Origin of the sequence: Lelliottia sp. AC1, assembly GCF_023278595.1 — a bacterium.
GTDB classification, from domain to species: Bacteria; Pseudomonadota; Gammaproteobacteria; order Enterobacterales; family Enterobacteriaceae; genus Enterobacter; species Enterobacter nimipressuralis.
Genome location: NZ_CP025699.1, coordinates 1478113 through 1535500, shown reverse-complemented (window position 1 = coordinate 1535500; position 57388 = coordinate 1478113). Strand labels below are relative to the sequence as shown.

The 57388-nt window shown below is 56.5% G+C and carries 55 protein-coding genes (1 of these 55 cut by a window edge); 24 read left to right on the top strand and 31 right to left on the bottom strand.

Annotation, left to right across the window (positions count from 1 at the left end):
• Positions 1-340 carry the start of an N-acetylmuramoyl-L-alanine amidase gene (locus tag C0560_RS07165; RefSeq protein ID WP_248859898.1) on the bottom strand. 488 nt of this gene lie to the left of the window's left edge, so 340 of the gene's 828 nt are visible here — the first part of the coding sequence; it begins with the start codon at positions 338-340; the stop codon falls past the left edge of the window.
• Entirely contained in the window at positions 337-660 is a 324-nt protein-coding gene (locus C0560_RS07160) for a heavy metal-binding domain-containing protein (RefSeq protein WP_100777035.1), read from the bottom strand. The genes C0560_RS07165 and C0560_RS07160 overlap by 4 nt, the downstream gene beginning before the upstream one ends.
• Positions 661-889: 229 nt before the next feature.
• Here C0560_RS07160 and C0560_RS07155 point away from each other — a divergent pair, with 229 nt between their 5' ends.
• The 6 genes from C0560_RS07155 to artJ all read left to right on the top strand — a co-directional run bounded on the left by C0560_RS07155 (position 890) and on the right by artJ (position 5399).
• Positions 890-1408, top strand: a complete 519-nt coding sequence (locus C0560_RS07155) for a lipoprotein (protein WP_100777036.1) — start codon at positions 890-892, stop codon at positions 1406-1408.
• Positions 1409-1625: 217 nt separating this feature from the next.
• Positions 1626-2354 (top strand): arginine ABC transporter ATP-binding protein ArtP, encoded by a 729-nt coding sequence (artP, locus tag C0560_RS07150; RefSeq protein WP_100777037.1) that lies wholly within the window; start codon positions 1626-1628, stop codon positions 2352-2354.
• Between the two features lie 19 nt (positions 2355-2373).
• Positions 2374-3105 (top strand): arginine ABC transporter substrate-binding protein ArtI, encoded by a 732-nt coding sequence (gene artI / locus C0560_RS07145; RefSeq protein WP_102105164.1) that lies wholly within the window; start codon positions 2374-2376, stop codon positions 3103-3105.
• A gap of 6 nt (positions 3106-3111) precedes the next feature.
• On the top strand, positions 3112-3828 hold the full coding sequence (gene artQ, locus C0560_RS07140) for an arginine ABC transporter permease ArtQ (protein ID WP_248859897.1): 717 nt from the start codon (positions 3112-3114) through the stop codon (positions 3826-3828).
• A complete protein-coding gene (gene artM / locus C0560_RS07135; RefSeq protein ID WP_100777040.1) occupies positions 3828-4496 on the top strand; it encodes an arginine ABC transporter permease ArtM in 669 nt (222 codons plus the stop codon). Before artQ ends, artM begins: the two co-directional genes overlap by 1 nt.
• A gap of 171 nt (positions 4497-4667) precedes the next feature.
• Positions 4668-5399, top strand: coding sequence for an arginine ABC transporter substrate-binding protein ArtJ (artJ, locus tag C0560_RS07130; RefSeq protein ID WP_100777041.1), 732 nt, complete (start codon positions 4668-4670; stop codon positions 5397-5399).
• Positions 5400-5445: 46 nt separating this feature from the next.
• Here the strand turns inward: artJ and C0560_RS07125 are convergent, their stop codons facing one another.
• The 11 genes from C0560_RS07125 to nfsA all read right to left on the bottom strand — a co-directional run bounded on the left by C0560_RS07125 (position 5446) and on the right by nfsA (position 16179).
• Complete coding sequence (locus tag C0560_RS07125) at positions 5446-6918, bottom strand: sensor histidine kinase KdpD (RefSeq protein WP_248859896.1); 1473 nt, start codon at positions 6916-6918, stop codon at positions 5446-5448.
• The gene (locus C0560_RS07120) at positions 6902-7609 is read right to left on the bottom strand and encodes a response regulator transcription factor (RefSeq protein ID WP_100777043.1); all 708 of its coding nucleotides are present in this window, start codon (positions 7607-7609) and stop codon (positions 6902-6904) included. Before C0560_RS07120 ends, C0560_RS07125 begins: the two co-directional genes overlap by 17 nt.
• A gap of 128 nt (positions 7610-7737) precedes the next feature.
• Entirely contained in the window at positions 7738-8865 is a 1128-nt protein-coding gene (gene rlmC, locus C0560_RS07115; protein WP_248859895.1) for a 23S rRNA (uracil(747)-C(5))-methyltransferase RlmC, read from the bottom strand.
• A gap of 40 nt (positions 8866-8905) precedes the next feature.
• Positions 8906-9403, bottom strand: a complete 498-nt coding sequence (locus tag C0560_RS07110; protein WP_248860259.1) for a YbjO family protein — start codon at positions 9401-9403, stop codon at positions 8906-8908.
• 42 nt (positions 9404-9445) lie between these two features.
• Positions 9446-10291 carry a putrescine ABC transporter permease PotI gene (potI, locus tag C0560_RS07105; protein ID WP_100777046.1) on the bottom strand — a complete coding sequence of 282 codons (846 nt, stop codon included), beginning with the start codon at positions 10289-10291 and terminating at the stop codon, positions 9446-9448.
• Positions 10288-11241 carry a putrescine ABC transporter permease PotH gene (gene potH / locus C0560_RS07100; protein ID WP_181827542.1) on the bottom strand — a complete coding sequence of 318 codons (954 nt, stop codon included), beginning with the start codon at positions 11239-11241 and terminating at the stop codon, positions 10288-10290. The genes potI and potH overlap by 4 nt, the downstream gene beginning before the upstream one ends.
• Before the next feature lie 9 nt (positions 11242-11250).
• Complete coding sequence (gene potG, locus C0560_RS07095; RefSeq protein ID WP_100777048.1) at positions 11251-12384, bottom strand: putrescine ABC transporter ATP-binding subunit PotG; 1134 nt, start codon at positions 12382-12384, stop codon at positions 11251-11253.
• Between the two features lie 97 nt (positions 12385-12481).
• Entirely contained in the window at positions 12482-13594 is a 1113-nt protein-coding gene (gene potF / locus C0560_RS07090; RefSeq protein WP_100777049.1) for a spermidine/putrescine ABC transporter substrate-binding protein PotF, read from the bottom strand.
• 357 nt (positions 13595-13951) lie between these two features.
• The gene (locus tag C0560_RS07085) at positions 13952-14428 is read right to left on the bottom strand and encodes a YbjN domain-containing protein (protein WP_248859894.1); all 477 of its coding nucleotides are present in this window, start codon (positions 14426-14428) and stop codon (positions 13952-13954) included.
• A 55-nt stretch (positions 14429-14483) separates the two neighbouring features.
• Positions 14484-15386 (bottom strand): 30S ribosomal protein S6--L-glutamate ligase, encoded by a 903-nt coding sequence (gene rimK / locus C0560_RS07080; RefSeq protein ID WP_181827541.1) that lies wholly within the window; start codon positions 15384-15386, stop codon positions 14484-14486.
• 70 nt (positions 15387-15456) lie between these two features.
• Positions 15457-16179, bottom strand: coding sequence for a nitroreductase NfsA (gene nfsA / locus C0560_RS07075; protein WP_100777052.1), 723 nt, complete (start codon positions 16177-16179; stop codon positions 15457-15459).
• Between the two features lie 187 nt (positions 16180-16366).
• Here nfsA and C0560_RS07070 point away from each other — a divergent pair, with 187 nt between their 5' ends.
• Complete coding sequence (locus tag C0560_RS07070; RefSeq protein WP_095281388.1) at positions 16367-16636, top strand: GrxA family glutaredoxin; 270 nt, start codon at positions 16367-16369, stop codon at positions 16634-16636.
• A 29-nt stretch (positions 16637-16665) separates the two neighbouring features.
• On the opposite strand, the gene C0560_RS07065 is transcribed toward C0560_RS07070, so the two are convergent.
• A complete protein-coding gene (locus C0560_RS07065; RefSeq protein ID WP_107703957.1) occupies positions 16666-17037 on the bottom strand; it encodes an inner membrane protein YbjM in 372 nt (123 codons plus the stop codon).
• Positions 17038-17314: 277 nt separating this feature from the next.
• Between C0560_RS07065 and C0560_RS07060 the strand changes: the two genes are divergently transcribed.
• Complete coding sequence (locus C0560_RS07060; RefSeq protein ID WP_100777054.1) at positions 17315-19000, top strand: aspartate:alanine antiporter; 1686 nt, start codon at positions 17315-17317, stop codon at positions 18998-19000.
• A gap of 346 nt (positions 19001-19346) precedes the next feature.
• A complete protein-coding gene (locus C0560_RS07055; protein WP_248859893.1) occupies positions 19347-20144 on the top strand; it encodes an SDR family NAD(P)-dependent oxidoreductase in 798 nt (265 codons plus the stop codon).
• 2 nt (positions 20145-20146) lie between these two features.
• On the opposite strand, the gene C0560_RS07050 is transcribed toward C0560_RS07055, so the two are convergent.
• Positions 20147-20689 carry a TetR/AcrR family transcriptional regulator gene (locus tag C0560_RS07050; protein WP_100777056.1) on the bottom strand — a complete coding sequence of 181 codons (543 nt, stop codon included), beginning with the start codon at positions 20687-20689 and terminating at the stop codon, positions 20147-20149.
• 80 nt (positions 20690-20769) lie between these two features.
• Here C0560_RS07050 and C0560_RS07045 point away from each other — a divergent pair, with 80 nt between their 5' ends.
• Both C0560_RS07045 and C0560_RS07040 read left to right on the top strand, forming a co-directional pair.
• A complete protein-coding gene (locus tag C0560_RS07045) occupies positions 20770-21984 on the top strand; it encodes an MFS transporter (protein WP_248859891.1) in 1215 nt (404 codons plus the stop codon).
• On the top strand, positions 21974-22786 hold the full coding sequence (locus C0560_RS07040) for a Cof-type HAD-IIB family hydrolase (protein ID WP_248859889.1): 813 nt from the start codon (positions 21974-21976) through the stop codon (positions 22784-22786). Before C0560_RS07045 ends, C0560_RS07040 begins: the two co-directional genes overlap by 11 nt.
• Positions 22787-22828: 42 nt before the next feature.
• On the opposite strand, the gene C0560_RS07035 is transcribed toward C0560_RS07040, so the two are convergent.
• Complete coding sequence (locus C0560_RS07035) at positions 22829-24058, bottom strand: MFS transporter (protein ID WP_102105170.1); 1230 nt, start codon at positions 24056-24058, stop codon at positions 22829-22831.
• A gap of 167 nt (positions 24059-24225) precedes the next feature.
• Between C0560_RS07035 and C0560_RS07030 the strand changes: the two genes are divergently transcribed.
• The 3 genes from C0560_RS07030 to deoR all read left to right on the top strand — a co-directional run bounded on the left by C0560_RS07030 (position 24226) and on the right by deoR (position 26395).
• On the top strand, positions 24226-24954 hold the full coding sequence (locus C0560_RS07030) for a phosphatase PAP2 family protein (protein ID WP_107703961.1): 729 nt from the start codon (positions 24226-24228) through the stop codon (positions 24952-24954).
• Positions 24955-24960: 6 nt separating this feature from the next.
• Positions 24961-25569 carry an undecaprenyl-diphosphate phosphatase gene (gene ybjG, locus C0560_RS07025; RefSeq protein WP_248859888.1) on the top strand — a complete coding sequence of 203 codons (609 nt, stop codon included), beginning with the start codon at positions 24961-24963 and terminating at the stop codon, positions 25567-25569.
• Between the two features lie 67 nt (positions 25570-25636).
• Positions 25637-26395, top strand: a complete 759-nt coding sequence (gene deoR / locus C0560_RS07020) for a DNA-binding transcriptional repressor DeoR (RefSeq protein ID WP_102105172.1) — start codon at positions 25637-25639, stop codon at positions 26393-26395.
• Positions 26396-26512: 117 nt separating this feature from the next.
• Here the strand turns inward: deoR and dacC are convergent, their stop codons facing one another.
• Complete coding sequence (gene dacC / locus C0560_RS07015; protein WP_100780743.1) at positions 26513-27718, bottom strand: serine-type D-Ala-D-Ala carboxypeptidase; 1206 nt, start codon at positions 27716-27718, stop codon at positions 26513-26515.
• A gap of 258 nt (positions 27719-27976) precedes the next feature.
• Here dacC and C0560_RS07010 point away from each other — a divergent pair, with 258 nt between their 5' ends.
• Complete coding sequence (locus C0560_RS07010) at positions 27977-28603, top strand: glutathione S-transferase family protein (RefSeq protein ID WP_181827534.1); 627 nt, start codon at positions 27977-27979, stop codon at positions 28601-28603.
• On the opposite strand, the gene C0560_RS07005 is transcribed toward C0560_RS07010, so the two are convergent.
• The 7 genes from C0560_RS07005 to iaaA all read right to left on the bottom strand — a co-directional run bounded on the left by C0560_RS07005 (position 28604) and on the right by iaaA (position 36615).
• A complete protein-coding gene (locus C0560_RS07005; RefSeq protein ID WP_248859886.1) occupies positions 28604-29722 on the bottom strand; it encodes a PQQ-dependent sugar dehydrogenase in 1119 nt (372 codons plus the stop codon). It lies immediately after the preceding gene.
• A 108-nt stretch (positions 29723-29830) separates the two neighbouring features.
• Entirely contained in the window at positions 29831-30214 is a 384-nt protein-coding gene (gene bssR / locus C0560_RS07000; RefSeq protein WP_100777065.1) for a biofilm formation regulator BssR, read from the bottom strand.
• 131 nt (positions 30215-30345) lie between these two features.
• Positions 30346-31257, bottom strand: coding sequence for a glutathione ABC transporter permease GsiD (gene gsiD, locus C0560_RS06995; protein WP_095281372.1), 912 nt, complete (start codon positions 31255-31257; stop codon positions 30346-30348).
• A gap of 1 nt (position 31258) precedes the next feature.
• Positions 31259-32179, bottom strand: coding sequence for a glutathione ABC transporter permease GsiC (gsiC, locus tag C0560_RS06990; protein WP_123429190.1), 921 nt, complete (start codon positions 32177-32179; stop codon positions 31259-31261).
• A 48-nt stretch (positions 32180-32227) separates the two neighbouring features.
• Positions 32228-33766 (bottom strand): glutathione ABC transporter substrate-binding protein GsiB, encoded by a 1539-nt coding sequence (gsiB, locus tag C0560_RS06985; protein WP_248859885.1) that lies wholly within the window; start codon positions 33764-33766, stop codon positions 32228-32230.
• Between the two features lie 33 nt (positions 33767-33799).
• Positions 33800-35665 carry a glutathione ABC transporter ATP-binding protein GsiA gene (gsiA, locus tag C0560_RS06980; RefSeq protein ID WP_102105177.1) on the bottom strand — a complete coding sequence of 622 codons (1866 nt, stop codon included), beginning with the start codon at positions 35663-35665 and terminating at the stop codon, positions 33800-33802.
• Positions 35666-35676: 11 nt separating this feature from the next.
• Positions 35677-36615, bottom strand: a complete 939-nt coding sequence (iaaA, locus tag C0560_RS06975) for a beta-aspartyl-peptidase (RefSeq protein ID WP_107704295.1) — start codon at positions 36613-36615, stop codon at positions 35677-35679.
• Between the two features lie 189 nt (positions 36616-36804).
• Between iaaA and moeA the strand changes: the two genes are divergently transcribed.
• Both moeA and moeB read left to right on the top strand, forming a co-directional pair.
• A complete protein-coding gene (gene moeA, locus C0560_RS06970) occupies positions 36805-38037 on the top strand; it encodes a molybdopterin molybdotransferase MoeA (RefSeq protein ID WP_248859883.1) in 1233 nt (410 codons plus the stop codon).
• 1 nt (position 38038) lies between these two features.
• On the top strand, positions 38039-38791 hold the full coding sequence (gene moeB, locus C0560_RS06965; RefSeq protein ID WP_248859881.1) for a molybdopterin-synthase adenylyltransferase MoeB: 753 nt from the start codon (positions 38039-38041) through the stop codon (positions 38789-38791).
• 41 nt (positions 38792-38832) lie between these two features.
• On the opposite strand, the gene fsa is transcribed toward moeB, so the two are convergent.
• A complete protein-coding gene (gene fsa, locus C0560_RS06960; RefSeq protein ID WP_102105258.1) occupies positions 38833-39495 on the bottom strand; it encodes a fructose-6-phosphate aldolase in 663 nt (220 codons plus the stop codon).
• A gap of 126 nt (positions 39496-39621) precedes the next feature.
• On the opposite strand from fsa, the gene C0560_RS06955 reads away from it, so the two are divergent.
• From C0560_RS06955 to C0560_RS06940, 4 genes are all read left to right on the top strand, one after another.
• Positions 39622-40521, top strand: coding sequence for a glycyl-radical enzyme activating protein (locus C0560_RS06955; RefSeq protein WP_248859879.1), 900 nt, complete (start codon positions 39622-39624; stop codon positions 40519-40521).
• Positions 40522-40525: 4 nt separating this feature from the next.
• Positions 40526-42958, top strand: coding sequence for a formate C-acetyltransferase/glycerol dehydratase family glycyl radical enzyme (locus tag C0560_RS06950; protein WP_248859878.1), 2433 nt, complete (start codon positions 40526-40528; stop codon positions 42956-42958).
• Positions 42959-43123: 165 nt separating this feature from the next.
• A complete protein-coding gene (locus C0560_RS06945; RefSeq protein ID WP_181827529.1) occupies positions 43124-43933 on the top strand; it encodes a Cof-type HAD-IIB family hydrolase in 810 nt (269 codons plus the stop codon).
• A 157-nt stretch (positions 43934-44090) separates the two neighbouring features.
• Positions 44091-45347, top strand: a complete 1257-nt coding sequence (locus C0560_RS06940; RefSeq protein ID WP_248859877.1) for a DUF1479 domain-containing protein — start codon at positions 44091-44093, stop codon at positions 45345-45347.
• Here C0560_RS06940 and C0560_RS06935 read toward each other — a convergent pair.
• On the bottom strand, positions 45344-46417 hold the full coding sequence (locus C0560_RS06935) for a LacI family DNA-binding transcriptional regulator (RefSeq protein ID WP_248859876.1): 1074 nt from the start codon (positions 46415-46417) through the stop codon (positions 45344-45346). The two genes, C0560_RS06940 and C0560_RS06935, sit on opposite strands and share 4 nt — an antisense overlap.
• A 288-nt stretch (positions 46418-46705) precedes the next feature.
• Here C0560_RS06935 and C0560_RS06930 point away from each other — a divergent pair, with 288 nt between their 5' ends.
• Together C0560_RS06930 and C0560_RS06925 are read left to right on the top strand one after the other, a co-directional pair.
• Positions 46706-48007 carry an MFS transporter gene (locus C0560_RS06930; protein ID WP_100777076.1) on the top strand — a complete coding sequence of 434 codons (1302 nt, stop codon included), beginning with the start codon at positions 46706-46708 and terminating at the stop codon, positions 48005-48007.
• 17 nt (positions 48008-48024) lie between these two features.
• A complete protein-coding gene (locus C0560_RS06925; RefSeq protein WP_248859875.1) occupies positions 48025-50388 on the top strand; it encodes a TIM-barrel domain-containing protein in 2364 nt (787 codons plus the stop codon).
• 118 nt (positions 50389-50506) lie between these two features.
• On the opposite strand, the gene C0560_RS06920 is transcribed toward C0560_RS06925, so the two are convergent.
• A complete protein-coding gene (locus C0560_RS06920; RefSeq protein WP_100777078.1) occupies positions 50507-52102 on the bottom strand; it encodes an ABC-F family ATPase in 1596 nt (531 codons plus the stop codon).
• Between the two features lie 223 nt (positions 52103-52325).
• Here C0560_RS06920 and ldtB point away from each other — a divergent pair, with 223 nt between their 5' ends.
• On the top strand, positions 52326-53246 hold the full coding sequence (gene ldtB, locus C0560_RS06915; protein WP_100777079.1) for a L,D-transpeptidase: 921 nt from the start codon (positions 52326-52328) through the stop codon (positions 53244-53246).
• Between the two features lie 48 nt (positions 53247-53294).
• On the opposite strand, the gene C0560_RS06910 is transcribed toward ldtB, so the two are convergent.
• The 4 genes from C0560_RS06910 to C0560_RS06895 form a co-directional block, all read right to left on the bottom strand.
• A complete protein-coding gene (locus C0560_RS06910) occupies positions 53295-54011 on the bottom strand; it encodes a GntR family transcriptional regulator (RefSeq protein WP_100777080.1) in 717 nt (238 codons plus the stop codon).
• 16 nt (positions 54012-54027) lie between these two features.
• On the bottom strand, positions 54028-55350 hold the full coding sequence (locus tag C0560_RS06905) for a PTS sugar transporter subunit IIC (protein WP_100777081.1): 1323 nt from the start codon (positions 55348-55350) through the stop codon (positions 54028-54030).
• Between the two features lie 51 nt (positions 55351-55401).
• On the bottom strand, positions 55402-56778 hold the full coding sequence (locus C0560_RS06900; RefSeq protein WP_248859874.1) for a glycoside hydrolase family 1 protein: 1377 nt from the start codon (positions 56776-56778) through the stop codon (positions 55402-55404).
• Between the two features lie 201 nt (positions 56779-56979).
• Positions 56980-57388, bottom strand: a 409-nt coding sequence (locus C0560_RS06895; RefSeq protein ID WP_371923371.1) for a fimbrial protein, incomplete at its 5' end; no start/stop codon positions are given.

Sequence of the window (57388 nt, the reverse complement as noted above, 5' to 3'; positions counted from 1 at the left end):
AGGTATCGTTGATGCGATTCGTTCCGCGCCAGAAACTGATCCCCGCGTGCCAGGCTAAATCCTTCTCCGGCACCAGCTGCCAGATACGCGGTTTGCCGGACGGCTCAGGCGGTCTGGCCGGAATCAGGTAGTGGGAGCTGACGTTTTTGTCCGTGAGCCTCGCAAGTGAGCTGTCAAAATCATCGGCGGTATAGTGAATGACCAGCACTTTGATCCGCGGATACGCCGCCTGCGCCTGATGCCGCGTGTCCAGCTCGTAGGCCCCTTTATCGATAATCCCTTTCTCTGCGCAGCCTGCCAGCAACACCGCCAGCAGGAGCGTGGACCACAAACGTTTCATCGGCGCGTTTTCACCGCCGTACCGCTGACGCTCACCATCAGCATGCTGGCGTCTTTGCCGACCGTTTCGTAGTCGATATCAATGCCCACAACGGCATCCGCGCCCAGAGATTTGGCCTGCTCGCCCAGCTCTTTAAACGCGATTTCCCGCGCTTTGCGCAGCTCTTTCTCATAGGCACCCGAACGCCCGCCGACGATATCGCGGATCCCGGCAAAAAAGTCGCGGAAGATGTTCGCGCCAAGGATGGCTTCACCGGTGACAACGCCGCAATACTCGACAATCGGCTGTCCTTCCAGAGTCGGGGTGGTGGAAAATTGCATGTTTATCTCCTTCAATACTCAAAATAGTCACGTAGTCACAAGGCGGCACGTGAGAGAATCCCCCGTAGCTGACCTGAGTCAGTGAACGGGTGAACGAACGCGTTAAATGCATCGGCATGCGGAAGTATGACGATTATTTAACGTTCAATGCGTTAGCGGATTAACTCAGCCGCATTATCGGTTCGTTACGCTATTATTGAAAGGATAGTTAATCATTAAGGAAATCAACATGCGCTATTCTGCTTTGACGCTTTTAGTGCCGTGCGCGCTGCTGCTCAGCGCCTGCACCACCACGGTGACACCGGCTTTTAAGGATATCGGGACACGCAGCGGTCCGTGCATTGACGGCGGCCCGGATGCCGTGGCTCAACAGTTCTATGATTACCGCATTTCGCATCGCAGCAGCGATCTCACCGCTCTGCGCCCGTACCTGAGTGACAACCTGGCGAAACTGCTTAACGATGCCTCGCGCGATCCACAGCACAACGCGCTGCTGAAATCCGATCCGTTCTCCAGCCGCACCACGCTGCCTGACCGCGCAGACGTCTCCAGCGCTTCTACCATTCCGAACACCGATGCGCGCAATATCCCGCTGCGAGTCAAACTGACGCAAGGCAGCCAGACCTGGCAGGATGAAGTGCTGATGATCCGTGAGGGCCAGTGCTGGGCCATCGACGACGTGCGCTACATCGGCGGCAGCGTCCACGCCCCAGCCGGTACGCTTCGCCAGTCGATAGAAAATCGTTAGTTCAAAAAAGTTTCCCCCGTAAAATGTGCGGCATTTCGAGAGGAATGCCGACATTTATTCTCGCCCCCTATGCCCTTCGCTATTTTGTGCTATGTTTAAACGTGAATACGGTTTATATTTAACTTTTAACGCATAAATATTGCATAACTATTCTGTCAACGGTACTATCTGCGGCCTCAATTGCTATAGATTGCCTGGATGAGTAAAGACTGCCCCGATGAGTATTCAACTAAACGGCATTAACTGCTTCTACGGCGCACACCAGGCGCTGTTCGACATCACGCTGAACTGCCCAGAGGGCGAAACGCTGGTTTTGCTCGGCCCAAGCGGTGCGGGCAAAAGCTCACTGCTGCGCGTCCTCAATCTGCTTGAAATGCCACGTTCCGGCACGCTCGCGATTGCCGGAAATCATTTCGATTTCGCCAAAGCCCCTTCTGATAAAGCGATCCGCGATCTGCGTCAGAACGTCGGCATGGTGTTTCAGCAATACAATCTCTGGCCGCACCTCACCGTGCAGCAAAACCTGATTGAAGCGCCCTGCCGCGTGCTGGGTTTAAGCAAAGATCAGGCCCTCGCCCGCGCTGAAAAGCTGCTTGAACGTCTGCGCTTAAAACCTTACAGCGATCGCTATCCGCTGCACCTGTCCGGTGGACAGCAACAGCGTGTCGCCATTGCCCGTGCGCTGATGATGGAGCCGCAGGTACTGCTGTTCGATGAGCCTACCGCCGCGCTGGACCCGGAAATTACCGCCCAGATCGTCAGCATCATCCGCGAGCTGGCCGAAACCAATATCACACAGGTGATCGTGACCCATGAAGTGGAAGTGGCGCGCAAAACCGCCAGCCGCGTGGTGTACATGGAAAACGGTCATATTGTTGAACAAGGTGATGCGAGCTGCTTTACCGCCCCGCAAACCGACGCCTTTAAAAACTATTTATCTCACTGATGTGTTAGGGAAAATGACAATGAAAAAAGTACTGATAGCCGCGCTGCTTGCCAGCGTCAGCCTTTCCGCTACCGCAGCACAGACGATTCGTTTTGCCATGGAAGCGTCTTACCCTCCGTTTGAATCCATGGATGCCAGCAATAAGATCGTGGGCTTCGATGTGGATCTGGCGAACGCGCTGTGTAAAGAGATCGACGCCACCTGCACCTTTACCAACCAGGCGTTCGACAGCCTGATCCCAAGCCTGAAGTTCCGTCGTTTCGACGCGGTGATTTCCGGAATGGACATCACGCCAGAACGTGAAAAACAGGTGCTGTTCACTCAGCCGTACTATGAAAACTCGGCCCTGTTCGTCGGTCAGAAAGGCAAAATTGCTGATATCGCCGCGCTGAAAGGCAAAAAAGTCGGTATGCAGAACGGCTCCACGCACCAGAAATTCATCACCGACAAGCACCCGGAAATCACCGTTGTGCCTTACGACAGCTACATGAACGCCAAGCTGGATATGCAGAATGGTCGTATTGATGCCGTGTTCGGTGACACTGCCGTGGTCACCGAGTGGCTGAAAGCCGATCCGAAACTGGCCGCTATCGGTGACAAAGTGACGGACAAAGATTACTTCGGTACCGGTCTGGGCATCGCTGTTCGTCAGGGCAACACTGACCTGCAGCAGAAGCTCAATACCGCGCTGGATAAAGTGAAAAAAGACGGCACGTACGAAACCATCTATTCCAAATGGTTCCAGAAGTAAGATCTGATGAACGAAATTTTTCCTTTAGCAAGTGCCGCCGGGATGACCGTCGGCCTTGCCGTTTGCGCACTCATTATCGGCCTTGTGCTGGCGATGTTCTTTGCGGTCTGGGAGTCAGCCAAATGGCGCCCGGTCGCATGGGCGGGATCAGCGCTGGTGACGGTTCTGCGCGGGCTGCCGGAAATCCTGGTGGTTCTGTTTATCTATTTCGGCTCCTCACAGCTGATGCTAACGCTGTCGGACGGCTTTACCCTTAATCTCGGCTTTGCGCAGATCCCGGTGCAGATGCAGATTGAAAACTTTGACGTCAGCCCGTTCCTGTGCGGCGTGATTGCCCTTTCTCTGCTCTACTCCGCCTATGCGTCTCAGACGCTGCGCGGCGCGCTGAAAGCGGTGCCCGTGGGTCAGTGGGAATCCGGCCAGGCGCTGGGCTTATCGAAAGCCGCCATTTTCTTCCGCCTGGTGATGCCGCAGATGTGGCGGCATGCCCTGCCGGGTTTAGGCAACCAGTGGCTGGTGCTGTTGAAAGACACCGCGCTGGTGAGCCTGATTAGTGTGAACGATTTAATGCTGCAAACTAAAAGCATCGCCACCCGCACCCAGGAGCCTTTCACCTGGTATATCGTTGCGGCGGCTATCTACCTGGTGATCACGTTGCTGAGCCAATACGTTCTCAAACGTATTGATCTGCGCGCAACGCGTTTTGAACGGAGACCAGGCTGATGCTTGAGTATTTACCTGAGCTGATGAAAGGGCTGCACACCAGCCTGACGCTGACCGTGGCGTCTATCGTGGTGGCACTGATTCTGGCCCTCTTTTTCACCATCGTGCTGACGCTGAAAACGCCGGTGCTGGTGTGGGTGGTTCGCGCCTATATCACACTGTTCACCGGTACGCCGCTGCTGGTGCAGATATTCCTGATTTACTACGGACCGGGCCAGTTCCCGTCGCTGCAGAACTACCCGGTTATCTGGCATCTGCTGTCTGAACCCTGGCTGTGCGCGCTGATTGCGCTCTCCCTGAACAGTGCGGCGTATACCACGCAACTGTTTTATGGTGCGATTCGCGCCATTCCGGAAGGCCAGTGGCAGTCCTGCGGGGCGCTGGGCATGAGCAAGAAAGACACGCTGGCGATCCTGCTGCCGTATGCGTTCAAACGCGCACTCTCTTCCTACTCCAACGAAGTGGTGCTGGTGTTTAAAAGTACCTCTCTGGCTTACACCATTACGCTGATGGAAGTGATGGGCCACGGCCAGCTGTTGTACGGACGCACCTATGATGTGATGGTCTTTGGCGCAGCCGGTCTGGTTTACCTGGTGGTGAACGGCCTGCTGACCCTGCTGATGCGTCTTATCGAGAACAAAGCGCTGGCCTTTGAGCGTCGAAACTAACTGCATAATCACTGCATCACGAAAACGGGTAAGTCTAACGACTGCCCGTTTTTTTTATTTCAATAAAAATACTTAATCATAAATATTGCATATAAATTCATTAACTGGCATTGTACATCCATGCCGCAGACACGGCGCATAATGACAAGATTGACAGACGGGAGCATTAAAATGAAAAAGTTAGTTCTGGCTGCATTACTGGCAACATTCGCCGCAGGCGCATCGGCTGCAGATAAAATCAATTTCGGCGTTTCAGCGACCTATCCGCCGTTCGAATCGCTGGATGCCAGCAACCAGATCGTGGGTTTTGATATCGACCTCGCCAAAGCGCTGTGCAAACAGATGCAGGCCGACTGCACATTCACTAACCACGCGTTCGACAGCCTGATCCCGTCTCTGAAATTCAAAAAATATGACGCGGTGATTTCCGGTATGGACATCACGCCAGAGCGTAGCAAGCAGGTCTCCTTTACCGACCCGTACTACGCCAACTCCGCGGTGGTGATTGCGAAGAAAGGGGCTTACACCTCTTTTGATCAGCTGAAAGGCAAACGCATCGGGATGGAAAACGGCACCACGCACCAGAAATACCTGCAGGATAAGCATCCGGAAGTGAAAACCGTGGCCTATGACAGCTACCAGAACGCGATCATTGACCTGAAAAATGGCCGTATTGACGGGGTCTTTGGCGATACGGCGGTGGTGAACGAGTGGCTGAAAACCAATCCACAGCTGGGTACCGCGACCGAGAAAGTGACCGATCCGCAGTATTTCGGCACCGGTCTGGGTATCGCTGTACGCCCGGATAACAAAGCCCTGCTGGAAAAACTGAACGGCGCGCTGAAAGCGATTAAAACTGACGGGACTTACCAGAAAATTAGCGACCAGTGGTTCCCGCAGTAATTTTAAAATGATAGTGCCGGGTGGCGGTTACGCCGCCCGGTTTTTCTTAAAGCGGCACAAAAAAGCGGAATGTCGCCCCCGGTTCAGAATCCAACAGACTGATTCCCCCCCCATGTAGCTCCAGCATCTTTTTCACGATTAACAGCCCTAACCCACCGCGATTCTCCCGCGACGCCTGTTGGCTTAACGCCGAGGGACGCTGGAACAATTCTTCGCGCAACGACGCCTCAATGCCCGGCCCGCTGTCGGTCACTTCTACCTGCAGCTGTTCATTCTCCTGCCACACGGAGAGCCGGATATCGCCGCCCGACGGCGTATGACGCACGGCGTTATCCAGCAGATTCGTCACTACCCGCTCGATCATCGACACATCGGCAAACACCAGCGGCAGCGGCCCCGGCACGTCGATATGCAGCCGAAGCTTGCGCGTCTGGGCGGTCAGTTCAAATTTTTGTGCCACGTCAGAGATCAGTTCCGCCATTGCAAACCGCTCGCGCTGCGGCTTGATGCCGCCGTGCTCCAGCCGGGCCAGCTCAAACAGCTGCTGTGAGAGATGACGCACTTTTTGCCCCTGTCTGAGCGCCGTCGCCAGATACTGCTGATGCTGCGCGGCGCTCAGGGTGGCGGATTTCAGCGACAGGGTTTCCAGATAACCCAGTAACGACGTCAGCGGCGTGCGTAAATCGTGAGAGATATTGGCGATAAATTCCCGGCGCTGCCGGTCGCTGTCGGCCAGCCGGTTCCACTGCGTGGTGATCTGGCGCGCCAGCTCGATAAACGTATTACGCAGCTGCGTCACTTCATCCGCCGAACCCGGCACCGGCGTTTGCGCAGCCAGCTGTTTAATGGCGCTGATACTGTCCTGCTCCAGCCCGGACACTTCCGCCGTCAGCCTTTTTACCGGCCGCGTGACCCAGTACCAGACCAGTCCGCCCGCCAGCAGGGCAAAGCCTGCCACCAGCAGCAGAGACCACATTACCGTGCTCCAGAGCGTCTTGTGCCACGCCATATCCGCCAGAGCGTTAAACTCCTCGCCCTGCAGGATAATATACAGATAGCCGCGCAGCTCCCCGTCCTGGCGCAGCGGCGTTACGCTAAACACTTTCTGTTTATCCAGGCTACGCGGATCGTCACCGTACACCGGCCAGCTGGTGCCACTGAGAAAAGTTTGCAGTGGCGCGATGGCGATTTTTTGCCGCTTAATATGCCCCGGCGGTGCGGCGTCGGCCAGCAGCTCGCCATCGGGTGAGATCACGTACAGCTCAACGCTGGGATTAAAGGTCATCAGCCGATCAAACAGCGGTTTCAGGCGGCTGCGATCAACGCCCCCTTCGGCGTCCAGCACCGGCTCGCGCTGAAGGATCTGCTGCGCCAGACTGCTGGAAAGACGCTGCACCATGGCGTTACCGTACTGTTTGCTGGCGTAGAGCTGCACCACGCAGGCCACGGTGGCACAGAGGATCAGCAGCAGGATAAACAGCAGCGTCAGCCGCTGGCTGAGGCTAAGACGTCGCATCATGGTTCAGTTCCGCAAATTTGTAGCCTTTGCCCCAGACGGTGCGAATAATTTCCGGCTCGGCGGCATCTTTTTCGATTTTGATCCGCAGGCGGTTAATGTGGGTGTTAACAGTGTGCTCGTAGCCTTCGTGCTGATAACCCCAGACCTGTTCCAGCAGCGCCAGCCGCGAAAAGACCTCGCCGGGGTGACGGGCAAAAAACCAGAGCAACTCGAATTCGCGCGGCGTGAGATCCACCTCTTTGCCGTGCAGACGCACGCTGCGGGCGAGCGGATCAAGCGTCAGCCCGTGCGCGACGATTGTGCCGCTGGTCTGCGCCTGCCCCATCGCCTGCTGGCGGCGAAACAGGGCTTTGATACGGGCGATCAGCTCCTGGACGGAGAAGGGTTTGGCCAGGTAATCGTCGGCGCCGGTTTCAAGCCCGGTGATGCGGTCGGTTTCACTGCTGCGGGCGCTGATGATGATAATCGGCAGATAGCGGGTAAGCTGACGGATGCGGCGGCAGATCTCCAGGCCGTCCACGTTCGGGAGCATCAGATCGAGGATCACCGCGTCCCAGTGGGTGCGGTCGAGCAATTGCAATGCCCGCGCCCCGTCCGCTTCGTGCGTGATCGCATAGCCTTCGTCTTCGAGGTTTAATCGCAGCAGTGACGCGATATCGCTGTCGTCTTCCACCAGCAGGATGTGCTTCATCGGTAAGCCTTACTTCATCGTGAATAGTTCAAGCTTACCTGATTTTAGGGCGTGGAAGAGTTCACATTTTGTTGAAGATTGTGCGGGAGGGGGGTCGGGCAGCGCTGCGCTGACCCGACTTATCTTTTTTATCTGCGAGTCAGCAGCGTCAACACTTCATAGTGCGCCGTATGCGGGAACATATCGAAAAGCTGTACCCGCTCGACGCGATAGCCCGACAGCATCGCGATATCTTTGGCCATGGTCTGCGCATTGCAGCTGGAGTAGATAAGGGTTTTTGGCGCCATCTGGCTCAGGTATTCGCAGAGAGCTTTACCGATGCCGCGACGCGGAGGGTTCACCAGCACCAGGTCCGGGACGCTGCCCTGCCCCGTGGCGAACTGCGTAGAGTCCAGCGCCTGGAAATGGAGATCCGTTAAGCCCAGCTCGGCGGCAGACTGCTTCGCGCAGGCAATCGCCTCGGCGGAGATCTCGATCCCGGTCAATTTCATGTTCGGCGTCGCGCAGTGCAGGCCAAACCCGCCGACCCCGCAGAAGAGATCCCACATATGATCGATATTTAACGCCTGCACCCAGTCACGCGCCGTGGCGTACAGTCGGCTGGCAACGACCGGGTTGGTCTGGAAGAAACTGTGCGGGCGGATCCACAACGGCACGCCGTTGAAATTCTCGGCCAGCGCCTGCTGTTCAGTGAAGAAGATCTCTTTCTCCCCTTCCATGATCGCCATATGCACCGGCTGAATGTTCGCGGTAATCAGCTTCAGCTGCGGCAGCTGCTGTTGCAGCCAGGGGAGCGCTGCGCGCAGTTGTTCAAGCTTTGTTTCAGAGCGCAGCACAAAGCGGAGCATCATCCCGCCGTCGAGCTGGATTTCCGTCAGCAGGAGATATTTCAGCTCACCGCGCTGGCGGGCGACGTTGTAAGGCGTCAGACCGGCGCGGGCGATAAAGGGTTTCAGCGCGGCAAACACCGGCTCAAAGGAGGCGGGATAGAGCGGACAATCCGTGAGATCTTCTGGCGTGCCGTCGCGATGCAGCATGCCGAGCAGCGGCCTTTCGACGCTACCGCTGACCACCATTTTGGCTTTATTGCGAAAGCCCTGCTCCGGTCCACTGACGGGCGCGCACCACTCCGCGACCGGATGTTCAGCAAGCAGCTGCTGGAGATCGGCCATTTTGGCGGTAAGTTGCTGGGAAACCGGCTGTTCTATCCACTGACAGGAGCGGCAGCGACCGGCGTCATAAAGTGCGCACTGCATAGGAAAACCTCATTGTTCGCGAGGGCAGCGATTATACACATTATTGCAGGCGGAAGAACCGTCGGCTGGATACCGGGACAAACAGCAGGAACAGCACCAACAGATCAGGCAATTTCTGCATCACCAGTGAACGGAAAATTTCCCGCTTCGACTCTCCGGCAATACTGAACAGCTCAGGGTAGCCGTATCCAATCGAGGCGGCCCACAGATACCCCGTGGCGATCACCTGAGTCAGCAGGTAGACCCAGCGCGCCCAGTTACGCCCTTTCGCCAGGGAAAAGGCGCAGTAAATCTCGACGAACACCAGCACCAGGCTTGCGAAAAAGACCAGCGTCAGATTCCATGTCTGTACGCTGCGATGGATAAACTCGACCACGCCCCGCACGCCGAGCATGTTAAACACCATCAGCAAATCCAGGCAGCGAATCAGAATAATGGCGAGCGCAGCTACCTGCACCAGTGCAGGTACATTGAGGCGCGCATGCGAATGTCGTGATTTGGTAAACAGTCCCAATGTTTTTACTTCCCTGAAAAACAGTGCCGCGACAGGCGCGGCACTTCATTGAGAATTTTAAATGCTTCAGCCGCGTCTTGCACGCTGGATATCACGCACACGCTGTTTTTCCGCCCGCGCCATCAGATACCAGGCGATAAAACCGACAATACCCACCACACCGAGGATGATCGACGCCAGGGCGTTGATCTCCGGGTTAACGCCCATCCGCACGCTGGAGAAGACCAGCATCGGCAGCGTGGTCGCCCCAGGCCCGGAGACGAAGCTGGCGATCACCAGATCGTCCAGAGACAGGGTAAACGCCAGCAGCCAGCCGGAAATCACCGCAGGCATGATCATCGGTAGCGTAATGATGAAGAAGACCTTCAGCGGCGTTGCGCCGAGATCCATCGCCGCCTCTTCGATGGAGTGATCCAGTTCGCGCAGGCGCGACGAAATCACCACAGCCACATAGGCGGTACAGAAAGTCACATGCGCCAGCCAGATTGTCAGCATGCCGCGATCAGCCGGCCAGCCGATGGCGTGCGCCAGCGCGACAAACAGCAGCAGCAGCGACAGACCGGTAATCACATCAGGCATGACCAGCGGCGCGGTGATCATAAAGGCAAAGCCGTTCGAGCCGCGGAAGCGACCAAAACGCACCATCACCATCGCTGCAATCGTGCCGAGAATCGACGCCATGGTCGCCGCACAGGCGGCGATGGTCAGACTCAGCCCTACCGCGCTCATCATCGCGTCGTCGCGGAACAGTTCGCCGTACCAGCGCGTCGACCAGCCCGCCCAGACCGTCACAAGTTTGGAGCTGTTAAATGAGTAGATGACCAGCATCAGCATCGGCGCGTAGAGGAAGGTAAAGCCGAGCACCAGAATCACAATTCGCCACGGGGAGCGCACCACCGGTAAGTTGTTCATCCGTGATCTCCCATCTGTTTTTGCTGATGTTTGTGGAACCACATGATCGGCACGATCAGCAGAAGCAACATCACAATCGCCACCGCCGACGCCACCGGCCAGTCGCGGTTATTGAAGAACTCCTGCCACAGCACGCGGCCAATCATGATGCTGTCCGGGCCGCCGAGCAGTTCCGGGATCACGAACTCGCCCACCGCCGGGATAAAGACCAGCATAGACCCCGCAATAATCCCGCCTTTGGTCAGCGGCACAATCACCTGGAAGAAGGTTTTCAGCGGACGCGCGCCGAGATCCAGCGAAGCTTCCACCAGCGAGTAGTCAATCCGCGTCAGCGCCGTGTAAATCGGCAGCACCATAAACGGCAGATAGGCGTACACAATCCCGATATAGACCGCCAGATTGGTGTGCAAAATCGTCAGCGGCTGATCGATAACGCCGAGCCACATCAGGACATTATTCAGCACCCCATTGTTTTTCAGAATGCCCATCCAGGCATACACACGGATCAGGAATGATGTCCACGACGGCAAAATTACCAGCAGCAGCAGAATATTGCGCGTCGAGGGTTTGCTGTGCGCCACCGCCCAGGCGAGCGGATAGCCCATCGCCAGACAGCAGATCGTCGAGATCGCCGCCACCTGCAGCGACTGCAGATAAGCTTCAAAATAGAGCGGATCGTCTGTGAGCTGGAGAAAATTCCCGAGATTAAGGGTGATCGACAGCTGGCCGTCGGCCCACTCCATCAGATTGGTGTACGGCGGGATCGCACGCGCCATCTCCGCGAGGCTGATTTTAAAGACGATCAAAAACGGCAGCAGGAACAGCAGGATCAGCCACACGTACGGCATGGCAATCACCAGCTTACGGCCATGCGCCATCTGCATACGCGTCAGCCACTGCGCGAAACCGCCCGTTTTTTGCACGCGGACCGGTGGTTCAAGTGTATTCATGGCCACTCCTTATACCGTCAGCACAACGCAGCTGTCCGCATCCCAGCACAGACGCACTTCGTCGCCCCAGGTCGGCAGCCCCTTACGGTAGCGGTGTTCATTCTGCAACTGGGCGCTGATCATCTGCCCGCTTTTGAGGCGCACGTGATAGATCGAGAGATCGCCCAGATAGGCAATATGGACCACTTCGCCGACGGCAAAGTTATAGCCATCCGCAGGCGGCTCTTCGCAAAGCATGATTTTTTCCGGGCGCAGGGCCACGTAGACCGGGACGTTGTCGACAATCGACGCGTCCGGATCGACTTTGAGCGGATGCACCAGCCCCGGCGAGTCAATCACCAGGCCGTCCTCCTGACGATCTTTCAGCAGCCCTTCGAAGACGTTGACCGAGCCAATAAACTCGGCGCTGTAGCGGGTGGTCGGATGCTCATAAATCTCTTCCGGCTCGCCGATTTGCACGAACTTGCCGCGGTTCATGATCGCGATGCGCCCGGCCATGGTCATCGCCTCTTCCTGATCGTGGGTGACCATCACGCAGGTCGCGCCGACGCGCTCAAGGATATCCACCACTTCGAGCTGCATGCGGTCGCGCAGTTTTTTATCGAGCGCCCCCATCGGTTCGTCGAGGAGCAGCAGTTTCGGGCGTTTTGCCAGGCTTCTCGCCAGCGCCACGCGCTGACGCTGGCCGCCGGAAAGCTGATGCGGTTTACGTTTCGCAAACTCCTGCATGTGCACCAGGCTCAGCATTTCCGCCACGCGCGCGGCGATTTCCGCTTTCGGCAGCTTGTCCTGCTTGAGGCCAAAGGCAATGTTCTGCTCCACCGTCATGTGGGGAAACAGCGCGTAGGACTGGAACATCATATTGATCGGGCGTTCATAAGGTGGAACGCGGGAGAGGTCGACACCATCCAGCATAATTTGTCCGGACGTCGGTTGTTCAAATCCGGCCAGCATGCGCAGCAGCGTGGATTTCCCGCAGCCTGATGCGCCAAGCAGTGCAAAAATTTCGCCTTTATAAATCGTCAAACTGACGTCATCAACGGCGTGCTGGCCGTCGAACGATTTGGTCAGATTACGGACTTCGAGGAGCGGAGTCAGCGCTTTACGGGTTTTCGCCTGCGGGCGGGGGATGGTTTCATTCACGGGGTGCTCTCCGGCAGAAATCTAAAATAGTGCAAACGCACCCGAACGGTGCGTTTTGCCGGGCAGCGCAACGCGTGCCCGGCCTGCATAACCGCTGTTATTTACCGCTTTTCACCTTCGTCCACGCGCGGGTACGCACGCGGTCGATTTTCGGATCCTGCACTTTCAGAGTGAACATTTTGGCGCGCACGTCAGCCGGTGGGTAAATCCCCGGATTATCACGCACTTCCGCGCTCACCAGCGGTGTCGCTTCTTTATTGGCGTTGGCGTAGAAGACGTGGTCAGAGATATGCGCAATCACGTCCGGACGCAGCAGATAGTTAAGGAACTGATAGGCTTCATCTTTGTTTTTCGCATCCGCAGGCATCGCGAAGACGTCGAAGAAGGCCATCGCCCCCTCTTTTGGAATCGAATAGGAGATGTTCACGCCGTTTTTAGCTTCTTTCGCGCGATTCGCTGCCTGCCAGACGTCACCCGCCCAGCCAATCGCCACGCAGATGTCACCGTTGGCGAGATCGTTAATGTACTGGGAGGAGTGGAAGTAACGTATGTTTGGACGCAGCTTCAGCAGCAGATCCGTCGCCGGGCCGGTGTAGTCATCGGCTTTGGTGCTGTTCGGATCTTTGCCGAGGTAGTTCAGCACGGTGGCGAACACCTCTTCAGGCGCATCAAGGAAGGAGACGCCGCAGCTTTTCAGTTTTTCGAGGTTTTCTGGTTTCAGCACCAGATCCCAGCTGTTCACCGGCGCATCTGCACCCAGCGCTTTTTTCACTTTGTCGACGTTATAGCCAATGCCGGTGGTCGCCCACATGTACGGCATGGCGAATTTGTTTTCCGGGTCATGTTTGGCGATAAGCTTCAGCAGCTCAGGATCGAGGTTTTTCCAGTTTGGCAGTTTGCTTTTGTCCAGCGGCTGGAACACGCCCGCGGTGAGCTGACGCTCAAGGAAGCTGGCTGACGGCACGACCAGGTCGAAACCGGTGCTGCCTGCCATCAGTTTGCCTTCCAGCACTTCGTTAGAGTCGAAGACGTCGTAAACCACTTTAATCCCGGTCTCTTTTTCGAAATTCGCAACCGTGTCCGGCGCGATATAATCAGACCAGTTATAGACATGCAGCGTTTTTTGTTCCGCAGCGAGCGTGCCGGCAGAGACAGCCATCAGAGCACCCGCAACCAGACCCGATAACCATTTTTTATTCAAGGCGATCATATCGTTATTCCTTATGAAAGCTCGTTAACTGTTGTTAACAAACGAACTACAACCATGCAATTGGTGATATGCAAGAATCATGCATACTTTGTCGCTCTGCCTGACGCAAAAGAAAAAATCTTTTGGCAGTTTTTGCTCGCTTTTTTAAGCTCCGCAAGAATAACTGTAGCCCGTGCCCCAGGCTATAGCCCAGATTAAAAAACGCCTTTTATCAATTTTTTATGCAGGATCTGTCTATGTGATAAGCCGAAATGGCCTGCGGTGAGGTGAATAATTCTTTAAAGAAAGGTTACAGCTAGAGGAAAATTTTGTGATGCGCAGCCGCCATGGCAGCGACTGCGCGCAGGTCGGAAAGGCTTAGTGCAGGAACGATTCGCGTGAATCGTTATTCTCCATTTCCTCTTCCGTGGTAAAGAGTAAATGGTGCGTGCTGGCTTCCAGCATGACCATGGAAATCTGCTCTTCGCTCTGGCGCATAAACCAGGCAAACTGCTTAAACGACACCCCTGCCCCGGCGAATAAAGACTGGCAAACCACCAGCTTTGGCAGATTATCATCCTGTATGTCGAGAAATGCTTTCACCGTCAAAGAACCGGCATTAATGGCCGACAAATCAGACGCCAACGCCAGTAATGCCGAGGGCTTGACCTCCGCCAGCGCCGAGAAAAGCACAACGTCGTTAATCAGATCGATTTTGGCATCAAACACGCCGTCGAAATTTTGCATATGTGGCAGGTGCAACGCCTGACAGGAATCACACTCAAAATAGGTGATGCCTGCATCGTCGAGCCATTGACGTAACGTATCCAGTGTTGGAACGACCTGTAAATCCATAGCAGTGCAGCCTCTTAGATAAAAACTTCGCTTAGATTACGCAAAAAATGCAGCCCTAACCACCCGTTTTCAGGCAAAAGCCCGGCGTAGCGTGGCGCTCGATCCAGGAGATCATTTTACCGGCGATATCTACTCCGGTGGTTTTTTCGATGCCTTCAAGGCCGGGTGACGCATTGACTTCCATCACCAGTGGCCCGCGATGGGCGCGCAGAATATCGACGCCAGCAATATCCAGCCCCAGGGTTTGCGCCGCTTTGATGGCAATCTCGCGTTCGCGATCGCTGATGTCAGCGATCCGCGCCACGCCGCCCCGGTGCAGATTCGAGCGAAAATCGCCGTCTTTCGCCTGACGTTCAATGGCGGCCACCACTTCGTCGCCGACCACCAGGCAACGAATGTCGCGCCCTTTCGCCTCTTCAATATATTCCTGCACCAGAATGTGAGCATTGAGACCACGAAAGGCGTCGATCACGCTTTCGGCAGCCTGGCGCGTTTCGGCCAGCACCACGCCGATACCCTGTGTGCCTTCCACCAGTTTCACCACCAGCGGCGCGCCACCGACCATGTCGATCAGATCGCTGGTGTCGTCTGGCGAATGGGCAATGCCGGTGACAGGCAGATCGATCCCCTGACGGGCGAGCAGTTGCAGGGAGCGGAGCTTGTCACGCGCGCGGGTAATAGCGACGGATTCATTCAGCGGATAGCTGCCGAGCATTTCAAACTGGCGCAGCGCGGCGGTGCCGTAGAAGGTAATTTGCGAGCCGATGCGGGGGATCACCGCATCGAAGTGCGGCAGATGGCGGCCTTTGTAATGTATCGAGGACGCCGCCGGGCTGATGTTCATATAGCACGACAGCGGGTCGAGGATCTCAACCAGATGGCCACGCTTATTAGCTGCCTCAAGCAGACGTTTACACGAATAGAGCGTTCCATCCCGGGACAAAATGGCAATTTTCACCCTGCACCTCTCTAAAGACTCGATAAAAGCCTGCGTATCATACACGCAGGCTGGCACAGGATGAATGGACTTAACGCACAGCCCAGCCCTGTTTATGCAAATAGTCGAGAATAAACGGACGGTTTTCTTTAATGATGGTGCGACGGATGTGATCGCTCCAGGTATCGCGGCGATTATTGCTTCCGCGCGACAAATAGTAGCTGGCGAGTTCTTCGTCATACTGGGCGAGAACCTGCGCATCCACCGGCTGGTAGTGATTTTCGTGCACAAGCATCGCCGCTGGCATACGCGGCTTGAGATCCGGGTTATCTGCCGGCCAGCCGAGGCACAGGCCAAACAGCGGTAAAACATGTTTTGGCAACGCCAGCAGTTCGGTCACGTCGTTGATATTGTTACGCAGGCCGCCAATGTACACGCCACCTAAGCCCAGGGATTCCGCTGCCGTCAGCGCATTTTGCGCCATCATCGCCGTGTCCACGACGCCAAGCAGCAGCTGTTCCGCCAGGCCCAATTGGGCGTCCGGGCAGATTTGCAGATGGCGGTTGAAGTCGGCGCAAAACACCCAAAACTCCGCGGCCTGCGCCACGTGCGGTTGTCCGCCGGTGAGTGTCACCAGCTTTTCACGCATTGCAGGGTCGGTGATACGAATAATCGACGTGCACTGCAAAAAGCTGGAGCTGGAGGTTGCTCTCGCGCTATCCACAATCGCCTCGCGCTCGGCGTCGCTGATGGGCCGATCGGTAAAATGGCGGATGGAACGGTGGGCGCGAATGGTATCAATAGTCGGCGTCATTGGGTCTCTCTTTTGTCTGTCTGAACGCGGTTTGACAGCCAGTATAGGCAAAGAAAAGTGTGATGTAATTGGCAAAACATAGTCTGTAAGTATTAAAGCGACAGGTAAAACCTGCTTTCCATGAGCAAGGGTTATCGGGCACACTAAGCGCCATTCGCCGTCGGGCTTACGTTTTGAGGAGAGAGATATGTTTGCAGTGATTTTTGGACGTCCAGGATGCCCTTACTGCGTCCGCGCTAAAGAACTGGCAGAAAAACTGACCGCCGAGCGCGATGATTTTAACTTCCGCTACGTGGATATCCACGCGGAAGGCATCAGCAAAGCCGATCTGGAAAAAACCGTGGGTAAACCTGTTGAAACTGTTCCGCAGATTTTCCTCGATCAGACGCACATTGGCGGCTTCACCGATTTCGAAGCCTACGCGAAAGAAAATCTGGGACTGTTTGCCGCCCAGTAACGCGATAACGCCCTCTCAGGAGGGCGTTTTTATTTGTGTCGCCAGCGATGCACCAGGCTGCGTACAAACATAAAACAGAGCGCGCCTAACGCACACCAGAAAATCCCGCTCAACAGCCACGCCAGCTCTTGCCATAACGAACGCGGCGAGACAAAAACGAGACGCATCACCACCAGACATAACGGTGCCGCAAGCATCGCGCCAATCAGCGGTTTGACCACTTCTCCCCCGCGCGAGAGGAAACTCGCCACCACACCTGGTAAAATGAAAAAGAGTAAACCCAGTTCAGGATGGCCTGATGCCCTGAACGCCCCCTTCACGTGGAAGGCTAAAGAAAGGCATACGGCGATAAACAGTAGAAAACAGCAGACGACACCTGTCCAGTTCCGCTTGATGTTCAAAAATCCTCCTGACTCCATCACTATCGAATACACATTCGTCCAGAGGACGCCCAGTCAGATAATGCAATGTGGCATTCCTTGCCAAAGCTCATAGATTGTTACGCGATCTTTTCTGGCCCTGGATATCTAATACGATTAGACTATCGGCCAGTTATTGTTCTGTGGGATATATTCTGTATGGGCGAAAGGGAGAATCCCTTCACTCACATGGGATAAAACAGTAGCCTAAATCCCCCATCCTTTCAACAGCTTAACGGTAAACAAGAAGTTAGCCTCCGTGAATATAAACGTCGCAGATTTGTTAAATGGGAATTACATCCTGTTATTATTTGTTGTACTGGCACTGGGACTGTGTCTGGGTAAATTACGCCTGGGTTCAGTTCAACTTGGTAATTCCATTGGCGTTTTAGTGGTCTCATTATTATTAGGCCAGCAGCATTTCAGCATTAACACGGATGCGCTTAATCTCGGTTTTATGCTGTTTATTTTTTGTGTTGGCGTGGAAGCAGGGCCGAACTTTTTTTCGATTTTTTTCCGCGACGGCAAAAATTATCTGATGCTGGCGCTGGTGATGGTCGGCAGCGCCCTGGTGATAGCGTTAGGGCTGGGTAAACTGTTTGGCTGGGATATCGGCTTAACCGCCGGGATGCTGGCCGGTTCGATGACTTCGACGCCGGTGCTGGTCGGAGCGGGTGATACGTTGCGCCACTCGGGTATGGAGAGCGGTCAGCTTTCGCTGGCGCTCGACCACCTGAGTCTCGGCTACGCCCTGACCTATCTCATTGGGCTGGTGAGCCTTATCGTCGCTGCGCGTTATCTGCCTAAACTCCAGCATCAGGATCTCCAGACCAGCGCCCAGCAGATTGCGCGCGAGCGCGGTCTGGACACCGACACCAAACGTAAAGTCTATCTGCCCGTCATTCGCGCCTATCGCGTCGGGCCGGAGCTGGTTGCCTGGGCCGACGGCAAAAACCTGCGCGAGCTGGGTATCTACCGCCAGACGGGCTGCTATATCGAACGTATCCGCCGCAACGGAATTCTGGCTAACCCGGACGGTGATGCGGTGCTGCAGATGGGGGATGATATCGCCCTGGTCGGCTACCCTGACGCGCACGCGCGCCTTGACCCGAGTTTCCGTAACGGTAAAGAGGTGTTCGACCGCGACCTGCTCGACATGCGTATCGTCACGGAAGAGATTGTAGTGAAAAACCATAACGCCGTCGGGCGTCGTCTGGCACAGCTGAAGCTGACGGATCACGGCTGCTTCCTGAACCGGGTCATCCGCAGCCAGATCGAGATGCCCATTGACGATAACGTCGTGCTGAACAAAGGCGACGTTCTTCAGGTCAGTGGCGACGCGCGCCGCGTGAAAACCGTCGCCGACCGCATCGGCTTTATCTCCATTCACAGCCAGGTTACCGACCTGCTCGCCTTCTGCGCCTTCTTTATTGTCGGCCTGATGATTGGGATGATCACCTTCCAGTTCAGCAACTTTAGCTTCGGCGTGGGTAACGCTGCGGGTCTGTTGTTCGCCGGGATCATGCTCGGCTTCCTGCGAGCCAACCACCCGACCTTCGGCTATATCCCGCAGGGCGCGCTGAACATGGTGAAAGAGTTCGGCCTGATGGTCTTTATGGCGGGCGTGGGTTTGAGCGCAGGCAGCGGCATCGGACACAGTCTGGGTGCCGTCGGCTGGCAGATGCTGGTCGCCGGGTTGATCGTCAGCCTGCTGCCGGTGGTAATCTGCTTCCTGTTCGGCGCTTACGTGCTGCGCATGAACCGCGCAATGCTGTTTGGCGCCATGATGGGCGCGCGCACCTGTGCACCGGCGATGGAAATCATCAGCGACACCGCTCGCAGCAACATCCCGGCGCTGGGCTACGCAGGCACGTACGCCATCGCCAACGTCCTGCTGACGCTAGCCGGTACGCTGATCATCATTATCTGGCCCGCGCTCGGATAACTCTGAAGTTTGCGCATCACCGAATTATTTTCGCGATGCGCAGAACTTTTTGTATATGAGGCAGTCATAACTATTGCCACTGCTTTTCTTTGATGTCCCCCATTTTGTGGAGCCCATCAACCCCGCCATTTTGGTTCAAGGTTGATGGGTTTTTTGTTGCCTGACATTCACAGCCATGTCAAACCCGCTGCGTCACCCTACTTTCCTGCGCCATCAATATCACCGTCGCACTAGCACCATTACCCCATGATATAAGCTGTAACCAGTTCCTGTTTCCTCCGCTTGCCCCTACCCCATTTGCACCCATACTTTGAACTATCCCTGCCTCTTTAATTAAGAAAAGGCCATGCTGATGAAAACCAAAACCGTTGTCATTTTCGGTGCAAGCGGCGCGATAGGTAGCGAAACCGCGCGAGTACTGGCGCGAGAGGGAGCGCATGTTTTTCTCGTCGCCCGAAATCGGGATAAGCTGGAGCGCGTGGCTAACGACATCCGTTCTGCCGGTGGAATCGCAGAATCACGTGTCATCGACGTCCTTGATGAACGTTCTGTTCTTGAGCAAACCGCGAAACTGGCTCAGCAGACTGGCGGCATTGATGTGGTCGTTAACGCAACAGGATTTATGCACGAGCAAGGCAAACGCCTCGCAGAGTTATCCCTGGCAGAGTTCAGGCAGGGATTTGATCCGTTTCTCACCGCCCTTTTCACTCTCTCAAAGGCCGTCGTCCCCCATATGGGTGGCGATCGCGAGGGCGTGATAATCACCGTTGTCGCACCGGCAGGCCCGATGGCGATACCCGGTCATCTTGGGCATATCGTCGGCTGCGCGGGCATTGAGGCGTTCGTCAATGCGCTCGCCAGCGAACTGGGGCCGAAGAACATCCGCGTTACGGGCGTGCGCTCTCATGCTATCAGCGGCGCGGTTCAGGCGGGTTCTTACACAGGAGAGTTATTTGCGATAAAAGCGCAGTCGATGGGAGTGACGGTCGAGCAGTTTATGGAAGGTGCCGCGCAAAGCACAATGCTCAAGCGGCTGCCAACCCTGCCGCAGGTGGCCGGTGTGATTGCATTTTTGGCCTCTGAACATGCCCGAGCGATGACCGCGACGATGGTCAACGTGACGGCGGGTGCGACCCTCGGCTAATGCTAAAATCCTGCGATGCGCCTCACCATAGCCCTGATCTCTTCGCGTGACAGCGGCTCCCGGTCCGTCACAAAATGCAGGGTCATACCCTCGATAAACGCATCGAGCGCACGCGTCGTCACCGGGTCAAACCACTGCTCCAGCGTGCTCTGGCTGGTTTGCATCCAGTCCTGCATCACTTTTTTTAACGCCGGTTTACGACTCATCAGCGCATACAGCTGGTACATCAGCTCCATATTGTGCGGCGTGGTCACTTCTGAGCTGTGGATCAGCGTGGTGATCGCCTCACAGGCCATTTCCGGACCGGTAACGCCGGCAAAAAATTCGCGGTATTGCAGCGACATTTGCTGGGTAAAGCCGGTAAACGCCTCTTCGAGCAGCGAGTCTATCCCGTCGAAATAATAGGTCATCGACCCCAGCGGCACGCCCGCGCAGCTGGCGATTTTACGGTGCGTCACGGCATTGATGCCATGCTCTGCAATGGATTCCAGGGTGGCCTGAAGGATCCGCTCCCGACGCTGCGGATCGTTTGGTCGTCTGCTCATCTTTTCCCCTTTCGGTTTGTGTACAAATGTACACAAACTTGCTAGTGTTGTCGCTATTGTTGTACTTCTGGTGCTCATCAATGACGTTGATCTCTCCCCGTAAAGCCCTGCAGCGACGCCTGTGGGCACTGTTTATGTTCTTTTTCATCCCCGGATTGCTGATGGCGTCCTGGGCGACGCGCACCCCCGCGATCCGCGATATTCTATCGGTCTCGACGGCAGAAATGGGCATCGTGCTGTTTGGTCTGTCGATCGGTTCGATGAGCGGTATTCTCTGCTCGGCATGGCTGGTGAAGCGCTTTGGTACGCGTAAAGTGATTCGCACCACCATGTGCAGCGCCGTGGTCGGCATGCTGATCCTCAGCACCGCCCTGTGGTTTGCGTCGCCGGTAATGTTTGCCTTTGGTCTGATGGTCTTTGGTGGCAGCTTTGGTGCAGCAGAAGTGGCGATTAACGTTGAAGGCGCCGCCGTCGAGCGCGAGCTGAATAAAACCGTTCTGCCGATGATGCACGGCTTCTACAGCCTCGGCACGCTGGCCGGTGCCGGTGTGGGCATGGCGTTGACCGCCTTTGGGACCGCCGCGAGCCTGCACATTTTACTGGCAGCGCTGATCTGTATTTTGCCGATTTTGACGGGTATTACCTTCATTCCTGACGGCACGGGCAAAAACAGCGCGGAAGAGCAAAAGTCGACCGAGAAAGGGTTACCTTTTTATCGCGATATGCAGCTGATGCTGATTGGCATAGTGGTGCTGGCGATGGCGTTTGCCGAAGGCTCCGCGAACGACTGGCTGCCGCTGCTGATGGTCGACGGCCACGGTTTTAGCCCTACTTCCGGTTCATTGATTTACGCCGGGTTTACCCTCGGGATGACCGTCGGGCGCTTTACCGGCGGCTGGTTTATCGATCGTTACAGCCGCGTGGCCGTGGTGCGTGCCAGCGCGATGATGGGCGCACTCGGTATCGCGCTGATTATTTTTGTCGACGTGGACTGGATCGCCGGTGTTTCGGTCATTCTGTGGGGCGCCGGTGCGTCACTCGGATTCCCGCTCACCATTTCGGCCGCCAGCGATACCGGCCCGGACGCCCCGACGCGCGTCAGCGTGGTTGCCACCACCGGCTATCTCGCCTTCCTGGTCGGTCCGCCGCTGCTCGGGTTCCTCGGCGAACATTACGGGTTACGCAGCGCCATGCTGGTGGTATTAGCCCTGGTCATTGTCGCCGCGCTGGTCGCAAAAGCCGTGGCAAAACCTACAACACAAGATTCAGCAATGGAGAAGGGATATGAACGTTAAGTTAATCGCCGTCGACATGGATGGAACCTTCCTGAGCGACGCCAAAACCTATAACCGCGAGCGCTTTCTGGCGCAGTATGCGCGCATGAAGGCGCAAGATATTCGCTTTGTGGTTGCCAGCGGGAATCAGTATTACCAGCTCATCTCCTTTTTCCCGGAGATTGCCGATGAGATCGCTTTTGTCGCCGAAAACGGCGGCTGGGTGGTGAACGCTCGTGAAGATGTGTTTAACGGTGAACTCACCAAAAACCAGTTCGACACCGTGGCGCGTTTCCTCTGCTCTCTGCCGGAAGTGGAAGTGATCGCCTGCGGGAAGAGCAGCGCCTATACCCTGAAATCTTACGATGACAGCCTCAAAGAGATGGCGGCGAAGTATTACCATCGCCTGGAAATGGTTGATAACTTTGACCATCTTGACGATATCTTCTTTAAGTTTGGGCTGAATCTGCCGGACAGCGAAATCCCGCGCGTGCAGGCGATGATCCATCAGGAACTGAGCGACATTATGGTTCCGGTGACCACCGGCCATGGCAATATCGATCTGATAATTCCAGGCGTGCACAAGGCGAACGGGCTGCGTATTTTGCAGCAGCACTGGGGTATCGATGATAGCGAAGTGGTAGCGTTTGGCGACAGCGGGAATGACGTTGAGATGCTGCGGCAGGCGGGCTTTAGCTTTGCGATGGCAAACGCCAAACCGAATATCAAGGCCGAGGCGCGTTTCGAGGCGCCGCACAATAACGACGAAGGCGTGCTGGATGTGATCGAAAAAGCGTTGAACGGGGAAGCGCCGTTTAACTAGCGCACGAATTGCCCGGTAAGCGTTACGCCACCGGGCAACAACTTACTGTAACGCGCTGCCGACGCGTTTATCTTTCAGGAACATCACCATCAGCCCCAGCCACAGCACGCCATTGGCGAGGTTAAACAGGCTGAACAGCCCGTTACCGCCAAAGCTGTAGGCGTGTTTACTGACTTCAATGCCCACGGTAAAGATCAGCATCTGCAGCATCCCCATCGCGGCGGATACGGTGCCTTTACTCATCTCGCTGGCAAACAGCGTCAGGCGTACCAGCCCGGCATTCGCCAGACCAATCCCAAAGGCATAAATACTCAGCCCGGCTGTCATCCACAGATAAGCGTGGGAAGAGGCGACGGTCGCCACCGCTGCAACCACCAGCCCGGCCACAATCGGCCAGCCGCCCATAATGATCAGCGAGCGCACGCTGCGACGGGATGTAAGGCGTGCCAGCACCAGGTTACCGATTATCAGCGCGCCAAAAACAGGCACCTGCAGCAGGCCGTATTCATAGCTGCTGAGCTTCTCGCCGCTAATAATAATGACCGGTGACTGGGCAATCCACGCCAGCAGCGGCAGGCTGACAAACCCGGTGGCCAGCGCCCCCGCCACAAAGCGGCCATTCCTGAGCACCTCTTTGTAGTCGCGCCCCAGCTCTTTAAGGGACAGTTTTTCGCCCAGTCGAGTGGCGGTCTCTGGCATTGCGCGGTGCAAACCGAAGAACGAAATCGCCGCCAGCGCCGCGAACAGCACAAACATCCCTTCCCACGGCGCAACGTGCACCCACGCCGCGCCCACCAGCGGTCCGAGCAGCGGCGCAATCAGCGCCACGTTCGCCATCAGGGCGGTGATTTTGATACACACCGCCTCCTCAAAGGACTCCTGAATAGCGGCATACCCCACGGCGCCGATAAAGCACAGGCTCACCCCCTGCAAGAATCGCAGCAGCGTGAATTGTTCAATCGTTTGTGCCAGCAGAATGGCGAGGCAGGTGACGATAAACCACACCACGCCGGTCAGCATCACCGGGCGACGGCCAATGCGATCCGACAGCGGCCCCAGCAGCCACTGCAAAAACATGCCGCCAGCCAGATAGGCAGTCATGGATGTCGGTACCCACTCGATCCCGGCGTTGTACTGCTCCACCACGGCCAGCATACCCGGCTGGATCATATCGTTGCCGATATAGGTGGAGAATTCGTAAAGCACCAGACACAGAGGGAAAAGTAACGCCTGACGACCCAGACGGTTACCGGAAGAAGAACGGTTTAACATGCAGTCTCTTTTTGATGAAAAAATCGCGATGAGTTTAATGAAATGCCCGGTCGCGAGATAGTGAATTATCGAAGATAAACAGAAATAAAGCACATATCGTCGTCGTTTAAGGTTTCCTTAAGTTGACACCTTTATGATGGGCCTATTTCCCGTCAATGAACGTCATTATGGCTCAACATACTGCCCCTTCGGATTTATCTAAGTCACCGACAACTAAGATAAAACCCCTTTACCGTTTACCGGTGCGCTTTTATGGTTATCAGCTTTTCGCGCTACTGCTGATGGCGGTGCTGTTTACCTGGCTTTCGCGTGATGAGACGCTCGACCGTTGGATCACGGGTTTCTGGTATGACGCCGCCAGCCACCATTTCCCGCTGCAGCAAAACGCGCTGCTGGATCTGCTGAATCATCGACTGGCGAAGTACGTTGCGATTGCGACGGCGGCCGTGGCGCTGATTTATGGTGCCTTTCGTCGCAACATGCCGCTGGTCACCGGAGCGCTGCTGATGGGCCTTGGCACCCTGGTGGTCGGTGTGCTGAAAAGTACCAGCCATCACAGCTGTCCGTGGGATTTGCTGGAGTACGGCGGCAAAGCGGTTTCGTATCCGCTGTTTAGCAGTACGCCTGATGGCAGCGGCCCCGGTCGTTGCTTCCCCGGCGGGCACGCATCGAGCGGCTTTATGGTAATGGGGCTGTTTTTCGCCTTCTGGCGCGAGCGCCCTCGTCTGGCGTGGTGTTTCGTGGCGCTGGGTGCAGTGGCGGGCCTGACGATGGGCTTCGGCCAGGTCATGCGCGGCGCCCATTTCTTCTCTCACAACCTGTGGGCAGGTTGGTGGGTTTGGTTTTCTCAGGTCGTGGCTTACGGCCTTGTTTCTGCCTGGTTTGCAAAAGAGTGAGTTGGAATGCTAGAGAATCTCAATTACGGACTGTTTTATCTGATTAATGCCACCCCGGCGTCACCGGAGTGGATGATTATGTTTGCCAAATTTGTGGCGAAGGATCTGATTAACATCGTGCCCTTGCTGATCGCGATACTCTGGCTGTGGGGGCCGCACAAGCAGGTCAGCGCGCAGCGTCAGCTGGTGATAAAGGTGGCGATGGCGCTGGCGGTTAGCATGACCGCCTCCTGGACGCTGGGGCATCTGTTCCCGCACGACCGTCCATTTGTCGATCATATCGGTTCGAACTTCCTGCACCATGCGGCTGACGACTCCTTCCCGAGCGATCACGGCACCGTGATTTTCACCTTCGCACTGGCCTTTTTGTTCTGGCACCGCGTCTGGTCGGGCGTGGTTCTGATGGCGATCGCGCTGGGCATTGCCTGGTCGCGCGTCTATCTCGGCGTCCACTGGCCGCTGGATATGCTGGGCGGACTGCTGGTCGGAATGATGGGCTGCCTGAGCGCGCAAATCCTGTGGAATATCATGGGGCAGCAGATTTATCGCGGGCTGCAGCGCGTCTACCGTATCTGCTTTGCTCTCCCGATCCGCAAAGGCTGGATACGTGACTAATCCCGGTCCGACAGGTTACACTTGAACCCCCACATTGTGGGGGTTCACCTTTTCGCCCCGAGGATCTATGGAAACACGACGCGACGACCGCATCTCCCAGCTGCTGCAAGCCCTGAAGCGCAGCGATAAGCTGCATCTCAAAGAAGCTGCCACTCTGCTCGGCGTTTCCGAGATGACCATCCGTCGCGATCTGAACAGCGAGAGTGCCCCCGTGGTGCTGCTCGGCGGCTATATCGTGCTGGAGCCACGCAGCGGCAGCCACTATCTGCTGAGCGATCAAAAAACCCGCCTGGTTGAGGAGAAACGCAAAGCTGCACGGCTGGCCGCCTCCCTCGTGCAACCGCATCAGACCCTGTTTTTCGACTGCGGCACCACCACGCCATGGATTATCGAAGCCATTGATAACGCGCTGCCGTTCACGGCGGTGTGCTACTCCCTGAATACCTTTCTGGCCCTCCAGGAGAAACCTGAGTGTCGGGTGATCCTCTGCGGCGGTGAGTTTCACGCCAGCAACGCCATTTTCAAGCCGTTGAATCTTCAGGACACCCTGAGCAATCTCTGTCCGGATATCGCCTTTTACTCAGCGGCAGGCGTGAGCGTGCGCCAGGGCGCAACCTGTTTTAACCTCGAAGAGTTAACGGTGAAACACTGGGCGATGAACGCCGCGCAGTATCATGTGCTGGTGGTGGATCACAGCAAATTTGGCAAAGTGCGTTCAGCAAGAATGGGCGATCTGGCACGCTTTGATGCGATTGTCAGCGACTGTCGCCCGGATGACGAGCTGGTCGCACACGCCAAAGCGCAGCAGATTAAATTGATGTACTGAGTGGGGGTTTTGCCGGGCTTAGCCGCCAGCGCGGCCTGATGCTCTCACCTTATCCCTCCCCCGTCGAGGGAGGAGGCAAACACTCAAAACGATAACCTTGCGGTTATCGTTTTGCTTTTATGAGAACCAGCTACCAAACCACGAGTGGAATTTCATCATTACAAAGTCCCACATCCGGCTGAAGAATCCACCCTCTTCCACCGCTTCCATCACGATCAGCGGACGCTGCTCAATGGATTTGCCGTTAAGCTGGAAATCGATCGTGCCGACCACCTGGCCCTTTTTCAGCGGCGCGGTCAGCTGTGGATCGGTCAGGGTGTAGCTCGCTTTCAGATTCTTCAGCTGACCACGCGGGATCGTCACAGAACCCGCTTCACCCGCCCCCAGATTCACTTCACTCTTATCGCCGAACCAGACGCGCTGGCTGATAAAGGTCGCATCAGGTTTAATTGGCGTCACCGTTTCGAAGAAGCGGAAGCCCCAGGTCAGCAGTTTTTCGGATTCATTAAAGCGGATGCGGTCGGTTTTGGTGCCGAGCACCACGGAGATCAAACGCATATCGCCCTGGGTCGCAGACGCCACCAGGTTATAGCCTGCGCCGGCGGTGGTGCCGGTTTTCATGCCGTCCACATTCACGTTGCTGCTCCACAGCAGACGGTTGCGGTTCGGCTGGCGGATCTTGTTGAACGTAAACTCTTTCTCTTTATGAATAGCGTACTCATCCGGCACGTCGTGGATCAGCGCTTTGCCCAGCAGCGCCATATCGCGGGCGGTACTGAACTGCCCCGGCGCATCCAGGCCGTGGACCGTTTTGAAGGTGGTTTTGGTCAGGCCGAGCTTTTGCGCGTAACCATTCATCAGGCCGATAAAGGAGTCCTGGCTGCCCGCGACGTAGTCCGCCAGCGCGATACAGGCGTCGTTACCCGACTGAATAATCACCCCTTTATTCAGATCCGACACGGAAACCTGGTCACCCGGTTTCAGGAACATCACGGACGAGCCGCGCAGGGCCGGGTTGCCGGTGGCCCAGGCGTCTTTGCCAATGGTCACCATGTCGTCGAGCTTAATTTTGTTTGCTTTGAGCGCCTGCCCGACCACGTAGCTGGTCATGATTTTGGTCAGACTGGCCGGATCGAGCTGTTCGTCCGCGTTGCCTTCCGCCAGCACTTTACCGCTGGCGTAGTCCATCAGGATCCACGCGCGCGCGTCGACCGGAGGCGCTTCTGGTGCCGCCGTTTCAGCCGCAAAAAGTGTGGGGGAAAACAGGAAAAGCAGTGCGGAGCCTGCCGCCAGGCTGCGCAGAGAAGAAGTTGTATGCGTCATAAATGCCACCCGAGTGTCCTTTCTAAAAAATCACGTCACATCACCGTGTCGCAAGAAGCGATGAGTAATAACGTACTAATGAGTCTAAAGAAACCTAAACCAGGTAAAGTTTTTAAAGTTTACGCAATAACGGGCCGGGGTGCTGTCCCGGATGCGATTTTTTTGTCTTCTGTTGCGTAAATGTTAGGTTTATCTCACCATGTGCAATCGCAGGCTTTGATTCACCACTCAGGTTATTTCACTCATTCAGGAGTCAATATGATTACGCTGTGGGGCAGGAACAATTCAACCAACGTCAAGAAAGTGCTCTGGACGCTGGAGGAGCTGGATTTACCGTTTAACCAGATCATGGCCGGTTTGCAGTTTGGCGTGAATAACGATGCCGAGTATCTGGCGATGAACCCCAACGGACTGGTGCCGCTGCTGCGCGACGACGAAACCGACTTAACCCTGTGGGAATCGAACGCCATTGTGCGTTATCTGGCAGCGCAGTACGGGCAAAATCGCCTGTGGGTGGACAATCCTGCCCGCCGTGCCGAGGGCGAAAAATGGATGGACTGGGCAAACCAGACGCTCTCCCCCGCGCACCGCCCAATCCTGATGGGCCTGGTCAGAACCCCCGAAGCCGAGCGTGATTATGCGGCGATCGACGCCGGAAAAGCGGCGTGCGAAAAACTGTTTGCCCTGCTGGATGACGCACTCGCGAACCAGCCGTGGCTCTCAGGCTCCGCGTTTGGCGTGGGCGATATCGCGGTCGCGCCGTTTATCTGGAACCTGACCAACATCGGTCTGGAGTGGGGATCGTATCCAAACCTGGAGCGCTGGTTCGCACAGCTCAAAGCGCGCCCGGCCTTCCAAAAAGCGATCATGATCCCCGTGAGCTAATCACGCCCCGGACGGGCTGACTTTCAACAGTTGCCCGTCTGATTCATCCGTTAATACATACAGATAGCCATCCGGCCCCACCCGCACATCGCGAATGCGGTTGCCTTTATCCCCCAGAATCCGCCCGTCTTCCGTCACCTTATTGCCGTCCACGCTCAGGACAATCACGTCTTTCTCTTTCAGCGCGCCCACGAACAGTTTGTTTTTCCACTGCGGAAAAACGTCGCTGTTGTAGAACGCCATGCCGCTCACCGCGGGCGATACTTTCCAGACAAACAGCGGCGGCTCCGTGCCTTCGACATGCTCGCCTTTGGCTTCCGGAATTTTCAGGCCGCTGTAGTTAATCCCGTGCGTCGCCAGCGGCCAGCCGTAGTTTTTGCCTTTTTCAGGGATATTGATCTCATCGCCGCCACGCGGGCCGTGCTCGTTCAGCCACAGCGCGTCGGTCCAGGGGTTCATCGCCATCCCCTGCGGATTGCGGATGCCGTAGGACCAGATTTCCGGGCGTGCGCCTGCTTTATCGACGAACGGATTATCTGCGGGCACTTTGCCCTGATCCGTCAGGCGTACCACTTTCCCTTGCAGCTTATCCAGATCCTGCGCCGTCGGACGCTGATTGTTTTCACCCAGGCCGATAAACAGATAGCCTTTTCCGTCGAACACCAGTCGCCCGCCGAAGTGATTTCCCGTCGACAGTTTTGGCATCTGGCGGAACACCACCTGGAAGGCCTCGACGCGCGAGAGATCCTCGCTCAGGCGGCCATATCCTACCGCCGTGCCCGCTTTACCGTCGTTACCGACTTCGGCGTAGCTGAGCCAGATACGGCGCGACTTTTCAAAATCCGGAGCCAGCACCACGTCCAACAGACCGCCCTGCCCGCTATCCCACACTTTCGGTATCCCGATGATCGGATCTGACAGCCCTTTTCCCGCCTGCCAGTGCTTGAGCTGCCCGCCCCTTAGGGTGATCAGCATGCCCTGATTATCCGGCAAAAAGGCCAACGACCACGGGTGATCGAGTTTAGTTTGCAGCACATCGACGTTGACTGCGCCGGGTGCCGCCATTACGGAAGCGGAGAGAAAGAAGAGAGACAGAGGAATCAGCGAAGATCGGCGCATTACGCACTCCTTTTTTCGACGTTTGGCATAAAGAGTAGCCAGGCCGACCGGGCGCGTGAGCACTTTTACAAAAGCTTAATCAGAAGGGGGAGTCGCCTCCCCCGGAGTTTAGTGCTGATGGAGCGCGGCGTGCTCTTTCAGGCACATAATGCAGAGAGTCAGTGTCGTGAGGGAGTGTTCCAGTTTCTCCGCGCTGACGGCGACAAACGTTGGACAATCATGGTGTCCGGTCATCAGGCATACGGCAGCTTTTGACAACGCGTCAGCCGCGCGTTGCAGGACAAGCTGTTCATCAGCGTCGTAATAATCCCGCAGGATCGGCGCTTTTTCACGCATGTAGTCACACAGTTCAAAACAATTATCGCGCAGATGGTCGCTTTCGCTGACTGACATATACCCTTTTGCCATCCTTAACTGCAGGTATGCCGCAAGGTCAATCCGGGCATTGATCAGCTTGTTCAGTAGATCGCGTTTCAGTCTGTCAACGGACATGCTATTTCCTCCCTTGTCAGCCATTGTGCACGATCAGAATAAGCTCATTTTTTGACCAGATTAATGCGTCAGGTCAATAAATCGCAACTGATTAACATTCTTTACAATGTTACAACGTCCGGCCCTCAGCCCTACCCTTTAATCTTCGGATCCAGTGCGTCGCGCAGGCCATCACCCAACAGGTTAAAGGCCAGCACGGTAAAGAAGATCGCGAGGCTTGGGAAAATCGCCACGTGGGGCGCAATCACCATGTCAGCCCGCGCTTCATTGAGCATCGCGCCCCACTCCGGCGTCGGCGGCTGTGCGCCTAATCCCAGGAATGAGAGGCTCGCCGCCGAGATGATCGACACGCCGATACGCATGGTGAAATAGACCACAATGGACGAGACCGTGCCGGGCAGAATATGGTTAAACAGGATGGTTGCATCGCTGGCGCCAATACTGCGCGCCGACTCGATAAACGTCTGTTGCTTCAGCACCAGCGTATTTCCGCGCACCAGACGGGCAAACGCCGGAATGGAAAAGACCGCCACGGCGATGATCACGTTAGCCATCCCGCTACCCATTATTGCGACGACAGCGATCGCCAGCAAAATGCCGGGGAAGGCAAATAGCACGTCGCAGATACGCATGATGATGCGGTCCCACCAGCCTTCGTAGAACCCCGCCAGCAGGCCCAGCACCGTACCGATGGCAGCGCCAATCAGCACCGCGAAAACCCCCGCCGCGAGTGAGATTTGTGCGCCGACCAGCACTCGGCTAAAGATATCGCGCCCGAGAGAGTCCACGCCAAACCAGTGCATCATCGACGGACCATCGTTCAGTCGATCGTAATCGAAGTAGTTTTCCGCATCGAACGGCGTGATCCAGGGTGCCAGAATCGCCACTACGATCAGCAGCAGCACAAACAGTCCGGCGGTCATTGCCACCGGCTGACGACGAAATCGACGCCAGAACTCCAGCCACGGCGTGCGGATATGGTCCGGTTTTAACCCCGGCATAGCCTTTAAAATGGCCTGACGACGCCAGTTAAACAATCGCATATTACTTGTACCTGATAGCCGGGTTAATGGCGGCGTAGAGCACATCCACCACTAAGTTGATAAGAATAAATTCCAGTGAAAATAGCAGCACCTCTGCCTGAATCACCGGATAGTCGCGCATGTCGACGGAATCGACCAGCAAACGACCCAGCCCCGGCCAGTTAAAGACCTTCTCCACCACAATCGAACCGCCAAGCAGGAAGCCAAACTGCAGGCCCATCATCGTGACAACCGGAATCATCGAATTGCGCAGGCCATGCTTGAGGATCACCCACTTTTCGCTCACGCCTTTGGCGCGCGCGGTGCGCATATAGTCTTCACTCAGCACATCGACGAACGAGGCGCGCGTAAAGCGCGCCATCACGGCGGCCACCGCTGCGCCTAAAGTGAGCGACGGCAGAATGTAGTGCTTCCACGTATCCGCCCCCACCGTCGGCAGCCAGCCAAGCTCAACGGAGAAGATCTGCATCAGCAGCATCCCCAGCGCAAACGCCGGGAAAGAGATCCCGGTGACGGCCAGCGCCATGCCGAGCTTATCCGGCCAGCGGTTGCGCCAGACGGCGGCGATAATCCCCGCGGCAAGACCAAAAATCATCGCCCAGATCATACTGGCAAGAGTGAGCCAGAACGTCGGCATAAAGCGGCTGGCAATCTCCTCAGAAACCGGACGTCGCGACACCATCGAGATGCCGAAATCGCCCTGCAACACGTTGGTGATGTAGTGCCAGAACTGCACATACAGCGGCCGATCGAGACCCAGCTGCTGGCGCACCATATCGATCACCGTCCCATCCGCCTCCGGCCCGGCGATGAGTCGCGCCGGATCGCCGGGCAGCATATGGACGAACAGAAACACCAGCACCGCCACAATCAGCAGCGTTGGGATCAGCCCCAGCAGGCGTTTAAAAACATAATTCAGCATGCCTTTCCCTCTCATCCCGCAGACTCTCGCCTGCGGGAATGAGTTCTGTTATTTCAAATCCGCGTCTTCAAAACTGAAGCCCGTATCCGGCATGATGTAGAACCCGGTCAGCGCCTTGTTGTGGGCGGAAACCAGTTTTTCCACCACCAGCGGCACCCACGGCGACTCTTTCCACAGAATATCCTGAGCATCCTTGTACAGACGCACTTTCTCGTCGGTTTTGGTGGTTTTCAGGGCATCTGTCAGATCTTTATCCACCTGCGGATTGCTGTAGAACGCGGTGTTAAACTGCGTCGGCGGCCAGTTCTGCGAGGCAAACAGCGGCGAGAGCGCCCAGTCTGCTTCACCCGTTGATGCCGTCCAGCCGGTGTAGAACATGCGCACACCGCTCTCTTTCTGCCCTTTGCCTTCCACTTCCGCCGTACGCTGGCCCGCGTCCATCGCTGTCAGCTGCGCTTTGATGCCCACCTGCGCCAGCTGCTGCTGGGTGAACTGCAGCACTTTCTGCGCGGTGCTGTGATTATGAGATGACCACAGTGTGGTGCTAAAGCCGTTCGGGAAACCGGCCTCTTTCAGCAGCTCGCGCGCTTTCGCCGGATCGTAAGGCCAGGGTTTGTAGCTCTGGGCGTAGGCAATCGACGGCGGCACAATGCCCGTCGCCGGGGTCGCATAGCCCGCAAAAGCCACTTTCACCAGCGCCTGACGGTTAATGGCGTAGTTGATCGCCTCGCGCACTTTTGGATTATCAAACGGCTTTTGCGTCACGTTCATGCTGATGTAGCGCTGCATGATCGACGGGCTGGCCACCAGCTCCAGCTTGCTGTTTTTCTCAAGGATTGCCGCCTGCTCGTAAGGGATCGGGAAAGCAAACTGCGCTTCGCCGGTTTGCAGCATCGCCGCACGGGTGTTGTTGTCGACAACCGGACGCCAGGTAATAGAGTCCAGTTTCGGCAGGCCCTTGTGCCAGTACCCGGCGAATTTCTTCACCTTCACGAAATCGGTCTGATTCCAGGTCACCAGCTCGTACGGCCCGGTGCCGACCGGATGGAAACCAATCTCTTTGCCGTATTTTTTCAGCGCTTCCGGGGAGATCATTGCCGTCGCCGGGTGCGCCAGAATATTGATAAACGCCGAGAACGGCTCTTTGAGGGTGATTTTCACCGTCGTCGGATCGACGGCCTCGGTGCTGGCGATGTTTTTGTACAGGTTATAGCGCTTGAGACTGTTTTCTTTGTTGCTGGCGCGATCGAGGTTCACCTTCACGGCTTCAGCATTGAAATCAGTTCCATCCTGGAACTTCACGCCGCTGCGCAGTTTGATGGTGTAGACCAGCCCGTCATCGGAGACGGTATAGCTTTCGGCCAGCACGTTCTTCAGCTTCATCTCTTTATCAAGGCCAAACAGCCCCTGATAGAACGACTTCGCCACCGCCTGCGACAGCGTATCATTTGCGTCATACGGGTCCAGCGTGGTGAAGTTGGACGCCACGGCGACCACCACATCTTTAGCCGCAAATGCAGGCGTTGCCGCCAGCGCGGCCGTCACGCTCGCGGCTAACAGCCATGAACGAGCAACAAATTTTGTCATTGTATTCTCCTGTTGTTCCCTGTCTGTCAAAAGCTATAAGCGTGAAAAGGCGTTGTGTTGATGCGGCGGCGCCACGAAATGTCCGGGGCCCACTTCGCGCAGAACCACACGCTCCGTCGCCTCGCCGCGTTTACGAATATTGCCCGGCATCTCATCCTGCAACAGCACGCGGTGGCCGTGCCGGTGCGCCGGATCGGCCACCGGAACGGCGGCCATCAGTTTGCGGGTGTACGGGTGCTGCGGGTTTTCAAACACCGCGCGACGCGGGCCAATCTCCACGATTTGTCCCATGTACATCACCGCCACGCGATGGCTGATGCGCTCTACCACCGCCATATCGTGTGAGATAAACAAAAAGGCGATGCCCAGCTCGCGCTGGAGATCGAGCAGTAAGTTGATGATTTGTGCACGGATGGAGACATCCAGCGCCGAGACGGATTCGTCGGCAATCACCACCTTCGGATTCAACGCCAGCGCGCGGGCAATGCAGATGCGCTGACGCTGTCCGCCGGAAAACTCGTGCGGGTAACGCCAGGCATGTTCCGGCTTTAATCCCACGCGTTCCAGAAGCCAGGCAACGCGCCGCTGCCCCTCTTCGCCTTTCAGCAGGCCATGCACCCGCAACGGCTCCATGATCGAGTAACCGACCGTCTGGCGCGGATCGAGGGAGGCATAGGGGTCCTGGAAGATAAACTGAATATCCCGGCGCAGGTGCTGTAGCTTGCTGGCAGGCAACGTGTCGATGCGCTCACCGTTAAAGGTAATGCTGCCCTCCTGGGAGTCGACCAGACGCAGCAGCGCCCGTCCGGTGGTGGATTTCCCGCAGCCCGATTCGCCCACCAGCGCCAGGGTTTCGCCCGGCCATAGGTCGAAACTGACGTTTTCCACCGCGTGCACTTCGCGCTTTACGCGGTTAAGCAGCCCGCCGCGCAGCGGGAAACGGGTCACCAGATCGCGCACCTGCAGAATCGGCTCGCCCGGTACTACCGTGTCTTGTTCGGTCTCTTCGCTTTGCGCCACGCCCGGCGAAAGCAGCGGGAAACGACGTGGCAAATCGCTGCCGTTCATCGCCCCGAGACGCGGAACCGCCGCCAGCAGCGCTTTGGTGTAAGGGTGTTCCGGCGCGTGGAAGATCTGCTCCACGCTGCCCGTTTCGACGGCCTCGCCCTGGTACATCACCAGCACCCGGTCGGCGATATCCGCCACCACGCCCATATCGTGGGTGATAAAAATCACCCCCATCTCCATCTCCTGTTGCAGCACTTTGATGAGCTGCAGGATCTGCGCCTGAATGGTCACATCCAGCGCGGTCGTCGGTTCATCGGCGATCAGCACCGCCGGACGGCACGACAGCGCCATAGCGATCATCACCCGCTGGCGCATGCCGCCGGAGAGCTGATGCGGGTAGCGCCCGAGAATGGTTTGCGCTTCCGGAATACGCACCAGATCCAGCATGCGTTTGGCCTCTGCCAGCGCCTGCTCGCGGGATAATCCCTGGTGCAGGCGGATAGATTCGGCAATCTGCTCGCCCACCGGAAACACCGGATTCAGCGAGGTCATCGGCTCCTGGAAAATCATCGCCATGTCCGCGCCGCGCACGCTCTGCATTTGCGACTGGCTCAGCTCGGTGAGATCGATGACCTGCTGGTTGCGACGGCGTAAAAGCAGGCTGTCACAGTTGATCATCCCGCCGGCCTGCTCCAGCAAACGCATCAGCGACAGGGCGGTGACGGATTTACCGGAACCGGATTCACCGACAATCGCCAGCGTTTCGCCTCGCTTGAGAGAGAACGAAAGCTGTTTTACCGCCGGGACAGGCCGCCGCTCTTCCTGAAACGCGATGTTCAGGTTGTGGACGGCCAGAACTTCCCGGCTATCCAGATCGTTACTGTGCGGCACGCAGGCTCCCCTTATTCACGATAAATTCCCGTCGAGGGTGCATCGCCCGCATAACCCCAGGCGCGATACATCCCTTCACTGTTAAACGGCAACGCGACGTTGCCTTCACGATCCACAGCAATCAGCCCGCCGCTGCCGCCGAGCGCCGGGAGTTTTTCCATCACCACGCGCTCGCAGGCCTCGGCCAGACTTAAGTTTCCGTAATCCATCAAGGCGGCAATGTCATACGCCGCGAGCGTGCGGATAAACACTTCGCCCGTGCCGGTGCAGGACACGGCCACATTGGCGTTATTGGCGTAACATCCCGCGCCCGGCAGAGGGCTGTCTCCGACCCGGCCCGGTAATTTGTTGGTCATTCCGCCGGTAGAGGTGGCCGCCGCGAGATTGCCCGCTTTGTCCAGCGCCACCGCTCCAACGGTACCCATTTTGGTGCTCTCATCGAGCGGTGCCGCGTGATCGAGCTGGGTGATCCCGGCGCTGCGCGCGTCCAGTAATTGCTGATAACGCTCGGGCGTCGAGAAGGTCTCAGCAGGCACACGTTCCATGCCGTTTTCTGCGGCAAACTGCTCCGCGCCAGCCCCCGTCATCAGGACGTGCGGGCTTTGCTCCATCACCAGACGCGCTGCCAGAATCGGGTTACGCAGATGGCTGACACCCGCCACCGCACCGGCTTTCAGGCTATTGCCGTCCATCACGCAGGCGTCCAGTTCGTGGGTTTCGTCGCGAGTAAATACCGACCCAATGCCCGCGTTAAACAGCGGGCACTCTTCCAGCAAACGTACCGCCTCGGTGACGACATCAAGCGCGCTCTCGCCCGCCTCCAGCATCCGCTGGCCCGTTTCAACAATGGCAGAAAGCGCGTCAACGTAGCGTTTTTCCTGCTCCGGACTCAGCTTCGCACGGGTAATTGCCCCTGCGCCGCCGTGAATTGCGATCACCGCATTAACCATTTCCATCACCCATCAGCACAGAGGCGCCGCTTTTTCTATAAATATCATTATCGTTGTCAGATCTTCAGACGAATTTTGAATATAGAAAGACGCAAGGGTGATGTAAAGACTACACCCTCTGTGTCATACAGTTAGGGGCACTTTTCTGTCATAATGCCCGCTTTCGCTGTTATCCCGCAGGAGTAAACCATGGATTTTACCGCCGGACTGATGCCGCTTGAAACGGCACTCACGCAGATGCTCGCCCCCGTCACCCCGTTGAAAGAGCACGAAACGCTGCCTTTGCTGCGCGGCTTTGGGCGAGTGCTGGCGCGCGACGTTGTCTCTCCGCTCAATGTGCCGGGGTTTGATAACTCGGCGATGGACGGTTACGCGGTGCGCCTTGCGGATATTCAGGCGGGAAATGCCTTACCGGTCGCCGGAAAAGCCTTCGCCGGTCAGCCGTTCGCGGGTGAGTGGCCACAGGGGACCTGCATTCGCATCATGACCGGTGCGCCGGTGCCTGACGGGTGCGACGCGGTGGTGATGCAGGAAGAGACCGAACAGACCGACGCGGGCGTGCGTTTTACCGCCAGCGTTAAAGCGAATCAGAACATCCGCCGCGCCGGGGAAGATATCGCCCAGGGCGCAACGGTGTTCGCGGCCGGAACCAAACTGACTGTCGCAGAGCTGCCGGTGCTGGCCTCTCTCGGCATTGCGGAGATCGACGTGGTGCGCAAGGTGCGCGTCGCGCTTTTCTCGACGGGCGACGAACTGCAGCTGCCGGGCCAGCCTTTGCAGGCGGGCCAAATCTATGACACCAACCGTCTGGCCGTGCATCTTATGCTGGAACAGCTGGGCTGCGAGGTGATCAACCTCGGTATCATTCCGGACGATCCGGAAAAACTGCGCGCGGCCTTTATCGAAGCGGATAACGCAGCCGACGTGGTGATAAGCTCCGGCGGTGTCTCCGTCGGCGAAGCGGATTACACTAAAACCATTCTCGATGAGCTGGGCGAAATCAGCTTCTGGAAACTGGCGATCAAACCGGGCAAGCCGTTTGCCTTTGGCACGCTGGCTAACAGCTGGTTCTGCGGTCTGCCGGGCAATCCGGTTTCGGCGGCACTGACGTTTTATCAGCTGGTGCAGCCGCTGCTGGCGAAACTTTCCGGCAATAACGCCTCAGGCTTGCCTCCTCGCCAGCGCGTGCGAGCGGCGACGCGACTGAAAAAATCCCCGGGGCGTCTGGATTTCCAGCGCGGCATTCTGACGCGTAACGCCGACGGCGAGCTGGAAGTGAGCACCACCGGGCATCAGGGCTCGCATATCTTTAGCTCATTCAGCCAGGGTAACTGCTTCATCGTGCTGGAGCGTGAGCGCGGCAACGTCGAAGCCGGTGAATGGGTTGAGGTCGAAGCCTTTAACCATCTGTTCGGAGGCTAAAATGGCGGTGGAGCTGAACGATCAGGAGATGCTGCGCTATAACCGTCAGATCGTCCTGCGCGGGTTTGATTTCGACGGGCAAGAAGCGCTAAAGGCGGCGAACGTGCTGGTCGTCGGCCTTGGCGGGCTGGGCTGTGCCGCCGCGCAGTATCTGGCGGCAGCGGGCGTTGGCAGGATGACGCTGCTGGATTTCGATACGGTATCGGTGTCGAACTTGCAGCGTCAGACTTTGCACAGCGATGCGACCGTTGGCGAGCCGAAAGTGATCTCGGCGCGCGATGCCCTGGCGCGGATCAACCCGAATGTTCACTTTACCCTCATTGATGCGATGCTGGACGATGCGGCACTGTCCGCCCACATCGCGCAGCACGATATTGTGCTTGATTGCACCGACAACGTGGCGGTGCGCAATCAGCTCAACGCGGGTTGTTTTGCCCATAAAACACCGCTGATCTCCGGGGCGGCGATCCGCATGGAAGGGCAGATCAGCGTCTTTACCTATGCGGATGGCGAGCCGTGCTATCGCTGTTTAAGCCGACTGTTTGGCGAGAACGCCCTCACCTGCGTGGAAGCGGGCGTCATGGCGCCGCTGGTGGGGGTGATCGGTTCATTGCAGGCGATGGAAGCGATTAAAGTGCTGACCCATTACGGCACACCTGCCGCCGGAAAAATCCTGATGTACGACGCGATGACCTGTCAGTTTCGTGAGATGAAATTGATGCGTAATCCTGGCTGCGAGGTATGCGGGGGGTAACGCTGACCGGGTGAGGCGACGCCAGCACCCGGTTTACTGGGTCAAATCGACGTGCGCCCAAACGCAGTCTGCCAGTCCTGCTCAAATTTCACTACCGCCGCATCCACCGCCGGAGAGCTAATAAACTGCTGCGCCACGTCCAGCGGCAGGGTGATAGATTCACACCCGGCCAGCAGGCAGTCCAGCGCCTGACGCGGCGTTTTGAAGCTGGCGGCCAGCACTTTAGCGTGCGGCGCGTGCAGCGTCAGCAGCTGCTGGAGTTCCACCACGGTCTGAATTCCGTCGCCGCCCTGAGCATCAAGGCGATTCACATAGGGTGCGACATAATCCGCGCCTGCTAATGCCGACAGCATCCCTTGCGCCGCGCCATACACCGCCGTCCCAAGCGTTGGGATCCCTTCCGCTTTCAGCATTTTGATTGCCGCCAGCCCTTCTGCCGTGACCGGCACTTTCACCACCAGATCGTTAATGATGGCGCGCAGTTTACGTGCGTCTTCCACCATGCCCTCTGCGGTCGTCGCCATCACCTGGGCAAACAGACGCCCTTTTCCGCCGAGCGCGTCATGCAGCTCCGGCAGGAGCACCTCCAGCGGCTTTTTACCTGCTGCGACGATGCTCGGGTTGGTCGTTACACCGGCTAACGGGAAAACGCGTGCCAGTTTTTTGACTGCGGCTACGTCAGATGTGTCGAGATAAAATTCCATGATGTCACCCTCAAAATTAACCTGCCGTAACACTACCACGTAAAAACCTTCCTCAGAGTTGACGCACATCAAAATAACTTTCATTCGAAAGTTATTTAATCTTCATACGCAACAAGAGGCGAAAATATGATCTTCAATATTCAGCGTTACTCCACCCACGACGGCCCAGGTATTCGTACCGTGGTGTTCCTGAAAGGCTGCTCCCTCGGCTGTCGCTGGTGTCAGAACCCGGAGAGCCGCTCCCGCACGCGGGATGTGCTGTTTGATGCCCGCCTGTGCCTCGAAGGCTGCGACCTGTGTCAGCAGGCTGCGCCAGGGATTATCGACCGTGCGCTGAACGGAGTGATCATCCATCGCGAAAAACTCAATGACGACCATCTCGACGCCCTCACCGACTGCTGCCCGACCCAGGCGCTAACGGTCTGTGGGGAAGAGAAACAGGTGGCCGATATTATGGCAACCGTCCTGCGCGATAAACCCTTTTACGATCGCAGCGGCGGCGGTATCACCCTCTCCGGCGGCGAACCCTTTATGAGCCCGGAGCTGGCCCATTCTCTGTTTAAAGCCAGCCACGATCAGGGCATACACACGGCGGTCGAAACCTGTCTGCATGTGCCATGGCACTATATCGAACCGTCGTTACCCTATGTCGATCTGTTCCTCGCCGACCTTAAGCATGTCGATGGCGAGGTATTTAAACAGTGGACTGACGGCTCGGCAAAACGGGTGCTGGAGAACTTAAAACGCCTGTCCGCTGCCGGAAAACAGCTGACCATTCGCGTCCCGCTGATTCAGGGCTTTAACGCCGATGAAGCGTCGATTAAAGCCATTACCCGTTTTGCCGCCGACGAACTGAACGTCCGCGATATCCACTTTTTGCCGTACCACACCCTTGGCATGAACAAATATACCCTGCTCGGCCAACCCTACTCTGCCCCTGACAAACCGCTCGATAACCCTGAGTTACTGGAGTTTGCCCAACAGTTTGCGGCCCAGAATGGGTTAACTGCGACCCTACGAGGATAAAGATATGACACAGCTGAATCTGAACACCCTGACAGACCGCATTAAGGCGCACAAAACCGCTCTGGTGCACATCGTGAAACCGCCGGTCTGTACCGAGCGCGCGCAGCATTACACCGAAATGTACCAGCAGCACATGGACAAACCGATCCCGGTGCGTCGCGCGCTGGCGCTGGCGCATCATCTGGCAAAACGCACCATCTGGATCAAACACGACGAGCTGATTATCGGCAACCAGGCAAGCGAAGTGCGCGCCGCGCCAATCTTCCCGGAATACACCGTTTCGTGGATTGAAAAAGAGATCGACGATCTGGCCGACCGTCCGGGCGCTGGCTTTGCGGTGAGCGAAGAGAACAAGCGCGTGCTGCACGATGTCTGCCCATGGTGGCGCGGCCAGACGGTACAGCATCGCTGCTACGGTATGTTTACCGACGAGCAAAAAGGGCTGCTGGAAACCGGCATCATCAAAGCCGAAGGCAACATGACCTCCGGCGATGCGCACCTGGCGGTGAACTTCCCGCTGCTGCTGGAGAAAGGCCTCGACGGCATGCGCGCGAAAGTCGCGGAGCGTCGTACTCGCATCAACCTGACCGTGCTGGAGGATTTGCACGGCGATCAGTTCCTGAAAGCGATTGATATCGTACTGGAAGCCGTCACGCTGCACATCCAGCGCTTTGCCGATCTGGCGCGTGAGATGGCGAAAAATGAGATCCGCGAAAGCCGCCGCGACGAGCTGCTGGCAATGGCGGAAAACTGCGATGTCATTGCCCACCAGCCGCCAAAAACCTTCTGGCAGGCGCTACAGCTGTGCTATTTCATCCAGCTGATCCTGCAAATTGAGTCCAACGGCCACTCGGTCTCCTTCGCGCGTATGGACCAGTATCTCTATCCGTACTACCGCCGCGACGTGGAGCTGAATCAGTCTCTCGACCGCGAACATGCGATTGAGCTGCTGCACAGCTGCTGGCTGAAGCTGCTGGAAGTGAACAAAATCCGTTCCGGCTCACACTCTAAAGCCTCGGCGGGTAGCCCGCTGTATCAGAACGTCACCATTGGCGGTCAGAAACTGGTGAACGGCGAGCCGATGGACGCGGTGAACCCCCTCTCCTACGCGATTCTGGAATCCTGCGGTCGCCTGCGCTCCACCCAGCCAAACCTGAGCGTGCGTTATCACGCGGGCATGAGCAACGATTTCCTCGACGCCTGCGTGCAAGTGATCCGCTGCGGCTTCGGGATGCCCGCGTTTAACAACGACGAAATCGTCATCTCCGAGTTCATTAAACTCGGCGTGGAAAAAGAGGACGCCTACGATTACGCGGCAATCGGCTGCATCGAAACCGCCGTCGGCGGCAAGTGGGGCTATCGTTGCACCGGCATGAGTTTTATCAACTTCGCGCGCGTGATGCTGGCGGCGATGGAAGGTGGTCGCGACGCCACCAGCGGCAAGGTGTTCCTGCCGCAGGAGAAAGCGCTGTCTGCGGGCAATTTCGACAACTTCGACGACGTGATGGCCGCCTGGGATAATCAGATTCGCTACTACACCCGCAAATCGATTGAAATTGAGTACGTGGTCGACACCATGCTGGAAGAGAACGTGCACGATATTCTCTGCTCGGCGCTGGTAGACGACTGCATCGAACGCGCGAAAAGCATCAAGCAAGGCGGCGCGAAGTATGACTGGGTATCGGGTTTGCAGGTGGGTATCGCCAACCTCGGCAACAGCCTCGCCGCCGTGAAGAAACTGGTGTTCGAGCAGGGGGCGATTGGTCAGCAACAGCTGGCGAAGGCGCTGGCTGAGGACTACGAAGGTCTGACGCATGAGCAGCTGCGCCAGCGTTTAATCAACGGCGCGCCGAAATACGGTAACGACGATGACAGCGTGGATCTGCTGCTGGCCCGTGCGTATGAGACCTATATCGAAGAGCTGAAGCAGTATCACAACCCGCGCTACGGTCGTGGTCCAATTGGCGGGAATTACTACGCCGGTACGTCGTCCATCTCCGCGAACGTGCCGTTTGGCGCCGCAACCATGGCAACGCCGGATGGCCGTAAGGCGCATACTCCGCTGGCGGAAGGGGCCAGCCCGGCATCCGGTACCGACCACCTCGGGCCGACGGCGGTGATCGGTTCCGTCGGCAAACTGCCAACGGAGGCGATTCTGGGCGGCGTGCTGTTGAACCAGAAGCTGAACCCGGCGACGCTGGAGAACGATTCCGATCGTCAGAAGCTGATGATTCTGCTGCGGACCTTCTTCGAGGTGCATAAAGGCTGGCATATTCAGTACAACATCGTGTCACGCGAAACGCTGCTGGAAGCGAAGAAACACCCTGACCAGTACCGTGATCTGGTGGTGCGCGTCGCGGGCTATTCCGCCTTCTTCACCGCCCTGTCCCCGGATGCGCAGGACGACATTATTGCGCGTACCGAGCATACGCTGTAATTTCCACCCGCAACCCCTCTCCCTTTCGGGAGAGGCTGAGCACACCAACAACAGCAACCCTTGGGTTGCTGTTTTGCGTTTACTTTCATTCGAAATAAATTTGTGGTTCGGGTCACATTGTTATTAGAATGTTGCTGGTCGCAGTAATATTCTGGAGAGCAATGTATGACCGTAAAAGTTATCGTCACCGATATGGACGGAACTTTCCTTGATGATGCCAAGCAGTACGATCGTGACCGCTTTATGGCGCAATTTCAGCAGCTTCAGGCCCGTGACATCGAGTTCGTGGTCGCCAGCGGAAACCAGTATTACCAGCTCATCTCCTTCTTTCCGGAACTGAAAGAACAGATCTCCTTCGTGGCGGAAAACGGCGCGCTGGTCTTCGATCATGGCGAGCAGATTTTCCACGGCGAACTGACGCGTCACGAATCGCAAATCGTGATTGGCGAATTACTGAAAGACAAACAGCTTAACTTCGTCGCCTGCGGACTGGAGAGCGCCTACGTCAGCCAACACGCGCCGGACGAGTTTGTCGCGCTGATGTCAAAACACTACCACCGCTTACAGCGCATCAGCGATTATCATGAGATCGACGACGTGCTGTTCAAGTTCTCCCTGAACCTGCCGGACAGCGACATCCCAGGTCTTATCGACAAACTGCACGTCTCGTTAGACGGCATCATGAAACCGGTCACCAGTGGCTTTGGCTTCGTCGATTTGATCATTCCCGGCCTGCATAAAGCGAACGGAATTAGCCGCCTGCTGAAACGCTGGTCGGTCTCTCCGCAGGAGTGTGTGGCCATTGGCGACAGCGGCAACGACGCGGAAATGCTGAAGCTGGTGAAATACTCCTTTGCCATGGGCAATGCGGCGGAAAGCATCAAAACGATCAGCACCTTCAGCACCGATGACAATAACCACCAGGGCGCGCTGAACGTTATTCAGGCCGTACTCGACAAAACTGCTCCGTTTTAACCTCTGATTCCTCCCCTGCCGGGGCAACGCTCCGGCACCTCACTCTTTTTTCATCCTGTGCTGCCCGTCAAGTTTTTAAACTTGCATTAACTTATTTTTAACTTAAAGTATCACTTGTAGATACTTTTACTTTCGAATGAAAGATAGCGAGGCAGTTATGACCTTCTCCAGTGAAATTTTGCCTGCGGACCACAAAGCCGCCATTCGCCAGTTAAAACGCGAATTACGTGCCCAGATCGGCGACGTTCAGGCCGTTTTTGACCGGCTCAGCGATAAGATTGCGACACGCGTGGCGGAAATTAACGCCATGAAGAATAACGGTGAAACCGTCTGGCCTGTGATCCCGTTCGAGGACGTAAAGAACGGAACGATTACCACGGCCCAGCGTGAAGCGGTAAAACGCCGCGGCTGTGCGGTGATCAAAGGTCACTTCCCGCGCGAGCAGGCGCTGGCGTGGGATAACGCGATGCTCGACTATCTCGATCTCAACCAGTTTGACGACGTGTACAAAGGGCCTGGTGATAACTTCTTCGGCACCTTAACCGCGTCACGTCCGGAAATTTTCCCGATCTACTGGTCGCAGGCGCAGATGCAGGCGCGTCAGAGTGAAGAGATGGCGCAGGTACAATCGTTCCTGAACCGTTTATGGACTTTTGAGAGCAACGGCACGCAGTGGTTTAACCCGGACGTCAGCGTGATCTACCCGGATCGCATTCGCCGTCGCCCACCGGGAACCACCTCTAAAGGGCTGGGGGCGCATACGGATTCCGGTGCGCTGGAACGCTGGCTGCTGCCGGCCTATCAGCAGGTGTTTGCCCGCGTGTTTGACGGCAATGTCGATCAGTACGATCCGTGGAATGCGGCGCACCGCACCGAAGTGGAAGAGTACACCGTGGATAACACCACCAAATGCTCGGTGTTCCGTACGTTCCAGGGCTGGACTGCCCTGTCGGATATGATCCCGAATCAGGGTCTGCTGCACGTGGTGCCGATCCCGGAAGCGATGGCCTACATTCTGCTGCGTCCGCTGCTGGATGATGTGCCGGAAGACGAACTCTGCGGCGTCGCGCCGGGTCGCGTTCTGCCGATTTCCGAGAAGTGGCATCCGCTGCTCATCGACGCGTTAACCAGCATTCCGGCACTGGACGCGGGGGATTCCGTGTGGTGGCACTGCGATGTGATCCACTCGGTCGCACCGGTAGATAATCAGCAGGGCTGGGGTAACGTGATGTACATTCCTGCCGCACCGATGTGCGATAAAAACCTCGCCTATGCGAAGAAGGTGAAAGCGGCACTGGAAACCGGCGCTTCTCCGGGCGATTTCCCGCGCGAAGATTACGAAAAAAACTGGCAGGACCGCTTTACCCTGAACGATCTCAACATCCACGGTAAACGCGCCCTCGGCATGGCCTAAGCGTCGTACAGCCCTTTTCGCTCCACGGCGGTGCGTCTTTTCCCCTGACGTATCCGCCGTACCGACTCCCGCACCGCCAGCGTGCCGTTCAGTAATAAAGTTCCAACCGGCGCATCCGGGCGCATGAGCCTCTGCTGGAGCATATGCACCGCTTCGGTTCCCAGCTCGTCGCGCGGGACATGCACCGCCGTTAAGGGCACATCCTGAATCGCGGCCAGATTAAAACCGTCAATACTCATCACCGACACATCCTGCGGGACGCGCAGGCCGTGCTTCTGTAGCGCGCGAATGGTGCCCTCCGCCATAAAATCTCCGCCGACCAAAAAAGCGGTGGGCAGCGCTTTTTCCGGCATCTGACTTAGCCACTCGCTCACCTGCTGCTCGGTATCTTTGGCACTGAAACTCGGGACCACCAGCAGATCGCGTTTGTCATTGAATTTCAGATTATGTCCCCGCCATCCGTCGCGGATCCCCGCCAGGCGCAGCTCCATGGTGTAGCGCCGCAGGCACAGGACGTTCATCACTTCCCGGTGCCCCATCTCGAACAGGTACTCCGCCGCGCGCTCGCCAATAGCGCGATGATCGGGAGCCACGGCGGGCAACCGCATCCGCTGATCGCGGCAGTTAATCAGCATGCAGGGCTTGCCGATATCGACGGCCAGATCGTGAATATGCGGATCGTCGATACCGAGCAAGATCGCCGCCTGGGTATCCGCTTCATTCATACGCGCCAGGAAAAGCTGCGCGTCGCTGTCGTTCTCCTCCAGCGCGCAGTAGCGGAGCCTGACTTCATGTGATGCCAGCCCTTTGCTCACGCTCTGGATCACGCGGTAGTAAAAGATGTCGGACCGCTCGTCAAACGCGCGCTGCGGAGCAAAGACCACCAGACTGTTAAGCAGCAGTCGCCCGGCCGCCATGCCGTCCATCACCCCCAGCTCCCGCGCGCAGGCCAGCACTTTAGTGCGTGCTTTTTCGCTGGTATTGGACTTCCCCGCCAGCACGCGGGAAACGGTGCTAATAGAGAGCTGGGTACGGGCGGCAATTTCCGCGATTTTGAGTCTTTTATCCATTTTGTGATCTCGCTCCATTTGCCAAATGAAAAAATTTTCATAGCGTGAGATTGCGGTAACAGCAGGCTTAAAAGGCATCATGCCAAAATAAGCTGCGCAGTTATGAGAAAGCTTGCACAAAATCCGCTATTTCCCGCTCATTTTCTCCCTTAAGGTGAACTTGTCACACCACTTCCATACTAGTTGTATAGCAACTTGAAGTCATAAAACTGATAACGATCAAAGGCATAAAACCGGTGTGACACCCGATACGTTCATCCCCCTACCGTCCGTCTTGTGGAGAGAAAAATGAGTCAGGACATCAATACCCCTGTCGTGGCAAGCAAAGCCCGCCGCGTCATCAAGAATCTGCGCTGGTACGTGCTGGTGCTGTTTTTACTGGGCGTTACCGTTAACTACATCACCCGTAACTCGTTAGGCATCCTCGCGCCGGAGCTGAAAGAGAGCATGGGGATCACCACCGAGCAGTACTCGTGGATCGTGGGTGCTTTCCAGATTGCCTATACCCTCTTCCAGCCCCTGTGCGGCTGGCTGATCGACGTGATTGGCCTGAAGATTGGCTTTATGGTGTGCGCCGGGATTTGGGCGCTGATGTGTATCTTCCACGCCGGTGCCAGCAGCTGGCTGCATCTGGCAGTGCTGCGCTTCTTTATGGGTGCGTCCGAAGCGGCCGCGACACCGGCGAACGCCAAGACCATCGGCGAATGGTTCCCGAAATCAGAGCGTCCGGTGGCCGCCGGTTGGGCTGGCGTTGGCTTCTCCATCGGCGCGATGCTGGCTCCGCCTATCATCTACTTCGCCCATGCCTCTTTTGGCTGGCAGGGTGCGTTTATGTTTACCGGTGTACTGGCGCTGCTGTGGGTGATTCTGTGGTGGGCGTTCTACCATAACCCGGAACAGCACCCGAATCTGGGCAAGGACGAGCTGGCGTTTATCAAGCAGGATAACGAACCGCCTGCCGTGAAGATGCCGTTCCTGACGGCGCTGAAAACCGTCTCCAAAAACAAACGTTTTTACGGCATCGCCATTCCGGCGTTTATGGCGGAACCGGCCTGGGCCGTGCTGAGCTTCTGGGTACCGCTGTACCTGGCGAAAGAGCACGGTATGGATCTGAAACAGATTGCGATGTTCGCCTGGCTGCCGTTCCTGGCTGCCGATCTGGGCAGCGTGGCCAGCGGCTACCTCACCCGCCTGTATACCCGCTGGTTCGGCTGCACTCGCGTGAACTCGGTCGTTGCCAGCTCCGTCACCGGTGCCTTCCTGATGATCTCCCTGGCCGCCGTGGCGATCACTCGCGACCCGTACGTCACCATCGTGCTGATTTCGATTGGCGGTTTTGGCCACCAGATTATCTCCTGCATGTTAAGCGCCCTGGTGGTGGAGTCGTTCGACAAAGGCCAGATGGCCACCGTCAACGGCATGCGCGGCTCGGCGGCGTGGATCGCAAGCTTCTTGTTCTCTCTGTTAATTGGTGTCACCGCCGACAAAATCGGCTTCAACCCGCTCTTCATTGCCATGGGCTTCTTTGACCTGATTGGCGCATTTTTCCTGGTAGCATTTATTGCTGAACGTCGCGCCAAGCGCGCCTGATAGTGGATGTATTGCATATGAAAACCCTGAAAAACTGGACCCTTCTTGAACAGTCCGCGAACCATCTGGAACTGCTCGTCGATAATCAGCACCGTCTGTGTCTGTATGTGCTGGAAGAGAATCTGTTCCGCGTGCTGATCAAACGCAAAGGCGAGCTGTCGCTAGACAAAACCTGGAGTATCGCGCCCGCTCAGGACGTGCCGTGGGAGGGCCGCCAGCGCGACGATCTCAGCGGATTTAGCTGCCCGGCGTGGACGCTCACGCAGCAAGACGACACGCTTATTGTCGCGACGGAACAGCTGCGCGTCACCGTCCACCAGCCTCTGTGGCTGGAGTGGCACTACCGTAATGAGGACGGTGAATGGCTGGAGCTGGCGCACGACCGCCCGACCAGCGCGTACCTGCTGAATGCCCATGGCGACGGCGCGGCGCACTATCTGAGCCGCCGCAAGGACGAGCGTTTTTACGGTTTGGGCGAAAAAGCGGGTGATTTGCAGCGCAACGGCAAACGCTACGAGATGCGTAACCTCGACGCGATGGGCTATAACGCCGTCAGTACCGACCCGCTGTACAAACATATTCCGTTCACTATCACCCGCCGCGACGACGTGAGCTACGGTCTGTTTTACGACAACCTGAGCAGCTGCTGGCTGGATCTGGGTAACGAAATCGATAACTACCACACGGCATATCGCCGCTGGCAGGCGGAAGCGGGCGATATCGATTACTACATCTTCACCGGTAAACGCGTGCTGGACGTCACCAAAGCCTTTGTCCGGCTGACCGGGAAAACGCTGTTCGGCCCGAAATGGAGCCTCGGCTACAGCGGTTCGACCATGCACTACACCGACGCACCGGACGCGCAAAACCAGCTGATGAACTTTATCCGCCTGTGTGAAGAGCATGCGATTCCGTGCGATTCGTTCCAGCTTTCATCCGGTTACACCTCCATCAACGGCAAGCGCTACGTCTTCAACTGGAACTATGACAAAGTGCCGCAGCCGAAGGTGATGAGCCAGGCGTTCCACGACGCGGGGCTGAAACTCGCGGCAAACATCAAACCGTGCCTGCTGCAGGACCACCCGCGCTATAACGAAGTGGCGGAGCGCGGGTTGTTTATCCGTGATTCAGAAACCGATGCACCGGAACGTTCAAGCTTCTGGGATGACGAGGGTTCTCACCTCGATTTCACCCATCCGCAGACCATCAAATGGTGGCAGGAAGGCGTGACCACGCAGCTGCTGGAGATGGGTATCGACTCCACCTGGAACGACAACAACGAGTTTGAAGTCTGGGACGGCGAGGCGCGCTGCCACGGTTTTGGCCAGGAGATTGCCATCAAGCATATTCGCCCGGTGATGCCGCTGCTGATGATGCGCGCCTCGATGGAAGCCCAGCAGCGCTTTGCGCCGGACAAGCGTCCGTACCTGATCTCTCGCTCAGGCTGCGCCGGGATGCAGCGCTACGTCCAGACCTGGAGCGGCGATAACCGTACCAACTGGGACACCCTGCGCTATAACACCCGCATGGGGCTGGGGATGAGCCTCTCCGGGCTGTTCAACGTCGGCCACGATGTCGGCGGTTTCTCCGGCGATAAGCCAGACGCGGAGCTGTTTGTGCGCTGGGTTCAGAACGGCGTGATGCACCCTCGCTTCACCATTCACTCGTGGAATGACGATCACACGGTGAACGAGCCGTGGATGTATCCGGGCGTGACGCCTGCGATCCGTGGCGCAATTGAGCTGCGTTATCGTCTGCTGCCATATCTTTATACTCTGCTGTGGCAGGCCCATGCCGATGACGAGCCAATGCTGCGTCCGACTTTCCTCGATCACGAGCATGATGCCCAGACATTCGAAGAGTGTGACGATTTCCTGCTCGGGCGCGATCTGCTGGTTGCCAGCGTCGTTGAACAAGGCCAGCGCGAGCGCCGCCTCTGGCTGCCGGACAACGAAACGGGCTGGTACGATTTTTACACCCAAGAATGGTTCTCCGGCGGCCAGTGGATCGTCCGCGATGCGCCGCTGGAAAAACTGCCGCTGCTGGTACGCGCCGGGGCCGGGCTGCCGCTCAGCGAACGCATTACCCATGTGAGCGCCGGGAAAGATGATACCCGCGAGCTGAAACTGTTTCCGGTGAAGGGCGTGGGTACAACGTCGGGCCAGCTGTTTGAGGACGATGGCGAGAGCTGGGGCTATCAGAAAGGAAATGCGCTGTGGCTGGAGTGGGAGATGGTGTGCGATGGCATCACAATCAATCTGAAGGTCGCGGCACGCGGCGATTATCGTCCGGCGTGGCACGCGCTGAAGGTGTCGTTGCCGGTGGGCGAGAAGCGTAAATTGTTGATTAATGGTGAAGCGTGCAGTGAGTGGGAACTCTAATCACTGATTGCCGGGTGGCTGTTGCACCTTAGCCGCCCTGCGTGTTCGGTGCGATGTAAAACCCCCATAAAAAACGGCAACCCGTGGGTTGCCGTTTTGCTGTTGCCTGATAGACCAGTTAGCCTTCGATGCCTTTGCTGCGCAGGTAATCTTCATAATTACCGGTGAAGTCCACGATGCGTTCCGGTGTGATTTCAATCACGCGGGTCGCCAGGGAGCTGACAAACTCACGGTCGTGGGAGACGAAGATCAGGGTGCCCTGATACATTTCCAGCGCCATGTTCAGGGATTCGATAGATTCCATGTCCAGGTGGTTAGTTGGTTCGTCCATTATCAGGATGTTGGGTTTTTCCATCATCAGCTTACCGAACAGCATGCGACCTTTTTCACCACCGGAGAGCACTTTGGCAGGCTTTTTGATGTCGTCCTGGCTGAACAGCAGACGGCCCAGAATGCCGCGCACGGCCTGCTCGTCGTCGCCTTCCTGCTTCCACTGGCTCATCCAGTCGAAGACGGTCAGATCGTTTTCGAATTCAAATTCGTGGTCCTGCGCGTAGTAACCGAGCTGGGCGTTTTCAGACCACTTCACGGTACCGTTATCCGGCGCCAGTTCACCCACCAGGGTTTTCAGCAGGGTTGATTTACCCACACCGTTCGCGCCCAGTACCGCAATCTTCTCGCCCACTTCCAGCAGCAGATTGAAGTTTTTGAACAGCGGACCGTTATCAAAACCTTTCGCCAGCGCTTCCACTTCCAGCGCGTTACGGAACAGTTTCTTGTCCTGCTCGAAACGAATGAACGGGTTCTGACGGCTGGAGGCTTTCACTTCGTCCAGCTTAATTTTATCAATCTGACGCGCACGAGACGTCGCCTGACGAGATTTAGAGGCGTTAGCACTGAAGCGGCTGACGAAGGATTGCAGGTCAGCAATCTGCGCTTTTTTCTTGGCGTTGTCAGACAGCAGACGCTCACGCGCCTGGGTGGCAGCCGTCATGTACTCGTCGTAGTTGCCCGGATAAACGCGCAACTCGCCGTAGTCCAGATCGGCCATGTGGGTGCAGACCATGTTCAGGAAGTGACGGTCGTGCGAGATGATGATCATGGTGCTGTCGCGATCGTTCAGCGTCTGCTCCAGCCAGCGGATGGTGTCGATATCCAGGTTGTTCGTCGGTTCATCGAGGAGCAGAATGTCCGGGTTTGAGAACAGCGCCTGCGCCAGAAGCACACGCAGTTTCCAGCCCGGTGCGACTTCGCTCATCAGGCCGTAGTGTTGCTCAACCGGAATACCGACGCCGAGCAGCAGTTCACCGGCACGGGATTCGGCAGAGTAACCGTCCATTTCGCCGTAAAGCACTTCGAGATCGGCCACTTTATAGCCGTCTTCTTCGCTCATTTCAGCCAGACCGTAGATGCGGTCGCGCTCTTGCTTCACTTCCCACAGTTCCCCGTGTCCCATGATCACGGTGTCGAGCACAGTAAACTCTTCGAAGGCGAACTGGTCCTGACGCAACTTACCGATACGCTCGTTCGGATCGAGCGACACGTTGCCGAGCGTCGGCTCTAAATCGCCGCCGAGGATCTTCATGTAGGTGGATTTTCCGCTACCGTTGGCACCAATCAGGCCGTAACGGTTGCCGCCGCCAAATTTGACGGAAATGTTTTCGAACAGCGGCTTACTGCCAAACTGCATAGTGACGTTGCTGGTAACTAACACGGGGAGATTCCTGCGAAAAAGTGTGATAAACACGGCATTATGCCACAATTCCGAATTGAAATCCCGTGTTGCAACCAACCACTAAACTTTAACAAAATCGAAAAAAATGTGATTTCGTACACATCTGAATTCCATGCGCGAGGGAATGCACATATAATGCGCTCCCATCAATGATTCAGACTCATCAACTAATCGCCAGAGTGGCAAAGATACCTCGCATAACATGAATATGAAATTATCAACGCTTTTTGCGGCGGCGTTAGCCGTAGTAGGTTTTTGCAATACCGCTTCTGCGGTGACTTATCCGCTGCCGACAGACGGTAGCCGTCTGGTGGGTCAAAACCAGGTGGTTATTGTTCCGGAAGGCAACTCCCAGCCGCTGGAATATTACGCCGCTGAATACCAGCTGGGCCTGTCCAACATGCTCGAAGCAAACCCGGGCGTTGACCCGTATCTGCCGAAAGCCGGTACCGTGCTGAACATTCCTCAGCAGCTGATCCTGCCGGACACCGTCCACGAAGGTATCGTGATCAACAGCGCTGAAATGCGTCTGTATTACTACCCGAAAGGCACCAATACCGTGATCGTTCTGCCGATTGGTATCGGTCAGCTGGGCAAAGACACCCCGCTGAACTGGACCACCAAAGTAGAACGTAAGAAAGCAGGCCCAACCTGGACGCCAACCGCGAAGATGCACGCCGAGTACATCGCTGCCGGTGAGCCGCTGCCAGCCGTTGTTCCTGCCGGTCCGGACAACCCGATGGGTCTGTACGCGCTGTACATCGGTCGTCTGTATGCGATCCACGGCACCAACGCCAACTTCGGTATCGGCCTGCGCGTGAGCCACGGCTGTGTGCGTCTGCGTAACGACGATATCAAGTTCCTGTTCGAGAATGTGCCGGTCGGTACCCGCGTTCAGTTCATCAACGAACCGGTAAAAGCGACCTCCGAGCCAGATGGCAGCCGCTATATCGAAGTGCACAACCCGCTGTCTACCAGCGAAGATCAGATCAACAATAACGAGATCGTGCCGATTACCCTGAAGAGCAACGTGCAGGCTGTCACCAGCCAGGCCGACGTTGAAACCACCGTTGTGGATCAGGCGGTACAGAACCGTTCCGGTATGCCGGTACGTCTGAACTGATTGACTCAGCTTCAAACAAAAAAGCGGGCTGCTTAGCCCGCTTTTTTATTACCCGTTATTCACGATGACGATTCCACCGTGATCGTACCGGTAGTGGCAATGGGCGTATTCCAGCGGCGTGCCATCCTCCAGATAGATCACCTGCTCCACCTCCAGCACCGGGTCGGTTTGCTCGCAGATCAGATGCTGCATATCCAGCGCGTTCGGTTTTAACGCCCGCACCACCCGATATGACCCCATAATTTTCAGCCCCAGCGTCTCCTGCACGTACTGGAACACCGAGCTTTCAAGATGGGTTTTATTCAGCCCCGGCACCAGATTCAGCGGCATGACGGTGGAATCAAGCGACATCGGCTCACCGTTAAGGCTGCGCAGGCGAATAAAATCATAGATCGGCGTATCGGCGTTTATCATCAGGGACGACTGCTCTTTCTCGTTCGGAAAGCGCAGTTCGAAATGGACCACTTTACTGCTCACCGTGCCCAGATGTTCCCAGGTTTTGGTGGCGCCGAAATAGTCGCTGCCGGAGAGATCCCACTGGGAAAGCTGGAGGAAGTTTTTACGAATGAACGTCCCCTGCCCCTGTCGCGTATAGACCAGCCCTTCCACAATCAGCTGGCGCATCGCCTGCTGAATGGTCATCCGGCTGGTGCTGAACTCCGCCGCCAGCGCAAACTGGTCCGGCAGCGGTTCATTGGCGGCATACTGCTGGCTAATAATGCGTTTCTTAATTTCCCGCGCTATGGTGATGTACTTCGCCGCCATCGCCTTTTCCTTATAATTAATCCGCTATCGCACTGTTTTTCAATGCCACCCTCTCAGCAATCTTGAGGAAAGGCAGGTAGAAGAATACACCAAATACAATGATTGCCAACTGAACCACCACCGCCCGCCAGTCCCCCGCCGTCGCCAGCCAGGCGCTGAGTATGGGCGGCGTGGTCCAGGGGATCATGACTACACAGCGCGACATCAGGCCGAGCGTGGTACACAGCCAGGCAAAGTAAATCCCTATCGCTGGCAGCAGCACAAACGGAATCATCAGCGGCAGGTTAAAGACAATCGGCAGGCCGAAAATCACCGGTTCGTTGATGTTAAACAGCCCCGGAGCCAGCGACAGCCGCGCCACCTGTTTGGCTGATTTTTGCCTTGAGAAGATAAAGATGGCGATCAGCAGCGAGATGGTGCTGCCCGTCCCGCCAATCATCCCGAACGTCGGGACAAAAATGTTATTGATGATATGCGGAATCGGCTGCCCGTTGGCGAAGGCCAGCATGTTCTCATTGGTGTTGATTAACAGGAACGGTTCCAGAATCACGCTGTTCACCACCGACTGGTGAATACCCAGCGTAAACAGGAAATTACCGAAGCTGTAGATAAAAATTGTGCCGGGCAAACTGGTATTAATGAGTCTGAGAGGCTGCTGGATAAAATGGGTGATCAGGTGAATCAGATCCGTATGCAGCACGTTCGCCAGCAGCGCCGCCAGAATGGCGAACAGGGAAAGCGTGATGATCGTCGGGATCAGCGCGGTAAAGGATTTGCTCACCGCAGGCGGGACGTTCTCGCCCAGCGAAATGTGCAACACTTTCAGGCGCGAAATCGCAATAAACACTTCCGTTGAAATCAGACCAATCAGCACCCCGGCAAATATGCCCGTCGAGCCGATATTGCTGAACGTCAGCACCTGGGTGACATTCACCGGCGCCTGACTGCCGACGGGCACCAGCTGGAGCTGCATCGGCATCATAATGATAAAACTGCTTACGGCGATAACCACTGCCGAAACCGGGTTGTCGAAATCTTTGTTGCGCGCCAGCGACCAGGCAATCATCGGGGCGAGTAACAGCGCCGCGATGTTCAGCGTGCCGTTGATAATTGCCTCACCCCACACCTTAAAGTGGGCGAGCGTTTCCCCTTCGAACACCCACGGAAACACCACGTTGTTCACCAGCACCGCGAGACCGGCAAGGATAAAGATCGGCATTACCGTGGCGAAGGCGTCGCGCAAGGAACGTAAGTGCACCTGGTTTGCCAGGCGCGCGGAGAACTCAACAAATCTGTCGACAAACGACTGCATCGCAGGTGTAATTTTTGTATCAGACATAGCGGATATTCCCATCAATCAGTCACAAAAACCGGTCCGGCAGCGTAAGGCTTACAGCTCGCTTCCGTTGCTATGAATAGCCTGTTTTAACCACGCGTAGCTCTTTTTCGGCACGCGTTTCAGATCCTTGAGATCGTGGTTTTCGCGGTTGACGTACACCACGCCGTAGCGTTTACGCATGTCGCCCTGCGAGCTGAGAATGTCGATCAACCCCCAGCCGAGGTAACCTATCACCTGCGCGCCGTCTTCAAAGATCGCCGCTTTCATCGCCTCGAAATGCTTGCGGTGATAATCGATGCGGTAATCATCTTCTATCGGATTCACCCCGTCCCAGGACTCAATCACCCCGATGCCGTTTTCAATCGGAAAGACCGGCAGACGCCAGTCGTTGTAATAGCGGGTGATAATGGTGCGAAAACCGAGCGGATCGATTTGCCAGTTCCATTCGGTGGCTTTCAGGAACGGATTGTTCTTCTCGCCGTGGGCCAGGTAGTAGTTCACCTGCGTGCCTTCCGGAATCGGGTCGCTGTCGAGGGTTTTACTTGCGTAGTAACTAAACGCCATATAGTCGTTTTTGGTTCGCGCCAGCAGGGCCAAATCGTCCTCACGATAGATATCCCCAAATCCTTGCTGTTCAACCACTGCCATCACCGCCGGGCTGTAGCCCTGACCGGCAAAGACGCGCAGCAGATTCTGGTTGAGGAATTCGTCGTACTGCTGAGCGCAGAAGATATCGCGCGGTTTGCAGGTGGCCGGATAGATCAACTGATGCGCCAGCATGCCGCCCATCAACTGCCCCGGTTTGGCCTGGTGCAGGTACTCCGTCAGCGCCATGTGCGCCACCATCGTATGATGCTGGATTTCGTAGAGTTCGCGCAGGGTTTGCTCGCCCTTCATGTAGCCTGAGACTCTGAACGCTTCCGGCATATGGAAAATGTTCTGCTCGTTAAAGGTCAGCCAGTACTTCACCCGGTCGCCGTAGCAGTCGATCATCTTTTTGCCGTAGCGCACAAACGCGTCCAGCACCCGGCGATCGTTAAACCCGTTGTACTCCTGCGCCAGGGCCAGCGGCATGTCGAAGTGGTACAGGCAGATCATCGGCTCTATGCCACGCGCGATGAGATCGTTGATAAAGCGATCGTAAAATGCGATGCCCTCTTCGTTGAAATCGCCGTCACCCTGCGGACAGACACGGCTCCAGGAGATCTGGAAGCGGTAGCAGTTCATGCCCAGATCCTGCATCAGGTCGAAATCTTCCTGGTAGCGATGATACGAATCGGTGGCGACTTTCCAGTCAGAGGCATTTTCCCCGGCTTCGCGGATGTCATACACCGACATCCCCTTTCCGCCCTCGTTCCATGCCCCCTCGGTCTGCATACTGGAAACCGAGTTACCCCATAAAAAGTTAGCTAGCAGTGATTGTTTCATGGTCTCTCCCTATATGACTAGTCATTTAAATCTCATGACTAGTCATATAGGCAAAGATGAAAAATCAAGCAAACGAAAGGATCGTTTTTTGTGAGCGGGATAGAAATAAAGAAGCCGGAGGGCCCTGCTGTTTATCTAAAACAGCACAGGGTTCTCTCGGATTCGATCATTGATAGAAAGTGATGAACGCTAACCCTTGCCCTAGTAATACGTGATTGTGACATTCACTTTTGCCGTAAAATCTCCGGAAAAGGTATTGTCATTTGCGTCGGTTATCTCGGGGGCTGTCTGTATGGCCGCCGCCTGGAAAAACGCCGTATTTTTCCCTTTCTGCCCCACTCCGATATTCTGCTTCACGCCCATTCGCACCACTTTCCCTTCACTGTTATAGAGACCCACTTCGAGGCCTTTCAGCTTTTGACCATTTTGATCGCTCACTGCCGAAATGGTCTCTCGTCCGGGCACAATGGTGTAGGGCTCATCAAAGGTAAACTCGACATTGTTGGTGTAGCTGCTGCAGGTAAAATCCATGCCAAAACGGGTCAGCTTCCCTTCACGCGGGAATGAACCGCTGCTGCTTTTACGAAATTCCCCCAGGTCCACGGTCTGA

What these genes read in the sequence shown, in the direction of transcription:
- C0560_RS07160 (WP_100777035.1), bottom strand. Translation starts at nt 660, where the DNA reads ATGCAATTTTCCACCACCCCGACTCTGGAAGGACAGCCGATTGTCGAG.
- C0560_RS07155 (WP_100777036.1), top strand. Translation starts at nt 890, where the DNA reads ATGCGCTATTCTGCTTTGACGCTTTTAGTGCCGTGCGCGCTGCTGCTC.
- artP (WP_100777037.1), top strand. Translation starts at nt 1,626, where the DNA reads ATGAGTATTCAACTAAACGGCATTAACTGCTTCTACGGCGCACACCAG.
- artI (WP_102105164.1), top strand. Translation starts at nt 2,374, where the DNA reads ATGAAAAAAGTACTGATAGCCGCGCTGCTTGCCAGCGTCAGCCTTTCC.
- artQ (WP_248859897.1), top strand. Translation starts at nt 3,112, where the DNA reads ATGAACGAAATTTTTCCTTTAGCAAGTGCCGCCGGGATGACCGTCGGC.
- artM (WP_100777040.1), top strand. Translation starts at nt 3,828, where the DNA reads ATGCTTGAGTATTTACCTGAGCTGATGAAAGGGCTGCACACCAGCCTG.
- artJ (WP_100777041.1), top strand. Translation starts at nt 4,668, where the DNA reads ATGAAAAAGTTAGTTCTGGCTGCATTACTGGCAACATTCGCCGCAGGC.
- C0560_RS07125 (WP_248859896.1), bottom strand. Translation starts at nt 6,918, where the DNA reads ATGATGCGACGTCTTAGCCTCAGCCAGCGGCTGACGCTGCTGTTTATC.
- C0560_RS07120 (WP_100777043.1), bottom strand. Translation starts at nt 7,609, where the DNA reads ATGAAGCACATCCTGCTGGTGGAAGACGACAGCGATATCGCGTCACTG.
- rlmC (WP_248859895.1), bottom strand. Translation starts at nt 8,865, where the DNA reads ATGCAGTGCGCACTTTATGACGCCGGTCGCTGCCGCTCCTGTCAGTGG.
- potI (WP_100777046.1), bottom strand. Translation starts at nt 10,291, where the DNA reads ATGAACAACTTACCGGTGGTGCGCTCCCCGTGGCGAATTGTGATTCTG.
- potH (WP_181827542.1), bottom strand. Translation starts at nt 11,241, where the DNA reads ATGAATACACTTGAACCACCGGTCCGCGTGCAAAAAACGGGCGGTTTC.
- potF (WP_100777049.1), bottom strand. Translation starts at nt 13,594, where the DNA reads ATGATCGCCTTGAATAAAAAATGGTTATCGGGTCTGGTTGCGGGTGCT.
- C0560_RS07085 (WP_248859894.1), bottom strand. Translation starts at nt 14,428, where the DNA reads ATGGATTTACAGGTCGTTCCAACACTGGATACGTTACGTCAATGGCTC.
- nfsA (WP_100777052.1), bottom strand. Translation starts at nt 16,179, where the DNA reads ATGACGCCGACTATTGATACCATTCGCGCCCACCGTTCCATCCGCCAT.
- C0560_RS07070 (WP_095281388.1), top strand. Translation starts at nt 16,367, where the DNA reads ATGTTTGCAGTGATTTTTGGACGTCCAGGATGCCCTTACTGCGTCCGC.
- C0560_RS07055 (WP_248859893.1), top strand. Translation starts at nt 19,347, where the DNA reads ATGCTGATGAAAACCAAAACCGTTGTCATTTTCGGTGCAAGCGGCGCG.
- C0560_RS07050 (WP_100777056.1), bottom strand. Translation starts at nt 20,689, where the DNA reads ATGAGCAGACGACCAAACGATCCGCAGCGTCGGGAGCGGATCCTTCAG.
- C0560_RS07045 (WP_248859891.1), top strand. Translation starts at nt 20,770, where the DNA reads ATGACGTTGATCTCTCCCCGTAAAGCCCTGCAGCGACGCCTGTGGGCA.
- C0560_RS07040 (WP_248859889.1), top strand. Translation starts at nt 21,974, where the DNA reads ATGAACGTTAAGTTAATCGCCGTCGACATGGATGGAACCTTCCTGAGC.
- C0560_RS07035 (WP_102105170.1), bottom strand. Translation starts at nt 24,058, where the DNA reads ATGTTAAACCGTTCTTCTTCCGGTAACCGTCTGGGTCGTCAGGCGTTA.
- C0560_RS07030 (WP_107703961.1), top strand. Translation starts at nt 24,226, where the DNA reads ATGGCTCAACATACTGCCCCTTCGGATTTATCTAAGTCACCGACAACT.
- ybjG (WP_248859888.1), top strand. Translation starts at nt 24,961, where the DNA reads ATGCTAGAGAATCTCAATTACGGACTGTTTTATCTGATTAATGCCACC.
- deoR (WP_102105172.1), top strand. Translation starts at nt 25,637, where the DNA reads ATGGAAACACGACGCGACGACCGCATCTCCCAGCTGCTGCAAGCCCTG.
- dacC (WP_100780743.1), bottom strand. Translation starts at nt 27,718, where the DNA reads ATGACGCATACAACTTCTTCTCTGCGCAGCCTGGCGGCAGGCTCCGCA.
- C0560_RS07010 (WP_181827534.1), top strand. Translation starts at nt 27,977, where the DNA reads ATGATTACGCTGTGGGGCAGGAACAATTCAACCAACGTCAAGAAAGTG.
- C0560_RS07005 (WP_248859886.1), bottom strand. Translation starts at nt 29,722, where the DNA reads ATGCGCCGATCTTCGCTGATTCCTCTGTCTCTCTTCTTTCTCTCCGCT.
- bssR (WP_100777065.1), bottom strand. Translation starts at nt 30,214, where the DNA reads ATGTCCGTTGACAGACTGAAACGCGATCTACTGAACAAGCTGATCAAT.
- gsiD (WP_095281372.1), bottom strand. Translation starts at nt 31,257, where the DNA reads ATGCGATTGTTTAACTGGCGTCGTCAGGCCATTTTAAAGGCTATGCCG.
- gsiC (WP_123429190.1), bottom strand. Translation starts at nt 32,179, where the DNA reads ATGCTGAATTATGTTTTTAAACGCCTGCTGGGGCTGATCCCAACGCTG.
- gsiB (WP_248859885.1), bottom strand. Translation starts at nt 33,766, where the DNA reads ATGACAAAATTTGTTGCTCGTTCATGGCTGTTAGCCGCGAGCGTGACG.
- iaaA (WP_107704295.1), bottom strand. Translation starts at nt 36,615, where the DNA reads ATGGTTAATGCGGTGATCGCAATTCACGGCGGCGCAGGGGCAATTACC.
- moeA (WP_248859883.1), top strand. Translation starts at nt 36,805, where the DNA reads ATGGATTTTACCGCCGGACTGATGCCGCTTGAAACGGCACTCACGCAG.
- moeB (WP_248859881.1), top strand. Translation starts at nt 38,039, where the DNA reads ATGGCGGTGGAGCTGAACGATCAGGAGATGCTGCGCTATAACCGTCAG.
- fsa (WP_102105258.1), bottom strand. Translation starts at nt 39,495, where the DNA reads ATGGAATTTTATCTCGACACATCTGACGTAGCCGCAGTCAAAAAACTG.
- C0560_RS06955 (WP_248859879.1), top strand. Translation starts at nt 39,622, where the DNA reads ATGATCTTCAATATTCAGCGTTACTCCACCCACGACGGCCCAGGTATT.
- C0560_RS06950 (WP_248859878.1), top strand. Translation starts at nt 40,526, where the DNA reads ATGACACAGCTGAATCTGAACACCCTGACAGACCGCATTAAGGCGCAC.
- C0560_RS06945 (WP_181827529.1), top strand. Translation starts at nt 43,124, where the DNA reads ATGACCGTAAAAGTTATCGTCACCGATATGGACGGAACTTTCCTTGAT.
- C0560_RS06940 (WP_248859877.1), top strand. Translation starts at nt 44,091, where the DNA reads ATGACCTTCTCCAGTGAAATTTTGCCTGCGGACCACAAAGCCGCCATT.
- C0560_RS06935 (WP_248859876.1), bottom strand. Translation starts at nt 46,417, where the DNA reads ATGGATAAAAGACTCAAAATCGCGGAAATTGCCGCCCGTACCCAGCTC.
- C0560_RS06930 (WP_100777076.1), top strand. Translation starts at nt 46,706, where the DNA reads ATGAGTCAGGACATCAATACCCCTGTCGTGGCAAGCAAAGCCCGCCGC.
- C0560_RS06925 (WP_248859875.1), top strand. Translation starts at nt 48,025, where the DNA reads ATGAAAACCCTGAAAAACTGGACCCTTCTTGAACAGTCCGCGAACCAT.
- ldtB (WP_100777079.1), top strand. Translation starts at nt 52,326, where the DNA reads ATGAATATGAAATTATCAACGCTTTTTGCGGCGGCGTTAGCCGTAGTA.
- C0560_RS06910 (WP_100777080.1), bottom strand. Translation starts at nt 54,011, where the DNA reads ATGGCGGCGAAGTACATCACCATAGCGCGGGAAATTAAGAAACGCATT.
- C0560_RS06905 (WP_100777081.1), bottom strand. Translation starts at nt 55,350, where the DNA reads ATGTCTGATACAAAAATTACACCTGCGATGCAGTCGTTTGTCGACAGA.
- C0560_RS06900 (WP_248859874.1), bottom strand. Translation starts at nt 56,778, where the DNA reads ATGAAACAATCACTGCTAGCTAACTTTTTATGGGGTAACTCGGTTTCC.